Annotated in this window: 47 protein-coding genes (1 of these 47 running past the window's edge); 31 read left to right on the top strand and 16 right to left on the bottom strand. The window is 71.8% G+C overall.

Translation table 11 applies throughout. The features are described 5' to 3' along the window. Positions 1-1785 carry the 3' portion of a SpoIIE family protein phosphatase gene (locus tag ACWGI6_RS27705; RefSeq protein WP_453270036.1) on the top strand. 693 nt of this gene lie to the left of the window's left edge, so only the last 1785 of its 2478 coding nucleotides appear in the window; the start codon falls outside the window, past its left edge; it ends in the stop codon at positions 1783-1785. Positions 1786-1833: 48 nt separating this feature from the next. On the opposite strand, the gene ACWGI6_RS27700 is transcribed toward ACWGI6_RS27705, so the two are convergent. Beyond that, positions 1834-3261, bottom strand: a complete 1428-nt coding sequence (locus ACWGI6_RS27700) for an NAD-binding protein (protein ID WP_453270035.1) — start codon at positions 3259-3261, stop codon at positions 1834-1836. Between the two features lie 721 nt (positions 3262-3982). Between ACWGI6_RS27700 and ACWGI6_RS27695 the strand changes: the two genes are divergently transcribed. The 15 genes from ACWGI6_RS27695 to ppk2 all read left to right on the top strand — a co-directional run bounded on the left by ACWGI6_RS27695 (position 3983) and on the right by ppk2 (position 21528). Beyond that, complete coding sequence (locus ACWGI6_RS27695; protein WP_453270034.1) at positions 3983-5446, top strand: amino acid permease; 1464 nt, start codon at positions 3983-3985, stop codon at positions 5444-5446. Positions 5447-5604: 158 nt separating this feature from the next. Next, positions 5605-6594, top strand: coding sequence for a hypothetical protein (locus tag ACWGI6_RS27690; protein WP_453270033.1), 990 nt, complete (start codon positions 5605-5607; stop codon positions 6592-6594). Between the two features lie 171 nt (positions 6595-6765). Then, the gene (locus ACWGI6_RS27685) at positions 6766-7203 is read left to right on the top strand and encodes a hypothetical protein (RefSeq protein ID WP_453270032.1); all 438 of its coding nucleotides are present in this window, start codon (positions 6766-6768) and stop codon (positions 7201-7203) included. A gap of 104 nt (positions 7204-7307) precedes the next feature. Then, positions 7308-7634, top strand: a complete 327-nt coding sequence (locus ACWGI6_RS27680; protein ID WP_453270031.1) for a hypothetical protein — start codon at positions 7308-7310, stop codon at positions 7632-7634. 85 nt (positions 7635-7719) lie between these two features. Continuing rightward, the gene (locus ACWGI6_RS27675) at positions 7720-8748 is read left to right on the top strand and encodes a zinc-dependent alcohol dehydrogenase family protein (RefSeq protein WP_453270030.1); all 1029 of its coding nucleotides are present in this window, start codon (positions 7720-7722) and stop codon (positions 8746-8748) included. Between the two features lie 166 nt (positions 8749-8914). After that, entirely contained in the window at positions 8915-10579 is a 1665-nt protein-coding gene (locus ACWGI6_RS27670) for an FAD-dependent oxidoreductase (protein ID WP_453270029.1), read from the top strand. A gap of 340 nt (positions 10580-10919) precedes the next feature. Next, positions 10920-13325 (top strand): SpoIIE family protein phosphatase, encoded by a 2406-nt coding sequence (locus tag ACWGI6_RS27665; RefSeq protein ID WP_453270067.1) that lies wholly within the window; start codon positions 10920-10922, stop codon positions 13323-13325. Between the two features lies 1 nt (position 13326). Then, entirely contained in the window at positions 13327-14427 is a 1101-nt protein-coding gene (locus tag ACWGI6_RS27660) for a sugar ABC transporter substrate-binding protein (RefSeq protein ID WP_453270028.1), read from the top strand. A gap of 11 nt (positions 14428-14438) precedes the next feature. After that, a complete protein-coding gene (locus tag ACWGI6_RS27655) occupies positions 14439-15248 on the top strand; it encodes an ATP-binding cassette domain-containing protein (protein WP_453270027.1) in 810 nt (269 codons plus the stop codon). Then, entirely contained in the window at positions 15230-16531 is a 1302-nt protein-coding gene (locus tag ACWGI6_RS27650; protein ID WP_453270026.1) for a sugar ABC transporter permease, read from the top strand. The genes ACWGI6_RS27655 and ACWGI6_RS27650 overlap by 19 nt, the downstream gene beginning before the upstream one ends. A 58-nt stretch (positions 16532-16589) precedes the next feature. Beyond that, positions 16590-17774: a permease gene (locus tag ACWGI6_RS27645; RefSeq protein WP_453270025.1), complete on the top strand. Its 1185-nt coding sequence runs from the start codon at positions 16590-16592 to the stop codon at positions 17772-17774. A gap of 145 nt (positions 17775-17919) precedes the next feature. Beyond that, complete coding sequence (locus ACWGI6_RS27640) at positions 17920-18789, top strand: universal stress protein (protein ID WP_453270024.1); 870 nt, start codon at positions 17920-17922, stop codon at positions 18787-18789. 176 nt (positions 18790-18965) lie between these two features. Next, a complete protein-coding gene (locus tag ACWGI6_RS27635; RefSeq protein WP_393904432.1) occupies positions 18966-19265 on the top strand; it encodes a dsRBD fold-containing protein in 300 nt (99 codons plus the stop codon). Positions 19266-19326: 61 nt separating this feature from the next. After that, on the top strand, positions 19327-20673 hold the full coding sequence (locus ACWGI6_RS27630; protein WP_453270023.1) for a nicotinate phosphoribosyltransferase: 1347 nt from the start codon (positions 19327-19329) through the stop codon (positions 20671-20673). A 33-nt stretch (positions 20674-20706) separates the two neighbouring features. Beyond that, positions 20707-21528: a polyphosphate kinase 2 gene (gene ppk2, locus ACWGI6_RS27625; protein WP_453270022.1), complete on the top strand. Its 822-nt coding sequence runs from the start codon at positions 20707-20709 to the stop codon at positions 21526-21528. A 21-nt stretch (positions 21529-21549) separates the two neighbouring features. On the opposite strand, the gene ACWGI6_RS27620 is transcribed toward ppk2, so the two are convergent. After that, positions 21550-22425, bottom strand: coding sequence for a universal stress protein (locus tag ACWGI6_RS27620; RefSeq protein WP_453270021.1), 876 nt, complete (start codon positions 22423-22425; stop codon positions 21550-21552). Positions 22426-22638: 213 nt separating this feature from the next. Here ACWGI6_RS27620 and ACWGI6_RS27615 point away from each other — a divergent pair, with 213 nt between their 5' ends. The 3 genes from ACWGI6_RS27615 (at position 22639) to ACWGI6_RS27605 (ending at position 26585) form a co-directional block, all read left to right on the top strand. Next, positions 22639-23235, top strand: a complete 597-nt coding sequence (locus tag ACWGI6_RS27615) for an Rv1733c family protein (RefSeq protein WP_453270020.1) — start codon at positions 22639-22641, stop codon at positions 23233-23235. Between the two features lie 141 nt (positions 23236-23376). Then, positions 23377-24141 carry an HAD family hydrolase gene (locus tag ACWGI6_RS27610; RefSeq protein ID WP_453270019.1) on the top strand — a complete coding sequence of 255 codons (765 nt, stop codon included), beginning with the start codon at positions 23377-23379 and terminating at the stop codon, positions 24139-24141. A 41-nt stretch (positions 24142-24182) separates the two neighbouring features. Beyond that, complete coding sequence (locus ACWGI6_RS27605) at positions 24183-26585, top strand: glycoside hydrolase family 65 protein (protein ID WP_453270066.1); 2403 nt, start codon at positions 24183-24185, stop codon at positions 26583-26585. A gap of 76 nt (positions 26586-26661) precedes the next feature. Here the strand turns inward: ACWGI6_RS27605 and ACWGI6_RS27600 are convergent, their stop codons facing one another. Continuing rightward, positions 26662-28989 carry a collagenase gene (locus ACWGI6_RS27600; protein ID WP_453270018.1) on the bottom strand — a complete coding sequence of 776 codons (2328 nt, stop codon included), beginning with the start codon at positions 28987-28989 and terminating at the stop codon, positions 26662-26664. A gap of 154 nt (positions 28990-29143) precedes the next feature. Between ACWGI6_RS27600 and ACWGI6_RS27595 the strand changes: the two genes are divergently transcribed. After that, on the top strand, positions 29144-30529 hold the full coding sequence (locus tag ACWGI6_RS27595) for an aminopeptidase P family protein (protein ID WP_453270017.1): 1386 nt from the start codon (positions 29144-29146) through the stop codon (positions 30527-30529). 13 nt (positions 30530-30542) lie between these two features. On the opposite strand, the gene ACWGI6_RS27590 is transcribed toward ACWGI6_RS27595, so the two are convergent. The 6 genes from ACWGI6_RS27590 to ACWGI6_RS27565 all read right to left on the bottom strand — a co-directional run bounded on the left by ACWGI6_RS27590 (position 30543) and on the right by ACWGI6_RS27565 (position 36371). Beyond that, positions 30543-31259, bottom strand: coding sequence for a GntR family transcriptional regulator (locus tag ACWGI6_RS27590; RefSeq protein WP_453270016.1), 717 nt, complete (start codon positions 31257-31259; stop codon positions 30543-30545). A gap of 93 nt (positions 31260-31352) precedes the next feature. Continuing rightward, a complete protein-coding gene (locus ACWGI6_RS27585; protein ID WP_453270015.1) occupies positions 31353-32354 on the bottom strand; it encodes a proline racemase family protein in 1002 nt (333 codons plus the stop codon). A 12-nt stretch (positions 32355-32366) separates the two neighbouring features. Beyond that, positions 32367-33263 (bottom strand): dihydrodipicolinate synthase family protein, encoded by an 897-nt coding sequence (locus ACWGI6_RS27580; RefSeq protein WP_453270014.1) that lies wholly within the window; start codon positions 33261-33263, stop codon positions 32367-32369. Positions 33264-33338: 75 nt separating this feature from the next. Next, entirely contained in the window at positions 33339-34733 is a 1395-nt protein-coding gene (locus ACWGI6_RS27575) for an FAD/NAD(P)-dependent oxidoreductase (protein WP_453270013.1), read from the bottom strand. Beyond that, on the bottom strand, positions 34714-35031 hold the full coding sequence (locus tag ACWGI6_RS27570) for a (2Fe-2S)-binding protein (protein ID WP_453270012.1): 318 nt from the start codon (positions 35029-35031) through the stop codon (positions 34714-34716). The genes ACWGI6_RS27575 and ACWGI6_RS27570 overlap by 20 nt, the downstream gene beginning before the upstream one ends. A gap of 167 nt (positions 35032-35198) precedes the next feature. Further along, positions 35199-36371: an NAD(P)/FAD-dependent oxidoreductase gene (locus tag ACWGI6_RS27565; protein WP_453270011.1), complete on the bottom strand. Its 1173-nt coding sequence runs from the start codon at positions 36369-36371 to the stop codon at positions 35199-35201. 154 nt (positions 36372-36525) lie between these two features. Between ACWGI6_RS27565 and ACWGI6_RS27560 the strand changes: the two genes are divergently transcribed. After that, positions 36526-37317 carry a uracil-DNA glycosylase gene (locus tag ACWGI6_RS27560; RefSeq protein ID WP_453270010.1) on the top strand — a complete coding sequence of 264 codons (792 nt, stop codon included), beginning with the start codon at positions 36526-36528 and terminating at the stop codon, positions 37315-37317. 121 nt (positions 37318-37438) lie between these two features. Next, on the top strand, positions 37439-38881 hold the full coding sequence (locus ACWGI6_RS27555) for an MFS transporter (RefSeq protein ID WP_453270009.1): 1443 nt from the start codon (positions 37439-37441) through the stop codon (positions 38879-38881). A gap of 55 nt (positions 38882-38936) precedes the next feature. Here ACWGI6_RS27555 and ACWGI6_RS27550 read toward each other — a convergent pair whose 3' ends face one another. Next, entirely contained in the window at positions 38937-39854 is a 918-nt protein-coding gene (locus ACWGI6_RS27550; protein ID WP_453270008.1) for an SDR family oxidoreductase, read from the bottom strand. A gap of 24 nt (positions 39855-39878) precedes the next feature. Further along, positions 39879-40685 carry an SDR family oxidoreductase gene (locus ACWGI6_RS27545; RefSeq protein ID WP_453270007.1) on the bottom strand — a complete coding sequence of 269 codons (807 nt, stop codon included), beginning with the start codon at positions 40683-40685 and terminating at the stop codon, positions 39879-39881. 82 nt (positions 40686-40767) lie between these two features. Between ACWGI6_RS27545 and ACWGI6_RS27540 the strand changes: the two genes are divergently transcribed. The 4 genes from ACWGI6_RS27540 to ACWGI6_RS27525 are packed head-to-tail and all read left to right on the top strand — an operon-like array spanning position 40768 to position 44179. Beyond that, positions 40768-41541: an enoyl-CoA hydratase family protein gene (locus ACWGI6_RS27540; RefSeq protein ID WP_453270006.1), complete on the top strand. Its 774-nt coding sequence runs from the start codon at positions 40768-40770 to the stop codon at positions 41539-41541. 3 nt (positions 41542-41544) lie between these two features. Further along, positions 41545-42384: a CoA transferase subunit A gene (locus tag ACWGI6_RS27535; protein ID WP_453270005.1), complete on the top strand. Its 840-nt coding sequence runs from the start codon at positions 41545-41547 to the stop codon at positions 42382-42384. After that, on the top strand, positions 42381-43124 hold the full coding sequence (locus ACWGI6_RS27530; RefSeq protein ID WP_453270004.1) for a CoA-transferase subunit beta: 744 nt from the start codon (positions 42381-42383) through the stop codon (positions 43122-43124). Before ACWGI6_RS27535 ends, ACWGI6_RS27530 begins: the two co-directional genes overlap by 4 nt. Further along, on the top strand, positions 43121-44179 hold the full coding sequence (locus tag ACWGI6_RS27525; protein ID WP_453270003.1) for an NAD(P)H-dependent flavin oxidoreductase: 1059 nt from the start codon (positions 43121-43123) through the stop codon (positions 44177-44179). The genes ACWGI6_RS27530 and ACWGI6_RS27525 overlap by 4 nt, the downstream gene beginning before the upstream one ends. Positions 44180-44262: 83 nt before the next feature. Here the strand turns inward: ACWGI6_RS27525 and ACWGI6_RS27520 are convergent, their stop codons facing one another. Next, positions 44263-45420 carry an acetyl-CoA C-acetyltransferase gene (locus tag ACWGI6_RS27520; protein ID WP_453270002.1) on the bottom strand — a complete coding sequence of 386 codons (1158 nt, stop codon included), beginning with the start codon at positions 45418-45420 and terminating at the stop codon, positions 44263-44265. A gap of 117 nt (positions 45421-45537) precedes the next feature. Next, complete coding sequence (locus ACWGI6_RS27515; RefSeq protein WP_453270001.1) at positions 45538-46320, bottom strand: SDR family oxidoreductase; 783 nt, start codon at positions 46318-46320, stop codon at positions 45538-45540. A gap of 211 nt (positions 46321-46531) precedes the next feature. Here ACWGI6_RS27515 and ACWGI6_RS27510 point away from each other — a divergent pair, with 211 nt between their 5' ends. Beyond that, positions 46532-47701, top strand: coding sequence for an acyl-CoA dehydrogenase family protein (locus ACWGI6_RS27510; protein ID WP_453270000.1), 1170 nt, complete (start codon positions 46532-46534; stop codon positions 47699-47701). Then, positions 47701-48681 carry an acyl-CoA dehydrogenase family protein gene (locus ACWGI6_RS27505; protein ID WP_453269999.1) on the top strand — a complete coding sequence of 327 codons (981 nt, stop codon included), beginning with the start codon at positions 47701-47703 and terminating at the stop codon, positions 48679-48681. Before ACWGI6_RS27510 ends, ACWGI6_RS27505 begins: the two co-directional genes overlap by 1 nt. Positions 48682-48998: 317 nt before the next feature. Here the strand turns inward: ACWGI6_RS27505 and ACWGI6_RS27500 are convergent, their stop codons facing one another. Together ACWGI6_RS27500 and ACWGI6_RS27495 are read right to left on the bottom strand one after the other, a co-directional pair. Then, on the bottom strand, positions 48999-49139 hold the full coding sequence (locus tag ACWGI6_RS27500; RefSeq protein ID WP_453269998.1) for a hypothetical protein: 141 nt from the start codon (positions 49137-49139) through the stop codon (positions 48999-49001). Positions 49140-49867: 728 nt separating this feature from the next. Continuing rightward, entirely contained in the window at positions 49868-50473 is a 606-nt protein-coding gene (locus tag ACWGI6_RS27495; RefSeq protein WP_393904406.1) for a helix-turn-helix transcriptional regulator, read from the bottom strand. A gap of 251 nt (positions 50474-50724) precedes the next feature. Here ACWGI6_RS27495 and ACWGI6_RS27490 point away from each other — a divergent pair, with 251 nt between their 5' ends. Beyond that, entirely contained in the window at positions 50725-52956 is a 2232-nt protein-coding gene (locus ACWGI6_RS27490; protein WP_453269997.1) for an FUSC family protein, read from the top strand. A gap of 31 nt (positions 52957-52987) precedes the next feature. On the opposite strand, the gene ACWGI6_RS27485 is transcribed toward ACWGI6_RS27490, so the two are convergent. Then, the gene (locus ACWGI6_RS27485; RefSeq protein ID WP_453269996.1) at positions 52988-54184 is read right to left on the bottom strand and encodes a PP2C family protein-serine/threonine phosphatase; all 1197 of its coding nucleotides are present in this window, start codon (positions 54182-54184) and stop codon (positions 52988-52990) included. 312 nt (positions 54185-54496) lie between these two features. Between ACWGI6_RS27485 and ACWGI6_RS27480 the strand changes: the two genes are divergently transcribed. Then, entirely contained in the window at positions 54497-57055 is a 2559-nt protein-coding gene (locus ACWGI6_RS27480; RefSeq protein WP_453269995.1) for an ATP-dependent Clp protease ATP-binding subunit, read from the top strand. After that, entirely contained in the window at positions 57052-57549 is a 498-nt protein-coding gene (locus ACWGI6_RS27475; RefSeq protein ID WP_453269994.1) for a DUF6328 family protein, read from the top strand. The genes ACWGI6_RS27480 and ACWGI6_RS27475 overlap by 4 nt, the downstream gene beginning before the upstream one ends. Positions 57550-57671: the final 122 nt, after the last annotated feature.

Here is a 57671-nt window from a genome sequence, read left to right as displayed (position 1 = left end):
CGGCGCATCGGCCTCTGGTACATGGTCATCGACGTCACCGAACGCTGGCGGGCCCAGGAACGCCTGGCCCTGCTGAACGACGCCAGCGTGCGGATCGGCAGCACGCTGGATGTCACCCGGACCGCACAGGAGCTGGCCGATGTCGCCGTGCCGGCCCTCGCCGACTTCGTCGCCGTCGACCTGCTGGATTCGGTCCTGCGGGGCGCCGAGCCGGTTCCCGGGCCGGTCGACGGCACCCCCACCCTGCGCCGCTCCGGTCAGCAGTCGGTCCACGAGGGCTGCCCGGAAGCCGGTCTGGCCGTGGGGGAAGCCGTCCAGCGGTCCCCGTCGTCGCCCATCGCCCGCTGTCTGCTCAAGGGCGAGTCCCTCGTGGAGCCGGTCCTGGACTTCGCCACCAGCTCCTGGGTGACCGAGGACCCGGTCCGGTCGGCCGTGATCCGCGCCTTCGGCTTCCGCTCGGTGATGGTGGCACCGGTACAGGCCCGGGGCATCACCCTGGGCGCGGCGACGTTCTTCCGCTCCCGCCGTCTGGGGCCCTTCGTGGCGGACGACGTCCAGCTCGCCGAGGAGCTGGTGGCCCGGGCCGCGGTGTGCGTCGACAATGCGCGCCGTTTCACCCGCGAGCGCACCGCGGCCCGGGTGATGCAGCAGAACCTGCTGCCGCACGAGCTGACCGGCGGATCCGCCCTGGAGGTGGCGTCGTGGTACTTCCCCGCGGACGCACCGAGCGGGGTGGGCGGCGACTGGTTCGATGTGATTCCGCTGTCCGGGGCGCGGGTCGCCCTGGTCGTGGGGGACGTGGTCGGGCACGGCATCAACGCCGCGGCCACGATGGGGCGGCTGCGTACCGCCGTCCGCACGCTCGCCAACCTGGATCTGCCGCCCGATGAACTGCTGGCCCGGCTGGACGACCTGGTCATCGGCCTGGTGAAGACGCACAGCACCGACCCGGCCGCGGACGCCGGCAACCCGAGCGTGGCCTCGACGTTCATGGGGGCCACCTGTCTGTACGCCGTGTACGACCCGGTCAGCAGGCGGTGCAGCATGGCGCGCGCCAGTCATCTGCCGCCGCTGATCGTCGGCCCCGACGGCGCCGTGGACTGCCCGGACCTGCCTGCCGGACCGCCGCTCGGCCTCGGGACGCTGCCCTTCGAGTCCGTCGAACTGGAACTGGCCGAGGGTAGTCTGATCGCGCTCTACACCAACGGCCTGATCGAGACCCGCGACCGGGACATCGGCGTCGGGCTGTCCCGGCTGAGCAACACCCTCGCGGTCCCCGGGCAGACGCTGAAGGACATCGGCGGGAATGTGGTCAAGGCGCTGCTGAAGGGGCCGCCGTCCGACGACGCCGCGCTGCTCCTCGCCCGGACCCACGCCCTGGACGCGCACCAGGTCGCCTCCTGGGACCTGCCCACGGACCCGGCCGTGGTCGGCAGCGCCCGTGCCCTCGTCGGCCGGCAGCTGGCCGAGTGGGACATGGACGACCTGCTGTTCACCACGGAGCTGATCGTCAGCGAGCTGGTCACCAACGCCATCCGCCACGGCACCGGACCGATCACTCTGCGCCTGATCCGGCAGGACGCCCTGATCTGCGAGGTCTCCGACACCAGTAGCACCTCGCCGCGGCTGCGCCACGCCCGGACCACCGACGAGGGCGGGCGCGGGCTGTTCATCGTCGCGCAGCTCACCCGGCGATGGGGCACCCGCTACACACCGACCGGCAAGATCATCTGGGCCGAGCAGAGCATGCCGTCCGAGACCGGATCCCCCGTCGAGGCGGACTGACCCCGGATCGCCGGAGGGCCGGGCGGGGCGCCGTCGGGACGCCGCGCCTCACCCCACCCCGAGCACGCTGCGGGCGGGGTCCGGTTCGCCCCCGCCGGGCACATGGCCACAGTCGTCCCCGGCCGCGACGGGGCGGCCGACGAGACCGCGTCCCGGCAGGTCGACATAGTCGCAGTCGGCATCGGCCACGACGCGTCGAGGCGAGGCGCCGGACGGGCAGGCCGTGAGATGGGCGGTCACATAGGCCGCGCTGGTCCTGATGATGTCGCGGGTCAGCCCGAGGGGAAGCAGCGAGCGGGTCTCGGCGATCGCCTCGTCCTCACCGGCCCGCAGCACCACCCGGATGTCCGGTGCCACACCGTGGGCGGCGACCGCGACAGCGATGTTGTCCAGTTCATGGGAGCCGACGGCGGCGAGCGCCCGTGCCCGCCCCAGCCCGAGCCGCGCGAGCACCGCACGGTCCTCGCCGTGCGCCAGCACCACGGGTATCCCCATCGACCGTGCCAGGCGCAGATTCGGGGCGGTGGGCTCGCGCTCGACACCGATGACGGGCACCCCCAGCTGACGCAGGGTCTGGCACAGCCGCAGCCCCACCTGCCCCAGCCCCACCACGATGACGTGACCGGCACGGGGCAGTACCCGCGGCCCCAGGACCCCGACCAGCCGGGGGCCGAACAGCCGGTCGACGATGCCCGCGGTCAGCAGCGCGGTGAACCCCACCGTCACCAGCATCGCCACCGCGGAGACCACCTCGTACACGGGATGGCCGGGGTGCGGCGCGGCAGGCCCCACCCCGGCGACGACCCGGGCGGCTTCCAGGAAGGCGGTGCTGACCGGCTGGTGGAACACGGCGACCAGCCACATCCAGTCCAGGGCCAGTACGGCGACGATGCCCAGCAGCCCGATGAGCAGCAGGCGGGCGTCCGCGTCATGGGGCTGCAACTGCCCCCGCAGCCGCCCGAGCAGCGCGCGCCGCCGGGCCCCCGTACTCGGCCGCCAGGGGGCCTCCACCAGCCGCTCCTCGGGCCGCCGGACCGCCACCGCACCGTTCCCGTCGTCCCATACGGCCAGGGCGTCGGGGTCCACACACAGGCCGGCCAGCGTCGGCGCCAGGAGGTCGGCGGGCGAGACCGGCACACAGTGGCGCAGCAGCAGGCGGAGCTGCTGCGCCACGGTGCGGTCGAATACGGTGACGACGATCCGGACGGTGTCGCAGACGTGGCGTACCGCGAGCGCATAGCGCAGTGCGGACAGATCGTCGCCCACGAGAACGGCCACACCGGCCGGCCGTGCGGCGAGCGCCTGGCGGAGGTCCTGGTCGTCCGGTGCGGCAAGATGGTCGACCGGGTGTCCGCTCTCCCCGAGGGAGGCACAGACCCGGCGCGCCAGCGTGGTCGCCCCGATCACCACGATCCCGGCGTCCTGGCTCACCGGCCCCGTGGCCGGATCCTTACCGGGCTCTGCGGCCCCGTCCACCGGGCGCTCCGGTCCCGCCCCACGCTCCAGTGGGTCCCCCGCCGGAGCGTGGTCACGTGATTCACCTGGCGTTACGTTCCGCGACCGGCTGCCGTCGCCCACCACTGATGGTGTGGCGGGCGGGGCGTGGGTCGAGGCGGTACGGGTCTGTCGGGCGGAGGGAAGGGTGGCCATGGAGTCCCCTTGCTCGTCGGCCGTAGGAAGGGCCGAACTCACGCTAGGGCGCACACGGCCCGAGGCATCTGTCCCGCTCACCAAGGGTTCGCCGATGACGTTGTCCGCCCGCACCAGCGGCCGTCCCGATGCCTGCCGCAGCAGGTGGGGAGCGCGACCGACGCCCTCCGGTCACGTCACGTCCCCGGAGCGCGAGCCCGTTTTCCGCCAATCTGCATTGGCCTGACGTACAGCTCTCAGGGGGGACTTTGTCCTCTCTCACAAATACGCCGCCGCGCACCGCCACATACGCTTACGCAAATCCCAATCCGGACGTGATGCGGCTCACCTCCCACAAGGAGAGCGGGCCTACAGCGCGGAGGTGCGATCAGCGCTCCCCCACCCGCGCAGGGCATCCGAAGGCCACGACCCGCTCGTCGTGCCTTCGCACTTCGTCAGGGCCATGATCGCCGCCTGCCAGCACCCGGCCCTTCCGTGCGTCCAGCCACCGAGGCGATCCCAGCAGTCACCACGTGCATGACCCCTCCAACCCTCAATGGATGTCGAGATGACTTCAACTCCCCCCAGCCCCGTGGCCGCTCCGCCCGCCCCGCCCGGGAACGGTCAGTCTCCGGCGCAGTCAGGGCTGCAGTCGGGCCTCAAGAACCGCCATCTGTCCATGATCGCCGTGGGTGGGGTCATCGGCGCCGGGCTCTTCGTCGGCTCCGCCTCCGGCATCGCCGCGGCCGGCCCCGGCATCCTGCTGTCGTACGCCCTGGTGGGCGCGCTGGTCGTCTTCGTGATGCGGATGCTCGGTGAGATGGCGGCCGCCAACCCGACCTCCGGCTCGTTCTCCGCCTACGCGGACCGGGCGCTCGGCCGCTGGGCCGGTTTCTCGATCGGCTGGCTGTACTGGTTCTTCTGGGTCGTGGTGCTCGCCGTGGAGGCGACCGCCGGCGCGGCGATCCTCACCAGCTGGGTCCCGGCCGTCCCGCAGTGGGCCTGGGCGCTGATCGTGATGGTCGTCCTCACCGCCACCAACCTCGCCTCGGTCGCCTCGTTCGGTGAGTTCGAGTTCTGGTTCGCGGGCATCAAGGTCGTCGCCATCGCGGCCTTCATCGTCCTCGGCGGCCTGGCGATCTTCGGCGTGCTGCCCGGCTCCCACAACGCGGCCACCGGCTTCAGCAACCTCACCTCCCACGGCGGCTTCCTTCCGCACGGGCCCAGCGCGATCCTCACCGGCGTCCTGATGGTCGTCTTCTCCTTCATGGGCAGCGAGATCGTCACCCTGGCCGCCGGTGAGTCCGAGGACCCGCAGCGCGCGGTCACCAAGGCCACCAAGAGCGTCATCTGGCGAGTCGGCATCTTCTACCTCGGCTCGATCCTGGTCGTCGTCTCCCTCCTGCCGTGGAACGACCCCTCGATCGCCAAGAAGGGCTCCTACGTCGCGGCCCTCGGCTCGATCGGCATCCCGCACGCCGGCCAGATCATGAACGTCATCGTGCTGACCGCCGTGCTCTCCTGTCTCAACTCCGGCCTCTACACCGCCTCCCGGATGGCCTTCTCGCTCGGCCAGCGCGGCGACGCACCGAAGGCCTTCGCCCGGACGAACTCGCGGGGCGTCCCGCAGGCCGCGATCCTGGCCTCCGTCCTCTTCGGCTTCATCGCGGTCGGCTTCAACTACCTGTGGCCGGACACGGTCTTCCAGTTCCTGCTGAACTCCTCGGGCGCGGTCGCGCTCTTCGTCTGGCTGGTCATCTGCTTCTCGCAGCTGCGGATGCGCGGGATCATCCTGCGCGAGAACCCGGACAAGCTGGTCGTCCGGATGTGGCTGTTCCCGTACCTGACCTGGGCGACGATCGCGATGATCTCGTTCGTGCTGGTCTACATGCTCACCGACGACAGTGACGGCGGCGGCCGGATCCAGGTGCTGCTGTCGGTGCTCCTCGCCGTGCTGGTGGTCGGGGTTTCCCTGGTCCGCGACCGGCTCGGCCTCGGTACCGCCGAGAAGGCGGCCGTCACCTCCCGCTAGCCGAAGGGTGGCCGGACGGCCACCGAACGCTGTGCCGTACGGTCAGCGGTGTGCCCGGGCACCCGCTGGCCGTACGGCATACCGGCGCCACTAGCCTGCTACTCGACCCCTGCTTCACCTCCGCCTACGAGCCCACCACCGGAAGGCCGCCGAAACACATGCCCGCGTTCAGACGCCGCAAAGGCAGCCTCCCCCGTCTCGTCCCCGAGCTCGATGACGTCACCCTGGGGCGGGTCCGGCGGCGCGTCGAGACGTGCTGGTCCCGCGGTTCTCTGGACACCGCCGTCATGGCCGTCATGGCGGATGTGATCGACGACGCCGGGCAGGACTGGGACCGCAAGGCCCACCGCCTGGGGGTGCTCGCCGTGGCCGCGGGCCGGTCACTGCCCGGCATCTGGCGGCAGCACAGCCCGAACAACCACGGCGCACTGCTGCTCCACGCCTGGTCGGACCTGGTCCAGGCCCGGCAGCAGGACGCCGTCGACCTGCACGCCACCCGCGAGACCTGCCGGCTCGCCGCCGAGCTGCTGCCCGCCGACCCCACGCCGTGGGCCCTGCACCTGGCCACTCTCCGCGTCGAGCGTCGCCCTTCCACGGAGTTGGCAGCGATCTGGCGCGAGATCAAGGCCCGCGACCCCTGGAACCGCGAGGCGCATCTGCAAGCTCTGGGCTATCTCTCGCCGGACGAGTGCGGCTCCAGCGCCCTCGTGCTGGATCTGCTCGACGGGGTCCGCTCCCTGATGCCGCCCGACGCCCCCGCCGCCGGTCTGGAGCTCACCGCGCTCATCATCAGCCACCAGCGAGCGGTCGCCGGCGGCGGGATGACGGCCCTCGGCGCCGGAGAGATCTGGCGGCGCCCCGATGCCGCCCGCGCACTGGACCATGCCGCGCACTACTGGCCGAGCCCGGGGTTCCTCCGGCACGCGACGGCCCTGGCCGATCTCAATCTGCTCGCCTACGCACTGGTCAAAGCCGGCCGGACGGCCGAGGCCGGGACCGCACTGCGCGCCACCGGCGGGGTCGCCACGGTCTGGCCGTGGAACTTGGACGGCGACCCGTTGGAGCGCTTCTCGCACTTCCACGGCCGCTATGCGAGCGGTGACCCCGACAGCGGTTCCGCGGGGCGTGCCACGTCCTGGCGGCGTTGAGCCGGGGCCGCACCGACCGGGAGCGGCCGCGCCGCTGAAGGGCGTGTGTGCGAGGCCCGAGCGTGCGATGACATAGCCGGATCGAGTGGTTTTGTAGCCTCTTGCGGCGTATCGCGAGTGTCCCACCCGCTTCCCGGGGATTCCCTCCCCGAAGAAGGTTGGGAGATTCGCATGCGCGACAGCGTCGGCACAGGCCGCTCCGCGGCGACTGGCGGCCGGCGCGTGCTGATGTTCGTCGCGCTGCTGGCCTTACTGCACGCCGCACTCACCACCGGCTGCTCCCACGGGCCGGCCCCCGATGCCCGCGGCTGCCCTCCCCCCGCCCATGCTCCCGCCGTGTCGGGCCCGGCGGCCCGCCCCTGCGTCCTGGCGGGGCCGGTGCCGGCGTTCACCGGCGGCGGCAAGCACCCGGGCAGCGGCGTCCGTCGCCTGGGTGACGCGTCGGCCTGTCATCTGCGCCATCAGGGCCCCACCGGGTCCGGCGGCAAGGCCCTCGGGGACTCCCCCGACGAACAGACCCTCACCGCGTCGAAGAACGCCGCTTCCGGGGCCGCCATCACGGCCGCCGCCCCCGCATCACCACCCCGCGTGACCGTCCTGCGCTGCTGAGCCGACCCGGCCGCATTGCACTCACCCCAGCCCGCAACGGGGCCATGGGGCGATCGCGGTCTGCCGTCATCAGCTCTCGGGACTTCCACCGCAGGAGATTTGGCATGCCCCTCGATGTCTTTGCCGCTCTGGGCGCGCTCGTGCGCGCCGAGGCCGTACGCACCAAGCGGGTACCCGCACCCACCCCCGCCGACCAGTCCGCGACGCAGCAGCCAGGCAGGCCGGCGCCAACGCCGGCCGAGCAGCCGACCGCCGTCACCGCGACGCCGCCCTCGTCCCCGTCGCCGTCCCCGCCCTCGTCCCCATCCCCGTCGCCCGCCCGGAGGGGCCTGCTCGCCAGGATGGTTCACAGGCTGACGACGCTCTTCGGCCAGGGCGGACGCACTCCGGCGCACGGCCCGGGTGCGGGCGGTCAGCGCCCGCCGGAGTGACGCGCACGGCGAGCGCTCGGAGCGTCGACGGGCCCCGGGCCGCGCACCGTTTGTCCGTCTCCCCGGTGGGCGCCATCCTGGGGACATGGCCCCCGTTGCAGGCCCGGACACGGTGTCCGGCTGGGTCGTCCGGCGCCCTGGCCCGATTGCCTCAGGGCCGCTGGCCTTCGTCCACCGGCCGGCTCCCGAGCCGGGCCCCCAGGACCTGTCGCTCAGGGTGGAGGCCTGCGGTGTGTGCCGTACGGATCTGCATCTGGCGGAGGGCGACCTGCCCCCGCACCGCCCGTCGACCGTCCCGGGTCATGAGATCGTCGGCCGGGTGGTCGCCACCGGCGAGGCGGTGACGGCGTTCCGTACCGGCGACCGGGCCGGCGGGGCCTGGCTGCGCCATACCTGTGGTGTCTGCCGGTACTGCCGTGCGGGCCACGAGAACCTCTGTCCGGGATCCCAATACACCGGCTGGGACGCCGACGGCGGCTTCGCCGATGCCGCGCTCGTCCCCGCGGACTACGCCTACCCGCTCCCGGACGACGAGGACGCCACACGGCTGGCGCCGCTGCTCTGCGCCGGGATCATCGGGTACCGCGCATTGCGCCGCAGTGCCCTGCCCGCCGGCGGCAGGCTCGGGATCTACGGTTTCGGCGCCTCGGCACATCTGGCCGCGCAGGTCGCCCTGGCCGAAGGCGCGACGGTCCATGTGCTGACCCGTTCGCCGCGGGCCCGTGAACTCGCCCTCGATCTGGGCGCCTCCTCAGCCGGCGACGCCTACGACCGCCCTCCCGAACCCCTGGACTCGGCGATCCTCTTCGCGCCGGTGGGCGAACTGGTGCCGGTGGCGCTGGAGGCACTCGACCGTTCGGGCACGCTCGCCGTGGCCGGTATCCATCTCACCGACATCCCGCCGCTCACCTATCAGCGTCACCTCTTCCACGAGCGGAATCTGCGCAGCGTCACCGCCAACACCCGGCAGGACGGCCGCGAGTTCCTGGCGACCGCGGCGAGGATCGGCATACGGGTCACCGTCAGCCCCTACCCGTTGAGCCGTGCCCCGCAGGCCCTCGCCGACCTGGCCGCCGACCGGGTTCAGGGGGCCGCCGTGCTGACACCTGACTGACCGGCGCCACGGCTGCCGCGAAACCCGTCACACCGTGAACAGGGAGTGCGGAACGTCAACTCCGATGCACCGGATGACTCCTTTCAGGTACTCGCACCCCTTGCCGTCGTCACGGATAGTAGTCAATTGACTACACCGCGCCACCGTTTCGACAAGGGGAGACCAGATGGCCGTCCAGCAGGTGACGACCGGAGCCGCCTACGGGACCGAAGTGGGCCAAGGGGACGCCCGCTACGAGGCCCTTCGGAGAGGGTTCAACCAGCGCTTCATCGCGGCACCCGACTACGTGTCGGTGGTCAGCTCGACGGGCGAGGTCGTCGCGGCGCTCAACAAGTATCTGGCGAGCCACCGTTCCGACGAGGATCTCCACCGGCGGATCACGGTCCGGTCGGGCGGACACTGCTACGAGAACTTCGTCTGCGGCAACGACGTGGGGGTGATCCTCGACCTCGCGCAAATGGACCGGGCCTACCTGGACCAGGAGATGGGCGCGTACTGCGTCGAGTCCGGGGCGAACAACTGGCATGTCGCCACCCACCTCTACGCGCCCTTCGGTGTGGCGCTGCCCGGCGGCTCCTGCTACTCGGTCGCCGCCGGCGGCCATGTGTCCGGCGGCGGGTACGGGCTGTTGTCCCGTCAGCACGGGCTGACCGTGGACTATCTCTACGCGGTGGAGGTCGTGGTCGTCCGCGACGGACAGCACGCGGAGGTCGTGGTCGCGCGGCGTGATGCGCCCGAGCAGGAACTGCGGGATCTGTGGTGGGCCCATACCGGCGGAGGCGGCGGGAACTTCGGGGTGGTCACCCGGTACTGGTTCAAGGGACTGCCGCAGCCTCCGTCCCAGGTCCTGCTGCATGCCGTGGCCTGGCCGTGGAAGGACCTCGTGGACCAACCCGACCGCTTCAAGTCGCTGGTGCGGAACTACGGGCTGTTCTTCGAGTACGAGAACACCCCGGAGCTCCCGGTGGAACTCCGCCGCGACTACAGCGACATGTTCACCCTGCTGAAGCTGAACCACCGCGCCAACGGCAAGATCGGCCTGATCACTCAGCTCGACGCCACCAGGCCGGACAGCGTGGAACGCCTGGAGGCCTTCCTCGGGTGGCTCACCCAGGATCTGGGCATCGAATCCACCCCGCTGGACCGGCGCATGGGCGAGCATGCGCCCATGGGTGACCTGGAGGTGCCGACCCGGCTGCCGTGGCTCACCGCCACCCAGACGCTCAACGGCTCCGGCGACAACCAGTGCGGCAAGTACAAGTCGGCGTATATGACGCGTGGTTTCACCGAACCGCAGCTCCAGGCCATCTTCACCCATCTGTCACGCAAGGGCTACGACAACCCCCAGGCGCTGCTCCAGGTCGACTCCTACGGCGGCGCGATGAACCTCCCCGAAAGCGGCGACACCGCGGTCTACCAACGCAGTTCCGTGTTGAAGCTGCAATATCAGACGTACTGGGCCTGGAAGAAGGACTCCAACGACGACGGGGTCACCGACCCTCTCGACGACGAGGCCGACCCCTCGATCGCGGCACCGCACCTGCGCTGGATCCGCGAGTTCTACCGCGATGTCTACCAGGACACCGGCGGGGTGCCGGTGCTCTCGCCGACCGGCACCCCGGCCGGCGAGCAGTCGGCGCCGGTGACCGACGGGTGCTACATCAACTACCCCGACACCGACCTCGACGACCCCGACTGGAACCACTCCGGTCAGCCGTCGCACCGCCTGTACTACGGCGACAATTACGCACGTCTGCAGGCGGTCAAGAGCCACTGGGACCCGCGCAACGTGTTCCGGCACGCCCAGTCCATCCAGCCGTACACGAGCTGATCCGCCCCGCGGCGACCCTCGGGGAGACCGGTCCGTGCCGCTGCCGTGAAGGAGCGCCCCGGACACACTCCGTTACCCCCTCGCCGACTCGCTGCTCCCTCCCCCCGTGCCGCACCATGGAGAGGAGGCCGTGAATGACGACATATCCGGTGAGGCGGTGGCGGGGTGGACGCTCCGGCCCCGGAGGGCGGATGCGGCGACCGTGGCTTACAACGACGACGGCTTCCGGCGTACGGAGGCGGTGCAGGCAGTGACCGCACGGGTCCTTGGGTCTACCGGGGCTGAGCTGACCGCCGTCTATGTGCCCGCCGAGGGGGGCGGCGATCTTCAGCTGGCCGAGATGGTCGGTGGCTCCGGTACTCCCTACGGGCTGCCGACGAGGTTCCGGCTGTCCGGCAACTCTCCGGTCGCCGCGTGCTTCCGCACCGGTCTCGCCCTGTGGCTGAGCCCGGCGGAGCTGGCGCAGTACGGCGTCAGCGGTCCCCCGGGCAGTCCTGCTGCGGAGCCGTGGGAAGGCGCCGGGACGCTGCCGTCCGATGTCTCGCTGGGCGTGCTGCCGCTGGGCGGGGAGGCCAAGCGGCTGGGGTGCCTGGTGGTCATGGACAAGGCCCCGGACGCCTTCGACGCCGACCGCCGCCATCTGCTGGAGCTGCACGCCGACCAGGTATCCGCGGGACTGGAAGCCGTCGCGGCCCGGGTCATGGCCAGGACGGAGCGGCGTTCGCTGCTGGGACCGGGGCTGGACACTCTCCGGGGCGGCGCGTTCACCCTGATGCTCAGCACCGGACGGATCGACGCGGACGCCCAGGTACTGGAGCTGTTCGGGATCGCTCCGGAGGAATTCGACCGGCGGGTGGAGACGCTGCTGGCGCGCACGGCGCCGGACGACGTTCCCGCGCTGATGTCGATCGTGGAGCCGAGCCGGCTGCCCTCCCCCGGCCAGCAGCTGTCGATCCGTATCCGCCGGCCCAACGGCGAGCTTCGCTGGCTGAGCCTGCGCTGCCGGGTGCTGGTCGACACCGACGGCGCACCGGAGCGCATGCTGGGCGTGGTCGCCGACGCCTCCTATCTGCGCCCGAGCGCGGACGAGGTCTCCATCGTGCAACAGCTGTCCGCCGCGCTGGCCGGCGCCACGACCATCCGCGAAGTCAGCCAGGTGGTGGTCGGCGCCCTGCGGATGCCGCTGGGGGCCGGTCGGGTGGCGGTGGCCGAGCTGGAGGCCGACCGGTTCGTGGTGTCCGTCCTCGACCCGCCGGAACCCGATGCCTGGCCCGCCGCCTGGCGGTCCGAGTGGCGGACCGAGTGGCCCGATGCGTCATGTCATTCGATGCCCACGCTGGAGAGCGTGCTGCGGGGCGGCCATGTGGCCCTGTGGCCGCCGGGATCCGCTCTCGAATCCGACCTGGCGGGCATCGGGCCCGGCGGTCTCGCCGTCCTGCCGCTGCCGGCCGACGGCCGGATCGTCGGGGTGTGCCTGGTCGGATGGGAGGAGGAGCACGCGTTCGGGCCGGAGGAGCGGTCCCTGCTGACCGCGACCGCGGGTCTGGTGGGCCAGGCCCTCGTCCGCGCCCATGCACTGGACGCCGGGCATGAGCTCGCCACGATGCTCCAGCGCAGCCTGCTGCCCCGCAAGCTGCCGTCGCTGCCCGGCGGAGTGGCCGTCGCCCGCTATCTGCCCGCCACGATGGGCCTCGAAGTGGGCGGCGACTGGTACGACGTCATCCCGCTGTCCGACGGCCATATCGCGCTCGTCATCGGCGATGTGGAGGGCCACAGCGCCGGCGCCGCCACGATCATGGGCCAGATGCGCACCGCCATCCGGGCCTACGCGATCGAGGGCCACCCGCCCGACGTGGTGTTCTCCCATGCCAACCGGCTGCTCCTCGGCATGGAGACCGATCTGTTCGCGACCTGCTGCTATGTGGACCTGGACATGGAGGAGGGCATCGCCTGGTTCGTCCGGGCCGGACATCTGCCGCCGTTGCTGCGGTTCCCCGACGGCACGACAGAGGAACTGTCGGTCGAGGGCGGGCCTCCGCTGGGGGTGGCCGTGGAAGGTGAGTTCCCGCTGACCGAGGTGGGCCTGACCCCCGGCACCGTGCTCGTGCTGCTCACGGACGGCCTGGCCGAATCGGCCACGCTCCACCTGGACGACGGCATCCGCCGGGTGCGCGAGCTGCTGGCCGCGGCCGACCCGGCCGATGCCGGGCAGCTGGCCGACGAACTGCTCGGGGAGTCGAAGCGGCGCGACGACGATGTGGCGGTGCTGGTACTGCGCTACGACGGGATGCGCGTCCGCCCGACCCGGGTGCGCTGGGCGGTGTGGCGGCTCCCCGACGCCGTGATGCACGCCCGCCGCTTCACCGCGCGCACGCTGCGTTCCTGGAACGTGACCGAGGAGCTGGACGTGGCACTGCTGGTGGTGTCCGAGCTGGTCACCAACGCCATTGCGCATACGCAGGGCGAGGTGCGGCTGGATCTGACCCTGGCCGCGGACCGGCTGCGGATCGCGGTGAACGATGCTTCGCCCCGCGCACCCGTCAAGCCGACGAGCGTGGACTGGGAGTCGACCGGCGGCCGTGGGCTGCTGCTCGTCGAAGCGATGTCGACGTCCTGGGGCTCGGTGCCGCTCAGCGGCGGCAAACAGGTGTGGAGCGAGATCGCGCTGGATCCGGGCGAACAGCTCGGCATCGCGGAGGCAGCGGCCGCCGCGGACGGCCGACGGAACGGTGAGGAGGTCCCGTGAGGTGAACACTCGTCTGCGTGGAGCCGCCGTGATCCTGGCCGGGCTGTGCATGGTGGCCGGGCCGGCCGCCTGCGGGAAGGCCGGCGGGGTGCACGAGCCGAGCGGGCCTGCCTCCGGCGGTGCCCTGAAGATCGGTGTGCTGCTCCCGGACAACACCTCGCGCCTCTACCACTTCGACAAGCCGCTGATCGAGAAGAAGATCCATCAGCTGTGCGCCGAATGCACGGTGGAGGTCGTCAGTGCGGAGCACGATGTGGCCACCCAGCAGCAGCAGATGGACGCGATGATCACCAAACGGGTCCGGGTGCTGATCCTGGATGCCGTCGATTCCAAATCGCTCCGCTCGGGGGTCGAGAGCGCGCGGACGGCAGGAATCCCGGTCGTCGCCTACGACCGCCTCGTGGAGGGACCCGTCTCGGCGTATGTCTCCTTCAACGGCAGGAGAGTCGGCGAGCTGCAGGGCGAGGCGCTTCTCGAGGCGCTCGGCGACAAGACGCGCGGCGCCCAGATCGTGATGATGAACGGCGATTCAACGGACCCCAACTCCGCCTGGTTCCGGCAGGGCGCGCTCGAGGTGCTCCAGGGCAAGGTGAAGATCGGGAAGGCCTACGAGACCGGCGGGTGGCGACCGGAGAACGCCAACTCCAACATGTCCGCCGCCATCTCGGCCCTCGGCGCCGGGCACATCGACGGCGTCTACTCCGCCAATGACGGGCTGGCGGCCGGCGTCATCTCCGCCCTGCGGGCCGCGAAGGTCTCTCCGCTGCCACCCATCACCGGCCAGGACGCCGAACTCGCCGCCATTCAACGCATCGTCACGGGCGATCAGTACATGACCGTCTACAAGCCCTTCGCGCCCGAGGCCGGCACCGCCGCCGCCATGGCCGTCGCGCTGGGACGCGGCAAGAAGCTCGACGGCATCACGACGCACACGGTCAACAGCCCCACCAACCGTGGCATCCCGGCCGTGCTGCTCACCCCGATCTCCGTGACCGTGCACCGCATCAAGGGCACCGTGATCAAGGACGGTATGTACACGATCGATCAGGTCTGCACCCCCAAGTTCGCGTCCGCCTGCCAGAAGGCGGGGCTCACCAGGTAAGGCAGGTATCCATGGATTCCAGCCCAGCTCTCCGGCGACCGGTGCCGGCGCCGCCCCTGCTGGCGCTGCGCGGAATCTCCAAGCGGTACGGCGCCGTCCAGGCCCTGGCGGATGTCGAACTGGAGGTACACGCCGGTCAGGTCGTCGCTCTCGTGGGCGACAACGGCGCCGGCAAGTCCACGCTGATCAAGGTGGTCGCCGGGGTCGACTCCGCCGATGAAGGCGTGGTCGAGTGGGAGGGTCGGCCCGTCCAGATCACCCGGCCCCACGAAGCCCAGGACCTGGGAATCGCCACCGTCTACCAGGACCTCGCGCTGTGCGACAACCTCGACGTGGTCGGCAATCTCTTCCTCGGCCGCGAGATCCACCGGACCGGCGTCCTGGACGAGGTGGAGATGGAGCGCCTCACCCTGGACCTGCTCGACATGCTCGCCATCCGGATGCCCGACGTACGGCTCCCGGTCGCCTCGCTCTCCGGCGGTCAGCGCCAGACCGTCGCGATCTCCCGCTCGCTCCTGGGCGAACCCCGGCTCGTGCTCCTCGACGAGCCCACCGCCGCCCTGGGCATCGAACAGACCGCCCAGGTCCTCGACCTCGTCGACCAGCTCCGCGAACGCGGGCTCGGCGTCCTCCTCATCAGCCACAACATGGGCGACATCAAGGCTGTCGCGGACTGGGTCGCCGTACTGCGGCTCGGCCGGAACAACGGGTTCTTCGATGTGACGACCACGTCTCACGAACAGATCATCTCCTCGATCACCGGGGCCACGGACAACGCCGTGACACGCCGTAAGGCGCCGGGATGGGAGGCGCAGTCGTGAGCCGGGCCTGGGCGCTCAGGAAGCACAAACCGTCCGGTGGGGAGGGCGGCGCCGGTGGGGCGGTGACCGCTGCCGACCGGCGCCGTCTCGCGCCCGATTTCGGGGCGCAGAACCCCCTCGACATGCTCCGGCGGAGGTTCCACAGCGGCGAGCTCGGCTCGGTTCCGGTCGCCCTCGGCCTGGTCGTGGTGTGGGTCATCTTCGAGAGCCTCAACGAGAACTTCCTCTCGCCGCGCAACCTGTCCAATCTGGCCGTGGACATCGTCGGCACCGGCATGATCGCGATTGGCGTCGTCTTCGTTCTGCTGCTCGGCGAGATCGACCTCTCGGTCGGCTCGGTGAGCGGCCTGGCGGCGGCCGCCTTCGCGGTGCTGAGCGTGAGCCACGGCGTGCCGGAGGGGCTCGCGCTGCTGGTCGCGGTGCTCGGCGGCACGGTGATCGGAGCCGTTCAGGGGTTCTTCTTCGCCAAGGTCGGGGTACCGGCGTTCGTGGTCACCCTTGCGGGCCTGCTGGGCTGGAACGGCCTGATGCTCTACATCCTGGGCGCCAACGGCACCATCAACATCGACGACAAGGGCCTGCTCGCGATGCTGACCAGCTACTACTTCAACAATGTGGCCGCCGCGTACGGCCTGGCGGCGCTCGGCACCGCCGGCTACTTCCTCGCCTCGTACCATGACGCGCGGCGGCGCAGGGCCGCCGGCGTGCCCACCCGGCCGCTGAGCGAGATCCTCCTGCGCACGGGCGTGCTGGCAGTGATCGCCATGGCCGCGGCCACCGTGCTCAACCTCTTCCTGGGACTCCCGCTGGCCCTGTTGATCTTCCTCGTCATGCTCGTCGGCCTCGACTACGTGCTGCGTCGCACACGCTACGGACGCATGATCTTCGCGATCGGCGGCAGCGTCGAGGCCTCCCGCCGCACCGGCCTCAATGTCGACCTGGTCCGCATCTCGGTCTTCATGGTCTCCGGGACGATGGCCGCGATCGGCGGTCTGTTCCTGGCCTCGCGCGTCACCTCGGCCAGTCAGACGTCGGGGGCGGGCCTGCTGCTGATGGATGCCATCGCCGCCGCGGTCATCGGTGGCACCAGCCTGTTCGGCGGGCGGGGCCGGACCTGGTCGGCCCTGCTCGGTGTCCTGGTCATCCAGTCGATCGCGTCGGGGGTGGCCCTCATGGGCATCCGGACCGCCGTGCAGTTCATGATCACGGGCGGTGTGCTGCTCATCGCCGTGGTCATCGACTCGCTGTCGAGACGGGCGCAGAAGGCGCACGGGCGGCTCTGAACGCGCTGCCGGGCAAGCGGGCGTTTGGGCCGCGGTACGCCAAGGAACACCTCAGCCGATGCACCCGATCCTGCACGCACTGTCCATCGCCGGATCCATGACCTGGGAGATCACCTGGGCGCTGATCCTGGGCTTTGCGCTGTCCGCGGTCGTCCAGGCCGTGGTGCGCAAATCCACCGTGGTCAGCCTGCTCGGCGACGACCGTCCCCGCACCCTGTCGCTGGCCGCCGCGCTGGGCGCCGCGTCCTCCTCCTGCTCGTACGCCGCGGTCGCGCTGGCCCGGTCGCTGTTCCGCAAGGGTGCGGACTTCACGGCCGCCATGGCGTTCGAGATCGCCTCCACGAATCTGGTGGTCGAACTCGGCGTCATTCTGGCCCTGTTGATGGGGTGGCAGTTCACGGCCGCCGAGTTCGTCGGCGGACCGGTCATGATCGTCGTCCTGGCCGTACTGTTCCGCCTCTGCCTGCGTGACAAGCTGCTGCGGGAGGCCCGTGAGCAGGCCGATCGGGGTCTGGCCGGCTCCATGGAGGGGCATGCCGCGATGGACATGTCCGTACGCCGCGAGGGGTCCTTCGCGCGGCGGCTGTTCTCCACCGAGGGCTACACCGCGGCCTCGCACGTCTTCGTCATGGAATGGGCCGCGATCATCAAGGATCTGGTGCTCGGCCTGCTGATCGCCGGAGCCATCGCCGCCTGGGTCCCCGACAGCTTCTGGCGCGCCTTCTTCTTCGACGGGCACCCGCTGGCGGCGAAGCTGTGGGGGCCGCTGATCGGACCGCTGGTGGCGATCGCCTCGTTCGTCTGCTCCATCGGCAATGTGCCGCTGGCGGTGGTCCTGTGGAAGGGCGGGATCAGCTTCGGCGGGGTGGTCGCCTTCATCTTCGCCGATCTGCTGATCCTGCCGATCCTGAACATCTACCGGAAGTACTACGGAGCCAGGATGGCCCTGTTCCTGCTGGTCACGTTCTACGCGGCCGTCGTCGTCGCGGGCTATGCGGTCGAATTCGTCTTCGGCGGACTGGGGCTGATCCCCCGTCAGGCCGACGCACGGATCCCCATGTCCGGGGTCTCCTGGAACTACACCACCTGGCTCAACATCGCCTTCCTCCTCCTCGCCGCCGCGCTGGTCCACCGTTTCCTGCGCACCGGGGGCCGGGCCATGCTCCGCACGATGGGCGGCACTCCGCCCGACAGCCCGGGGACGCGCACCGTGCCCGGCGGCACCGGGCACGGCACCCACTGACCGGGCCGTGCCCGGCGTCGCGGGACCACGCTGAACCCAAAGACACGGCCCAGGGGCCGAGTGGCTCATGCCGGAGCGGGCGAGGTCGAGCACCCTGGAGGTATGGGCGCGAATGCGCCGAGCGCGCCAGGAACGGAGCGAGGCCATGAAGGACGTCATCACCGCCGGTGTGGACGGTACGCCCGAGTCCCTGTCCGCGATCCAGTGGGCGGCACAGGAAGCACGGCTGCGCCATGCACGCCTGCGGCTGTTGCATGCCTGGGTGCTGCTCACGCCGGAGCCGGTGCCCCACCCCCTTGAGGAAGGGGATCAGAACTACTGGCCCCATCGGATGATGGACGAGGCCGTCACCGCAGTGCGCACCCGCTTCCCCGACCTCCCGGTGGACCCGGTCCTGGTGTCCAAAGACCCGCTGGAGGCCCTGCAGGAAGCCGCGGGACAGTCGGACCTGCTGGTCCTGGGCTCACGGGACCTGGGTCCGGTGTCCCGCTTCGCCCTCGGCGAGCTCGGTCTGAAGCTGGTGGCGCACACCGAGTGCCCCACGGCTCTGGTCCGCGCCCGGCGGGACGCCGCGGCGGTCGAGCAGGACGGGGAGGTGATGGTGGGGGTGGGCCTGCACGGACCGTGTGAGGCGCTGCTCGCCTTCGCCTTCGACACCGCCGCGCGGCGGGCCGTCACCCTGCGTGCCGTACACGGCAGGCACCTGCCCTCGTATGCGTACAACCGGGGCGGTGGCGTGGAGCCGATCGCCGCCGAGGAGGCCGCGCAGGACGCACGGCAGGAGCTGGCCGCGGTCCTGCACCCGTGGCGGGAGAAGTATCCGGACCTGCACGTGGACGAGCGTGTGGTGATGGAGAGTCCGGCGCCGGCCCTGTTGCACAGCGCCGCGGACGCGGGGCTGCTCATCGTCGGCCGACGGCACCGGCACCGGCTGCCGACGCCTCGTATCGGCCATGTCGTCCAGGCGGTCGTTCACCACGCCCCGTGTCCGGTGGCAGTGGTGCCGCACGCATGACCGCGAGACGGCGGGCGTCCACGGTCTGAGACGGCCGGTGGCCGGCGCCATGACGCCCCGCGGCAGAAGGCGGATGATGACGGTGAGGGCTCATACCGGCGGGGACCGGCTGCCGAGGGCGTGACGGCCCCGTTCGCGGCCTGAGGCGACGACCCCGGTAGAAGGCAGAGGTAACCATGGCAACGACAGTCGAGTGGCCCGTCCGTCTGTACCTCTTCGAGGAGGACGGAACGACCAAGGCACGCGTGGTGCTCCGGACCGGAACCACCACCCTCACCGGGCGCGGCACGGCCCGCTGCAGCCCCGAGGACCCGGATGTACCGGAGATCGGGGACGAGATCGCGGCCGGGCGTGCGATGAGGGACCTCGCCGGTCAGTTGCAGCGGGTGGCGGATCTTGATCTCGAAGGCGTCGGTGCCGGGCCGCCCCGGCATGAGCATCGCGCCTCCTACGGCTGGGCGAGCGCGATGGCGTGAGTCCGATGCGGGCGCCGTCCCGGCCGACCGGTGGCACGGCGCTCCGTGGAAGGAGTCGGCCATGTCGGATGCGACGCTCACCGACCTGTACGAAGCGACCATGGCCCTCTCCTATCTGCACGAGGGCATGACGCAACCGGCGACATTCAGCTGCTTCGTGCGGGCCCTGCCGCCGGACCGGGGGTTCCTGATCGCCGCCGGGGCCGAGACGGTCCTCGACTTCCTCTCCGACTTCGCCGTCGGACGCGATGATGTCGAGGTGTTCGCGGAGGCGCTGCAACGGCCGGCGAGGGATCTGGCTCCGCTGCTGGGGATGCGCTTCACCGGGGAGGTCCGGGCCGTACCGGAGGGGCGGGTCGTGCTGGCCGATGAACCGTTGCTGGAGCTCACCGCTCCGCTGCCGCAGGCGCAGTTCGTGGAGTCGTATGTGCTCAATCACCTCACCCATCAGACGACCATCGCGTCCAAGTGCGTCCGATGCGTGCTCGCCGCACGGGGACGCTCCGTCGTGGACTTCTCGCTGCGGCGCACCCATGGAACCGCTGCCGCCCACCAGGTGGCCCGGCTGGGTGCCATGACCGGTTTCGCGGGCACCAGCAATGTGGCGGCGGCCCACGCCGAGGATCTGGCGACGGTCGGCACGATGGCGCACTCGTACATCGAGGCGTTCGGGGACGAGGAGGCGGCGTTCACCGCGTTCGCGCTCTGCCATCCCGGACCGGTGACCTTTCTGGTGGACACCTACGCCACCGAATCCGGCGTCGCGGCGGCGGCCCGGGTGCTGAATGCGCTGGGGCGCGGTGACGGGTCGGCCATCCGGCTGGACAGCGGTGACCTCGCGGAACTGGCCTTCCGGGCCCGCACGATCCTGGACAACGCGGGACTGCCGCAGGTCCGCATCGTCGCCAGCGGCGGGCTGGACGAATTCGCCGTGCACGATCTGGCGCGGACGGGAGCGCCGATCGACGGATACGCCGTGGGCACCAGCATCGGGGTGAGCGCCGACGCGCCCTCGCTGGATTCGGCGTACAAGCTCGTCGCGTACGACGGCCGCCCCGTGATGAAGCTGTCGGTGGCGAAGGCGACCGCACCGGGCCGCAAGCAGGTCTTCCGCCGGCCCGGGTGCCACGATGTGATCGGCCTGGCCGACGAGCCGGTTCCCCCGGGCAGTACGCCGCTGCTGGAAACGCTGATGCGCGGGGGCGAGCGCAGCACACCGCGCGGCCGTGTGGAGGACGCCCGGGAGCGGGTCGCGGCCGATGTCGCGGAGCTGCCCGCGACAGCCCGGTACACCCGGTCGCCGCAGGCCGTGCGGGCGAAGGTCTCGAGGCGGCTCTCCGCCCTGACCGAGCATGTCCGGCGGCAGGTCGAGCGCGAGGTCCTGGCCCCGTTCGGCTCGCACGCCTGAGCCGCCGGGGGCTTTTCTCCGTACCGTCGTCGTATGGCGGACAAGCAGGGCGGCAAGGGCCCCGGGAAGCTGTCGCGGTCGCGCTACGAGCGGGAGCTGTACCGGCTGCAGACGGAGCTGGTGAAGCTCCAGGAGTGGGTGCGTACCGAGGGTGCCCGGCTGGTCGTCGTCTTCGAGGGGCGTGACGCGGCCGGCAAGGGAGGCACGATCAAACGCGCCACCCAGTACCTCAACCCCCGGGTGGCGCGGATCGTGGCGCTGCCCCGGCCCACCGAGCGGGAGCGCACCCAGTGGTACTTCCAGCGCTACACGGAGCACCTTCCCGCGGCGGGCGAGATGGTGCTGTTCGACCGCAGTTGGTACAACCGGGCCGGTGTCGAGCGGGTCATGGGTTTCTGCACACCGGCCGAGCACCAGCGGTTTCTTCGGCAGTGCCCGGTCTTCGAGCGGATGCTCGTGGAGGACGGGATCCTGCTGCGCAAGTACTGGTTCTCGGTGAGCGACGAGATGCAGGAGCGGCGGTTCCGGCGCCGGCTGGAGGACCCGACGCGGCGCTGGAAGCTCTCCCCCATGGATCTGGAATCCCTGACCCGCTGGGAGGAGTACTCGCGGGCCAAGGACGAGATGTTCGTCCATACCGACATCGCGGAGGCACCGTGGTACGTCGTCGAGAGCGACGACAAACGCCGGGCCCGGCTGAACATGATCGCCCATCTGCTGTCGACGGTGCCCTACCGTGCCGTCGCCCCGCCGGAGCTCACCCTGCCGCCGCGGCCTCCGGCCACCGGCTATCAGCGGCCGCCCCGCGATCTGCAGACCTACGTTCCCGATCATGCGGCCGGGCTGGAGAAGTAGGCGCAGGGCCGCGGCGCCGGCTCAGGCGTGCTGCGGCACGACCGCCACGGGGCAGGCGGCGTGGCAGAGCGCGGTGTGCGCCACCCGGCCGGGCTGCAGACCGAAGTGTCCCTGTCGGCGCTGCGCTCCGACCACCAGCAGATCCGCGGCGGCGGCGCGTTGCACCAGGACCTTGTGGGCCGGTCCCTCAACCATGGCGCGGTGCACCCGCACCGCCGGATGCGCGTCGGCCGCCTGTGCCAGAGCGTCGTCCAGCAGCGCAGATGCCTGCTGTTCGTGGTAGCGGTGGGCCTCCGCGGGGGGCGGCGGGGCGTCGGGCGTCTCGTGTGCGGGGTGGCGCCAGGCGCAGACCGCCTCCAGCGTGCAACGGCGGACCTCGGCCTCGCGGAAGGCGAAGCGGACGGCCGCCATTTCGCCGGCCGGGTCGGCGACGCCGAGGAGGATGCGCGCATGCGTGCCCGCGAGTCCGGCAGCGTCACCACGGACCACGATCACCGGGCACCGGGCGCGGGCGGCAACCGTCAGACTGACCGACCCCAGCAGCAGGCCGGTGATCTCCCCGCGTCCCCGCGACCCCAGGACCAGCGCCGAGGCATGGAGGGCCTCGTTGAGCAGGACGGTGACCGCGTCGTCGGCCAGCACCTCCGCCGAGACCTTGACGTCCGCGTGACGGCGTCGGGCGTGTGCGGCGGCCGACTCCACGATGTTCTCCGCCAGCACCTGCTCGCTGGGACGATCCGGGCCCTGCGCCTGTGACGTCCCCTCGTAGCGCTCCCACCGGGAGGCATGGACGATCCGCAGCGGGAGTCCGTGGCGTGCCGCCTCGTCCACCGCCCAGTCCAGCGAGCGGAACGCGGCATCCGATCCGTCGGTTCCGACAGTCAGCGGATGCTCCATCGCCCCCACTTCCTTTCGCTCCTCGGCGAAGAGGCCGTACTGCCACCGTCGCACCACGGTCCGGTGCGCGCAGGGGACGGATGGCCACCGGCGATGGGCCGACCGGATCCTCTCGGCGCTTTGGGGGCGCTCCGCCGGGAGCGCCCCGGACTCGCACCGCGACTACCGTGGAGGTGTGGCCCGCCACGGTGCGGGGCACACCACGGAGGCATCGTGGGCAACGACGGAAGCCAGGTCGCAAGGGCTCGCAGCAAGATCCTCTGGCCGTGGCGGCGCAATCCGCTCCGGCGACGGTCGGATGTGGCCCAGGCCTGGATGGTGCTGGTCACCGGCGTGCTGATCGTGGTGGCCGGGCCGGCCGCGGGGTTGGCGGCCGCCGGCACGGTGGATGCCGGTGCCGCACAGGCCGGCGGCCACTCCGTCGCGGCCGTTCTGACCGAGGACCCTCCGACCCGTATCGGCGTGGACGTCTCGGGCGGCGCCGTGACACGGGTGCACGCAACGGTGCGCTGGACGGCTGCCGATGGCGCGGTCCGGACGGGCGAGACCGCAGTGGCGCCGGGCCTGCGGGCCGGTGACCGTACCTCTGCCCGGCTCGACGGCCGCGGGGCGCTGATACGCGATCCCGTCACACCCACCCAGGCGAGGGGCGAGAGCATCGCGATCGGCACCGTGGCCGCGAGCTCGACCGCTCTGCTGCTGCTCGGCGCCGAACGCACCGGCCGCGCCCTCCTGGACCGCCGGCGCTACGCCCAGTGGGAGCGGGAGTGGGCGGCGGAAGACCCCCGGTGGGGGCAACAGGCGGCGTGAAGCGACGCGGGGGGGCGCCAGGTCGCGCCGAGCCCGTCCGGCCCGGCGGCACCCACCCGAGCGGGAGACGGCGTGCGGCGCGCCCATGGCCCACAGCCGTGGTGCCATGGAAGGGACACACCGACGAACGGAACCGTCACCATGAGCGGCGCGCCGTCCCTGGCCGCTTGCCTGCACTCACTGCGGGCCGTGGTCTTCGACACCGACGGGGTCATCACCGACTCCGCCCGGATGCATGCCGGGGCCTGGAAGGGCGCCTTCGACGCATGTCTGGCGGCCGTCGGCGGACAACGCCCCTTCGACCCGGTGGACGACTATCTGCGCCATGTCGACGGCCTCTCCCGGCAGGACGGGGCGGCCGCGTTCCTGCGCGCACGGGGCCTCGAACTGCCGCTCGGCACCCCGGACGACGCGCCGGGCACGGACACCGTCGGCGCCATCGCGGCCCGCAAGGACGCGCTGTTCACCGCGAGTCTGCGGACCGATGCCGTCACCACCTGGCCCGGCACCGTGCGCCTGCTGCGGGTGCTGCGGGACCAGGGGGTGCCGTGTGCCGCCGTCTCCGCGTCCCGTCATGCCACCGAGCTGCTGTCCGCGGCCGATGTGCTCGGGCTCTTCCAGGCCGTGGTGGACGGCAACGAGGCGCGCCGGATGGACCTGCCGGGCAAGCCGGACCCGGCGCTCTTCGTGGAAGCCGCCCGGCGACTCGGTGTCCCGGCCCGGGACACCGCCGTGGTGGAGGACGCCCTCGCGGGTGTCGAGGCCGGCCGCCGCGGCGGATTCGGCCTCGTGGTGGGCGTGGACCGGACGGCCGGCCCGTACCGTGCCACCGCACTGCGCCGCCGTGGCGCCGATGTGGTCGTGACCGACCCCGGCGAGCTGCTGACGTCCGGGGAGGGGGGATGACGGGCGCCTGGACCTGGTCGTACGACGTCCGGGGCGGGCGGATGACGCGCCCCTGGAGCTGGTCGTACGAGGGGTACGACCCGGACACGGAACGGCTGCGCGAAACGCTCTGCGCGCTCGGCAACGGCTACTTCGTCACCCGCGGCGCGGCGTCCGAGGTGCCGGCCGGGCCCGCGCACTACCCGGGCACCTACGCCGCCGGCTGCTACAACCGGCTCACCTCCATCGTGGCGGGCCGCCCGGTCGAGAACGAGGACATGGTCAACCTGCCCAACTGGCTCCCGCTGCGCTACCGGATGTGCCCCGCCGACACGGCGCCCGGCCCCTGGCTCTCCCCCGACCACCCGCAGCTGGCGGAGCACCGGCAGACCCTGGACCTGCGGCACGGCACGCTGACCCGCTGGTCGGTCTACGAGGACCAGGCCGGCCGGCGGCTGAGCGTGGAGCAGTGCCGCCTGGTGCACATGGGAGAGCCCCATCTGGCCGCGCTGCGCACCTGCTTCACGTCCCATGGGTGGGCCGGCACGGTGGAGGTGGAGTCCGGGATCGACGGTGCGGTGCGCAATGCCGGCGTCGCGCGCTACCGCGAGCTGGCGGACCAGCATCTGACGGGGTGGGAGACCGGTGCCGAGCGACGGGACACGGTGTGGCTGAGCTGCCGCACCCTCGACTCGGACATCCGTATCGCGCTGGCCGCCCGGACCCGCGCCTCCTCCGGCCGGGGCGGGGCGCCCATGCCGCAGCTCACCGCACTGGCAGCGTTCCACGCCCTGGTCCTGCCCGTCGTCCCCGACTCCCCCGCGGTCGTCGAGAAGACCGTGGCGCTGTTCACCTCCCGCGACCCGGCGATCGAGAGCCCGCGGCATGCGGCCGTGGACTGTGTGGTCCTGGCCCCGCACTTCCGGCAGTTGCGGGCGTCGCACCGCCGCGCCTGGGAGAATCTGTGGCGGCAGGCCAAGCTGGAGGTCCCCGGCGAGGCGGGCGGAATCCTGCGTCTGCACCTCTTCCATCTCCTGCAGACCCTCTCGCCGCACACCGCCGAGCTGGATGTCGGGGTGCCGGCGAGGGGCCTGCACGGCGAGGCGTACCGCGGGCATGTCTTCTGGGACGAGCTGTTCGTGCTGCCGTTTTTGAACCTGCACCTTCCGCAGGTCTCCCGGTCGCTGCTGGACTACCGCTACCGGCGGCTGCCCGCCGCCTGCCATGCGGCGCGGGAAGCGGGCCGTACCGGCGCGATGTACCCCTGGCAGAGCGCCGGCGACGGCCGTGAGGAGACCCAGCAACTCCATCTCAACCCGCACTCGGGGCGCTGGCTGCCCGATCATTCCCGGCTCCAGCACCACGTCGGATCGGCGATCGCCTACAACGTGTGGCAGTACGGACAGGCCAGCGGCGACACGGAGTTCCTGCACACCAGGGGCGCGGAGATGCTGCTGCAGATCGCCCGCTTCTGGGCATCGGCCGCGGACTGGGACGCCGCGCTGGGCCGGTACCGCATCCGTGGGGTGGTCGGTCCCGACGAGTACCACGACGGCTATCCGGGAGCCGCCGAACCGGGCGTGGACGACAACGCGTACACCAACGTCACGGCGGCCTGGGTGCTGATGCGTGCCCTCGAGCTGTGCCGCACACTCCCCGAGGCCCATCAACGGCAGCTGTGCGAACGCCTCCAGCTCTGCCCGGAGGAGCCCGAGCGCTGGGAGGACATCGCGCACCGGCTCCATGTGCCCTACCACCGCGGGGTGATCAGCCAGTTCGCCGGATACGGGGACCTCGCCGAGCTCGACTGGCACGGATACCGGCAGCGCTACGGCGACATCCGCCGGCTGGACCGGATCCTGGAGGCGGAGGGCGATACGGTCAACCGCTACCAGGCCTCCAAACAGGCCGATGTGCTGATGCTGGGCTATCTCTTCTCGCCGGCGGAGCTCGCCTCGGTGTTCCGCCGGCTCGGCCACCGCCTCGACGACGACCTCTGGCACGCCACCGTCGACTACTACCTCCACCGCACCAGCCACGGCTCCACCCTCAGCGCCCTGGTCCACGCCTGGGTCCTGGCCCGCGTACACCGTCCCGACGCCTGGACGTACTGCGAGGAGGCGCTGACCGGGGATGTGGCGGACGTCCAGGGCGGCACCACCGCGGAGGGCATCCACCTCGGCGCGATGGCCGGCACCCTGGACTTCGTCCAGCGCGGTATGACCGGTCTGGAGACCCGCGACCAGGCGCTGTGGCTCGACCCGGCGCCGCTGCCCGAGCTCTCGAAGTTCGGGGTCCGCATCCGCTTCCGGCGGCACTGGGACATCGATCTGCGCATCCGCGCCGAGCAGGTACGGATCGCGGTACCGGCCTCGGAGAACGCCGCGGTGCGGGTAAAGCTGCGCGACCGCTCGTTCTCCCTCGCCCCCGGTACGTCGCGCCGGCTCGACCTGCCCGAGGACTGACGGCAGCAGGCGGCCCCTGCCGGACACGGCCCGTCCCGCCGGACGGGCCGTGTCCCGCTGAGGACGGGCGGCTGCCTCAGCGCCGCAGTGGGCCCTCGCAGCGGAAGTCCGCGCTGCCCGCCCGGCCCGAGGGCCAGACGTCGGTGGGACCGAAGGAGCAGTTCATGTCGGTGAAGTTGTTCGCGGTGGGCCCGGTGCGGTCGAGGAGGAAGTAGTCGACGGTTTCGGACATGTCCTTGAAGACCTGGTCGGGGTTGCCGGAGTTGGCGAGGTTGGCGGTGATCCGGCCGTTGCAGGTGAACCGGCCGTTGCCGCGGTCGCCCTCGTCCTTGCAGACGGGCGTGTTGGCGGTGGCGGCGGCGAAGGCGGTCTGCACCTCGGCGGGGGTGGCGAACTTCAGGGAAGCGTTGGGCGTGAACGTCGTGTTCGGTACGAAGAGGTCGTCGACGAGGGCGATCTGTGCGTCGAGGAAGGCGTCGTACTGCTGCTGCAGCCCTGCGTCGGAGCCCATGCGGTTGCGCCAGGAGTCGAACGCGGCCGGGTCATCGGCGCGCAGATACCGGTACATCTCCTGGAGTTTCGCCGGGTGTTCGCGCCACAGGAACTCGAAGAACGTCCCGGCGTAGGAGTAGAAGCGGAAGCCGTCGTGGTCGTACGTCGCGTGCAGGAACTCGTTGATGCTCATGCGGGGTTTGCCGCCCGTGGTGTCCGTCATGATGTCGCGGACGAGTGACCGGCGGACGGCGATGCCGTTGTCACGGGTCGAGCCGTCGAAGAACTCGGCGCTGCCCTCGTCCATGGCGGTGGTGCGGTCGCCCTCGTACCAGGGGCCTTCGCCGAAGAAGCCGGGGACGGCGAAGCGGCCGTTGAGGTAGTGGACGTACTCGTGCCGGAAGAGCTCTTCGAGGGTGAGGCTGGAGTCCTGGGGGACGCGCCGCTGATAGGTGTAGAAGGTCGCGCCCTGCTCGATGTAGACGCCGCCGTTGTTGGTGCCCATTCCGGTGAGCAGCGGGTGGTAGACCTCGTAGTCGGCGCGTGCGGCGTACAGGACGATGGTGAGTGTGGTGTTGGGGTCACCGGCCAGCGGTTCGGTGGTCCCGAGCACCCGGTGGAACTGGGCCCTGACCTGCTTGGACGCATAGTAGAGCTGGTCGACGACGGCACGGTCGAGGGCGGTGCGGACCTTGATGGCGCCGTTGTCGTAGGAGTAGGTGCGCGGGAAGATCCGCTTTTCGATGTCCTCCTTGCACACCCCGTACGGCTTGCAGGCGTCGAAGGAGATGAGCCAGGACGCGACCTTGGCCCAGGGTTCGCTGCCGTCGCCGAAGTTGCGCACGGTGAGGGGGAGGAGGGCGCCGAGGTCGGTGACGATGGCCTTCTTCAAGGAGTCGATCTGGCCGAAGCGGCCGTACTCCCCGAGCGCATCGCGGACGACCCAGGCGTTGGGTGTGCCCTTGAGATGGGTGTATCCGGCAAACGCCTTGAAGACGGCGCGGTACCCGGGGTCCGTGGCGACCGCGTACTGGAAGGCGGTGTCCTTGTTGCCGGGGTAGACGCCCAGGTAGTTGACCGAGAGGCCGGCGAGGGCGGCGTTGGCCCATGCCGGGTCCTTGTGAGTGGCGGAGTGGGCCGGGTCCATGGTGGCCAGGACCTTCTGAATCAGGTCGAGTTGATGCTGGCGCAGGCCCGGGGCACTGGCGGCGTAGAGGGCTTCGCGCAGGGTGTCGGCGTTGACCCGGGTGACGTCGAAGGTCCGGGCCGCGGTGCCGAAGGCCTCGACGGCGCCGCGTACGGCATCGACGGTGGGGGCGTCGGTGGTGTCGATCTCGTCGCGGGAGAAGTCCTGGTAGGCCACCGCGTGCAAGTACGTGAACATCTCGTACAGATGGCTGGTGTTCTTGCCGTCATGGGCGGCGGCAAGCCCGGTGATGCGACGGGCCACCGCCTGGACGTGGGCGTCGGACATGACGGGGATGAGCCGGGGGTCCCACGTCCAGACGAGGTTGCGCAGACAGTCGTCGGCCGTGACGGCCGGGTCGGCGAGGAAGTCCGCGAGCTGTTCGGGACTCAGGCCGGTGATGCCGTCGAGGGTGCAGGGGGCGACGACGGGTCTGGGACGGTGCGGCACGCCGACGGGCTTGGTCTGCGGGCCCGGTATACGGCCGCTCTCGACGAGGGAGCGCGGCGCCGGTGCCGGGGCGGGGTCGAACCTCGGTGTCTTGGCGAGGCGTTGGACCTGGTCGAAGGGGTTGGCGCTGGGGGCGGCGGGCCGGTGTCCGGGGTGCTGCGCCCGGGGCCGCTGCGAGGAGGTGGCCGACGTGTGGGGTGCCGCCTGGGCGGCCTGGACGGCCGGCAGGGCGAGGGTGGTGGCGAGGGTCGCGGCCAGCAGGATTCTGCGCGGCATACGCGGGTGTGACACCTGAACCTCCGGGAGGGGGTGGGGGGTTGTGTGGGGTTTGCGGCAATGGCCTTCACTCCACGAGGTGTGACCCGTAACATAGTAATGTGAAATTGCACTGACAAGGCTTCAGGTAACGTTCTTTACCGGAGGTGTCGATATGACCTCGCGCGCCGCCCCACTCCACACCGGGAGCCATGACTTGCCGGTGTCGGACGCCCTCGCCGGCTTCATGACCGGTCAGTGGGCCGCCGCCCCGCTCCCCGACGGGCCCCGCGTCCCGGGCTTCGCACGGTTCGCCGGCCGCCGGGCCCGGCTCGCCGCGCGCTTCCCCGGCGAGCGACTGATCGTCCCCGCCGGGGAGTTGAAGGTCCGCTCCCACGACTGCGACCACCGCTTCCGCCCGCACAGCGCCTACGCCTGGTTGACCGGACTGACGGGTGAGGACCAGCCGGGGCACGTCCTGGTGCTGGAACCGGACGGCGAGCCGGTGCTGTACCTCCGGCCGCGGCCGCCGCGGGACCGCGACGGCGCGTTCTACCGGGACCGCCGCTACGGCGAGTTCTGGGTGGGCCGCCGCCCCGATCTGGCCGAGGCCGGGCGGCTCACCGGCCTCCGCTGTGCGCACCTGGACGACCTCGCCCGCCACCGGGCCGACCGGGACGCCTCACAGGACACCGAACTCGCCTCGGTCCTCAGCGAGTTGCGGCTCGTGAAGGACGACTGGGAGGTGGCCCAGCTGCAGCAGGCCGTCGCGCACACCACCACCGGCTTCGAGGATGTCGTACGGTCCCTCCCCGCCGCCCTGCGCCACCCGCGCGGCGAACGCTGGATCGAAGGAGTCTTCCAGCTGCGCGCCCGCGCCGAGGGCAACGGCACGGGGTACGAGACCATCGCCGCCGTCGGCGCCCACGCCTGTGTGCTCCACTGGATCCGCAACGACGGGCCGCTCGATCCCGCCCAGTTGCTGCTGCTGGACGCGGGGGTGGAGACCGACTCGCTGTACACCGCCGACCTCACCCGCACCCTGCCGCTGTCCGGACGCTTCTCCCCCGTCCAGCGCCGGGTGTACGAGCTGGTGCTCGCCGCGCAGGACGCGGGCATCGCCGCCCTCAAGCCGGGGGCGAGCTTCCGCGACTTCCACCGGGCCTGTTCGGGCGTCCTGGCCGAGGGGCTGGCCGACTGGGGCGTGCTGCGCATCCCTGCCGAGGAGGCGCTCGCCACCGACAGCGGCCTGTACCGGCGTTACACGCTGTGCAGTTCGGGCCATATGCTCGGACTCGATGTGCATGACTGCGCCCGGGCCCGCGCGGAGCAGTACCTGGACGGCGTTCTGACGGAGGGGCAGGTCCTGACGGTCGAACCAGGGCTCTATCTGCAGCCCGACGACACGACCCTGCCTCGGGAACTGCGCGGCGTCGGTGTCCGTATCGAGGACGATCTGGTGATCACCGCGGACGGTGCCCGGCTGATGTCGTCGGCACTGCCGCGCACCGCCGACGCCGTGGAGGAGTGGATGGCCGGACTCCTCTCCGGGCCGGCCTGACCCGACGGCCCGGTCAGCCCTGGCGGACGCCCGGCGTGCGCTGCGGCCGTGGCACCAGTGGTTCGTCGCGGCCCTGGGCCCACAGCGAACGGACATGGCCGAGGTGGCGGGCCATACAGGACTCGGCCGCCTCGGCATCGCCCGTCAGCATCACATCGAGCAGCTCCCCGTGCTCTTCGGCGGAGGGCAGCAGCTGGTTGCGCTCATCGAGACGGGTGAGGCCGTAGAGACGGGAGCGCTTGCGCAGATCGCCGGCCGTCTCGACCAGGCGGTCATTGCCGCTGAGGCCGAGCAGTTCGAGGTGGAAGCGGCGGTCGGCCTCCAGGTAGCCGATGAGGTCGTGCGCACGGGCGGCGGCGACGATCTCCAGGGCGGCCGGGCGGAGGGCCTCCAGCTGTGCGCGGCCGGCGGTGCGGGTGACCTGGCCGACGACCGGGACCTCGATCAGGGCACGGATCTCGGTGTACTGGTCGAGGTCGCGCTCGCTCACCTCGGTGATCCGGAAACCCTTGTTGCGGACCGGCTCGACCAGCCCCTCGCGGGCCAGGTCGAGCATCGCCTCGCGCACCGGGGTGGCGGAGACACCGAAGTCCGCGGCGAGGCCCGGGGCCGAGTAGACCGACCCCGGGCGCAGTTCCCCCGCGATCAGGGCCGCGCGCAGCTGATGGGCGACCTGATCGCGGAGCCGCTCCTGAGCGGTGATCAGGCTGCGGTGCTTGAGTTCACCCATCGTGGTCCTCCGAGTTGGCGCGGAGTGCCAGCGTACAATGTCACGTTGCGCAAACTCCCCGGTGCGGACGACGGCCGGTATCGCGGCCGTTGCTCACAGCAGAAAACCTGCGGGAAACGGGTCGGACGGGTCGAGGAAGTACTGCGCGGTGCCGGTCACCCACGCCCGGCCGGTGACGGTGGGGACGACGGCCGGGAGCGAGCCGACCGTGGTCTCCGAGACCAGCCGGCCGGTGAACTCCGTTCCGATGAACGACTCGTTGACGAAGTCCTGGTGAAGGGGCAGTTCGCCGCGCGCATGCAGCTGTGCCATCCGTGCGGAGGTACCCGTGCCGCACGGCGAGCGGTCGAACCATCCGGGGTGGATGGCCATCGCATGCCGGGAGCGGGTGGCGTGGGACCCCGGCGCGGCGAAGTAGACGTGCTTGAGGCCGCCGATCCTCTCGTCCTCGGGGTGGACCGGCCGCTCGGCGGCGTTCACGGCGTCCATGAGGGCGAGTCCGGCGGCGAGGATGTCCTTGGCCCGGGCCCGGTCGAAGGGCAGGCCGACGCTGTCCAGCGGCAGGATCGCGTAGAAGTTGCCGCCGTAGGCGAGGTCATAGCGGAGCGTGCCGTAGCCCGGGACGGTGACCTTGCGGTCGAGTCCGGCGCAGAAGGCGGGCACATTGGTGAGGGTGACGGCCGTGGCCGCCCCGTCCCTCACCTGCACCTCGGCGGTGACCAGTCCGGCGGGGGTGTCGAGCCGCACCCTGGTCACGGGCTCTTGGACCTCCACCATGCCGGTCTCGACGAGGACGGTGGCCACCCCGATCGTCCCGTGGCCGCACATCGGCAGATAGCCGGAGACCTCGATGAACAGGACGCCGTAGTCGGCGTCGGGGCGTGTCGGCGGCTGAAGTATCGCGCCGCTCATGGCGGCATGGCCGCGCGGCTCGTACATCAGGAGCGTACGGACGGCGTCGCGGTGCTCGGCGAAGTGCAGTCGGCGCTCGGCCATGGTGGCGCCGGGAATGGCGCCGACGCCGCCGGTGATGACGCGGGTGGGCATGCCCTCGGTGTGGGAGTCGACGGCGTGGAACACATGGCGGGTGCGCATGCGGAGTCCCTCTCAGTGGTGGCCGTCGGCGAGGAGCTTCCCGGTGGCGGCGCGGACCGCGGCCGCCTGCTCGGCGGTGAGCGGGGAGCGGGGCGGGCGGGTCGGGCCGCCGCGGTGTCCGGCATGGTCCATGGCGAGCTTGATCGCCTGCACGAACTCGGGCTTGGAGTCCCAGCGCAGCAGCGGATGCAAGGTGCGGTAGAGGGGCAGCGCGGTGTCGAGGTCACCGGCGACGGCGGACCGGTAGAGGGTGCTGCACGCTTCGGGCAGCGCGTTCGGACAGCCCGCGATCCAGCCAACGGCGCCGGCGAGGGCGAGTTCGAGCAGAACATCGTCGGCGCCGATCAACAGGTCCAGTTCCGGCGCGACTTCGGCGATCTCGTACGCCCTGCGGACGTCGCCGCTGAACTCCTTGACGGCGACGATGCTGCCGTCGTTGTACAGCTCGGCGAGGAGGCCGGGAGTGAGGTCGACCTTGGTGTCGAAGGGGTTGTTGTAGGCGACGACGGGCAGGCCGGCCGCGGCCACCTCGGCGAAGTGGGCACGGACCGCGGCCGGTTCGGCACGGTAGCCGTTGGGCGGCAGCAGCAGTACGGAACCGGCACCCGCCTCGGCGGCCTGCTCGGCCCAGCGGCGCGAGGCGGCGCTGCCGTAGGCGGAGACACCGGGCATCACCCGGTCGCCGTCACCGGCGGCTTCCACCGCGGTACGGAGGACACGGGCGCGCTCTTCGTCGGTGAGCGTCTGGTACTCGCCGAGGGAGCCGTTGGGGACGACGCCGTCGCAGCCGGCGGCGAGGAGCCGGGCGACCTGCGCGGCGTAGGCGTCGTGGTCGACGGAGAGGTCGTCGCGGAAGGGGAGGGCGGTGGCAACCATGATGCCGTGCCAGGGGCGGGTGCGCGTGACCATACGAAGTCTCCTTCTATGAGGTGTGACATTTTACTGAGTGTCCCAGGGACTTGCCAAGGTCGCCCGGAGGTTGGACTAGCCCTGTTCTCCGGCGAGTTCCCCCAGGACGACGGGACAGGCGAGTGGTCTGCGGTCGGCCGCGGGCCCGGCCTCCCCCGCGAGGCGGGCCACCGCTGAGCCGCACATCCGCCCCTGGCACCAGCCCATTCCGGCCCGGGTGAGCAATTTGACGGTGCGGGTGTCGCGGGCGCCGAGGCCGGCGACGGCTTCCCGGATCCGCCCGGCGGTGACCTCCTCACAGCGGCAGACGTCGGTGTCCTCGCGCAGCCAGTCGGTCCAGCCGGGGCGCGGCGCATGGGCGGCGGCCATGGTCCGGGCGAACCGGCGCAGCCGGTCGCGGCGCCGCCGCAGCGCGCTGCGGGCAACCCGGTGCGCGATGCTGTGGGCCGCCAACTCGCCCTCGGCAAAGGCAAGTTCCGCACCCCCGACGCCGCCGGCCTCACCGGCGGCCCAGACCCCGTCGACCGTGGTCCGCTGCTGGTCGTCGAGGAGCAGCGCCCAGGTGCCGTCCGGGGTGCGGCGGGTGGCGCAGCCCAGCGTGGTGGCCAGCTCCAGTTGCGGTACCAGCCCGTACCCGACGGCGAGCGCATCGCACGGGATGCGCCGTCCGGTCCCCGGCAGCGGCCGCCAGTCCCGGTCGAGCCGGGTCAGGGTGACGGCCTCGACCCGGTCGGCGCCGTGCACGGCGGTGATCGCGCTGCGGGAACGGATGCGTACGCCGTGCCGGAGCAGGGTGGCCCCGTGCGCGGCCCCTTCGGCGAGCTTGCCGGGGTTGGCGGCCAACGTACGCGGGGCGCGGGCGTATCCGGCGTAACCGCTCGCCTCGGCGACGACCGGCACCGTGGCGCCGGCCGCGGCGAGCGATCCGGCAACGGCGAGCAGCAGCGGCCCGCTGCCCGCGACCACGATCCGCCGCCCCGGCAGCACCAGCCCCGCCTTGAGCATGGCCTGCGCGCCGCCCGCGCCGACGACACCGGGCAAGGTCCAGCCGGGGAAGGGCAGTTGACGCTCGTGCGCGCCGGTGGCGAGAAGCACCTTCCGCGCGGTCACCTCTGCCCGGCCCTGCGCTCCGTCGGGCCCGGTGACCGCGTGCACGGTCCAGTGCGCGGTGTCCCGGGTGACGGCCCAGACGTGGTGCGCGGCGAAGTGGCTCACCCGGCCCGCGGCGAGCTGCTCGTCCAGCCGCGCGGTGCGCCGCGCGAAGGCGCGCCAGGAGTGATGCAGGGCCTCGGGGCGGGTGGCGCCCAGTCCGGGGGCCGGCTGCCGGTAGAACTGCCCGCCGGGCCGGGCGGCCGCGTCGACGAGCGCCACCCGCAACCCGAAGCCGGCGGCCGTGACGGCGGCGGCGAGCCCGGCCGGCCCCGCGCCGATGACGACGAGGTCATGGGTGTCAGACGGTGAGTTCGGCACGCCCGTGACCCTCCTGGGTGGTGATCGCGTCCCCCGGCCTGGCGGGCACCAGACAGGCCCGTTGGTTGGGTTGACCGTTGACGGTGGCCAGACAGTCGAAGCAGGAGCCGATTCCGCAGAAGGCCCCGCGCGGCCGCCCGTCGCCCCGGGTGGTCCGCCAGGAGAGCACCCCGGCCGCCCAGAGTGCGGCGGCGACGGTCTGACCGGGCAGCGCGGGCAGCGGCCGCCCGTCGAAACTGATCTCGAACGCCGGTCCTGGCTCGGCCCGTACGAGGTCGGCGGGGTGGCGTCGGGGCATGTCCGGACTCCTCTCTGTGGTGGTGAGCGGGCGACGTGGGCGCCAACGGGGCCGGAACCAGGGGTGGTCGGGTGTGGCGATCCCGGCACCGGCCGGCCCGGCCCTTTCCGGACCGGCTCCGTCCGCCTCGGCCCCGTCCACCCCTGCCCCCGCGGGCTCGGCCCCGCTCATCCCTGCCCCGCCCCTTCGGCGAAACGATCCGGGCGGAATGGCCGCGCGTCCAGCGGGCCGGGGGCTTCCGTCAGCGCGGCCGCGATCAGCCGGCCGGTGGCCGGGGCGAGGCCGATGCCCGCGCCCTCGTGGCCGCAGGCGTGCAGCAGGCCCGGGAGGCGTGGGTCGGGGCCGATCGCCGGGAGGTGGTCCGGGAGGTAGGGCCGGAACCCCTGGTACGTGCGCATCACCCGGACACCCGCCAATACGGGGAACAGAGCCGCCGCCTGGGCGGCGAGCCGGCGCAGCACCTCGACCGAGAGCGTGCGGTCGAAGCCGATGCGTTCGCGGCTGGCACCGATCAGGACCGGCCCCGCCCGGGTGCCCTCGACGACGGCGGAGGTCTGCAGCGCGGCCGACCCGCTGGCCACATCGGCGACATAGTCCGCGGCGTAGACCTTGCGGCGCACGACGCGTGGCAGCGGCTCGGTGACCAGGACATATCCCCGACGGGGCAGGACGGGGACGGTCACCCCGGCGAGCGAGGCCAGCCGGCCGGCCCAGGTACCGGTGGCGTTCACGACCGCGGGAGCGAGGAGGTCGCCCTGCGGGGTCCGGACGCCCCGTACGGCCTTGCCGGGCCCCCGCAGAACGGCCGTGACCTCCGCGCCCAGATACAGCCGCGCCCCGGAGGCGCGCAGCAGATGGGCGGCGGCGAGGGCGGGTTGGACCTGGGCGTCCTGCGGGTAGAGGACGCCTCCGGCGAGGCCGGGTGCCAGATGCGGTTCGGCGTCCTGCAGCCGGTCGGCGGACAGGCAGGCGCTCTGCACGCCCGCCCTGCCCTGCGCCGCGCGGAACGAGCGCAGCGAGGCCATACCGGCCTCGTCGGAGGCGACGACCAGCCCGCCCTTCGTCTCGTACTCGATCTCCGGCGGGAGCTCGGCGGCGAGTTCGCGCCACAGCCGGGTGGAGAGCAGCGCGAGGTCGAGTTCGGGCCCCGGTTCCTTGTCGGAGACGAGCAGATTCCCCTCACCGGCGCCGGTGGTGCCGCCCGCGACGGGGCCGCGGTCGACGACGGCGACGGAGAGGCCGGACCGGCCGGCGTAGTAGGCGCAGGCGGCGCCGACCACTCCGGCCCCGACGATGACCACATCCGGAGCATCCAGGGGCTGACTGCGTCTCGTGGGCACGTCAGTAATATGTCACACAACACATGTCCCGGAAAGGGGACTTGGCGGGTCCCGTCGAGGGGCACCCGGCCCCACGGGAATCGCCGCTCCCGGAGTCCGGCGGCTTCGCTGACGGCAGCGCGCCTCGTCACCGCCCGCGGTCTAGCGTGGAGGGATGAACGAGACCGGGGCGGCGGGGTCGCCGCCAGGACCTGGCGACAGTGCCTTTCCCGCCTCTCAGGCGGGGCGGTGCGGCGGGCTCGCGGAGCTCGATGCACAGCTGGTCCGCTGCCGGGCCTGTCCCCGGCTGGTGGAGTGGCGGGAGGAGACCGCCGCGCATCCGCGTGCGGCGTTCCGGGACCAGGAGTACTGGGCGCGCCCCGTGCCGGGGTTCGGCCCGCCGGACGCGTCGCTGGCCATCGTCGGGCTCGCACCCGCCGCACACGGCGGCAATCGCACCGGCCGGATGTTCACCGGGGACGCCTCCGGCGACTTCCTGTTCGCCGCTCTCCATGCGGTCGGTCTCGCCTCCCGGCCCACCGCGACGCACCGGGGCGACGGGCTGGAGCTGTACGGCGTGCGGGTCACCGCGCCGGTCCACTGTGCTCCGCCGGAGAACAAGCCGACGCCCACCGAGCGGCACACCTGCCGGCCGTGGCTGTCGGCGGAGCTCGAACTCCTCAGCCCCGGCCTGCGTACGGTCGTGGTGCTGGGTGCCTTCGGCTGGCAGGCGCTGCTGCCCGTACTGGGCGAGGCGGGGTGGCCACTCCCCCGGCCCCGCCCCGCGTTCGGTCACGGCGTGCAGCTGACCCTGCCCGCCACCGGGCGGCGGCGGGAACTCCAGGTACTCGGCAGCTACCACCCCAGCCAGCGCAATACGTTCACCGGCCGGCTCACCTTCGACATGCTCGTCGATCTGCTCGGACGCGCGGCGGGGCTCGCGGGGCTCGAGCGTTCAGTGGACTGACACCCGGACAGCCGGGAATCACGCATACGCCGCCATGCGGCCCTGGACGGCGACTTCTATCCTGAGAAACAGGACGGCTGCGCAGACCGGTGGGTTACGGCTTTACGGGCGAGGAGTGCTTGTGCGCCATCACCTGGCGGGCCAGGCCGAGGAGGCCGCTTCGGGCGGCGGCTCCTTCTCGCACCGGGACCGGGCAGTGATCGTCGCTGCCGCGCTGTCCATCCTCATCGTGCAGATGGACTGGTTCGCGCTCGATCTGATGCTCCCGGTCATCGCCAGGGATTTCGGCACCTCGTCGACCGACCTCCAGTGGCTGATCAGCGGTTACATGGTCGCCATCGGCGCCTTGATGATCGTCGGTGGCCGGGCCGCCGACCTGCACGGGCGGCGACGGGTCATCGTGATCGGGCTGACCGTGTTCGCCACCCTGTCCGTGGTGTGCAGCGCCGCCCAGAACGCGCCCTGGCTGATTGCCGCGCGGGTCGTGCAGGGGGTCGGTGCGGCCTTGATCTTTCCCGTTTCCGTGGCGGTGGTGACCAGTTACTTCCGGGACGACCGGCAGGGGCGGGCGGTCAGTACGGTGCTGGCGTTCAGTTCCGTCGGCACCGCGCTGGGCCCGTTCGTGGGGGGTGTCTTTGCCGAACACGTCAGCTGGCGTGCGGTGTTCCTGCTGAATGTGCCGGTGTGTCTGGTCGCCGCGCTGCTGGTGCTGCGCTTTGTCCCCGAGACCCGCGACGAGCGGGCGACCCGCCGCCTCGACCTGCCCGGCGCGGCGGCCGTCGCCCTCGGTCTGACGTGCCTGATGGTCGCGGTCGACCAGGGGCAGGGCTGGGGGTGGGCCTCCGCCCCCACCCTGGCCACCGTCGCCGTCGGTATCGCCTTCCTCGCGCTGTTCGTGGCGGTGGAGCGGCGGACGCCGGAGCCGTTGATCGATCTGTCGCTGTTCCGCAATGTGAAGTTCGATGTGATCACCCTCGCGGGTTCGCTCTCGAATGTGGTCTATTGCCTGGTCGCGGTGCTCTCGGCGCTCTATCTGCAGCAGGCGCGGGGGCTGTCGCCGTCGCACGCCGGGATGGTCTTTCTGGCGCTCTCCTGCGGGGTCGGAGCGGCCAGTTACCGGGCCGGGCGGCTGGCCCTGCGCTGGCGTGCCGAGCGGTTGATGGCCTGCGGCATGCTCACCAGCGGCATCGGGGTGCTGGTGCTGACCTGGGTGCGGCCCCTGGGCTGGTACGCGGTGGTCTTCGCCGTCTGCGGGGTGGGCATCGGGCTGGGGTGGGCACTGACGAACGTGGCCACCCAGGCGCATGTCCCCGCGGAGCGGACGGGCGCGGCATCGGGTCTGGTGCTGACGTCCCTGGTGCTGTTCGGTGCGGCGAGCGTGGCGGTCGCGACGACGGTGCTGGAGGTCATCAGCGGCTCCCCGTCGACCGCGGCCGCCGACGGTCCCGCCATCGAGGCCGTCCTGCGCGGCACTTCCGTGCTGGCCTTCCTCGGCGCCTTCGGTCTGCTCGCGGTCACCGCCCCACGGCTGCGTGCGCGCAGGGGTTCACCGCTCTCCGACTGAGGGCATGGCGGAGGGGCCGACGGTGGAGCTTGCCCTCCGGCCGTGGCCCCACCTGTCACCGCGCCCCGTACACCGGCTGTGGTGTGCCCGCGGCGGCCAGCAGCTCACGGGCCGTCTCGCCCGCCTCGGCCGGTGTCCAGCGGCTCTTCCTGTCCGCGGTGGGGCCGGGGCGCCAGCCCTCCATCACGGTGATCCGGCCCGCCTCGGCCTCGAAGACCCGGCCGGTGACCCCGGCGCTGCCGGCCGAGGACAGCCAGACCACCAGCGGGGAGACGTTCTCCGGGGCCATTGCGTCGAACTCCCCCTCGGCCGGCGCCGCCATCGTCCCGGCGAAGGTCTGCTCGGTCATACGGGTACGGGCGGCCGGCGCGATGGCGTTGATCTGCACGCCGTAGCGGGCCAGTTCGGCGGCGGCGACGAGGGTGAGGCCGAGGATGCCGGCCTTGGCGGCGGAGTAGTTGCCCTGGCCGACGCTGCCGAGCAGCCCGGCGCCCGAACTGGTGTTGATGATCCGGGCGTCGGGCGTACGGCCTGCCTTGGCCTCGGCCCGCCAGTGGGCCGAGGCGTGCCGCAGCGGCAGGAAGTGGCCCTTGAGATGGACCCGGATGACGGCGTCCCAGTCGTCCTCGTCGAGGTTGACGAGCATCCGGTCGCGCAGGAAGCCGGCGTTGTTGACGAGGATGTCGAGACGGCCGAAGGCGTCCAGGGCGGTGGCGACGAGCGAGGCGGCGCCGTCGGTGGTGGTGATGTCGCCGGTGTGCGCGACGGCCCGGCCGCCGCGGGCACGGATCTCTTCGGCGACCTGCTGGGCCGGTCCGGCCGAGGCACCGGCTCCGTCGGCAGCCACACCGAGGTCGTTCACCACCACCTGGGCGCCTTCGGCGGCGAGGGCCAGCGCATGGGCGCGGCCGAGGCCCCGGCCGGCTCCGGTGACGGCGGCAACGCGTCCCGTGCAGATTCCGGTGCCGGTCATGTCCGTTCTCCTGTTCCGGTCATGTCAGTGGTCCTTCGTGGCGTCGGGCTCGGCGGGATGGTTGACGGTGGCGGCGTCGAGGAAGGCGGGGCGCTCCCCGCCGCCATGGACGAGCAGGCTCGCGCCGGTCAGATAGGCGGCGCGGTCGGAGGCGAGAAAGACGCAGGCGTCGCCGATCTCGGCGGGTTCGGCGAGCCGGCCGAGCGGGACGGTGGCCCCGACGGCCGCGATGCCCTCCTCGTCGCCGTAGTGCAGGCCGGCGAGTTCGGTGCGCACCATGCCGAGGACGAGGGTGTTGACCCGGACGTGGGGAGCCCATTCGACGGCCATGGAGCGGGCGAGGTGGTCCAGGCCCGCCTTGGCCGCGCCGTAGGCGGCGGTGCCGGGCGAGGGGCGGGTGCCGCTGACGCTGCCGATCATGATGACCGAACCGCCGGCCGGCCCCTCCCGCATCACCTCGTACGCGGCGAGCGAGGCGGTCAGCGGTGCGAGGAGGTTGAGTTCCACGACCCGGGCGTGCCGCTCGGTGTCCGCCTCCCCGAGCAACCGGTACGGCGTGCCTCCGGCGTTGTTGACCAGACAGTCCAACCGGCCGTGATCGGCCATGACTTGGGCGAAGAAGGGGCGTACGGCGGCCGGGTCGCGCAGGTCGAGGGGGCGGAAGTGCGCAGGGCGGCCGGCGGCCGTGACGGGGGTGTCCGGCGGCCGTCGTGCGCAGACCACGACCTCCGCACCGGCCTGCAGGAAGGCGCGGGCGATGCCTGCGCCGACGCCCCGGGTGCCGCCGGTGACGACGGCCAGTTGCCCGGACAGATCGAGAGCCAGGCTCAACGGGCACCCCTCCCGCAGCGCGCCATCCGCTGCTAACTTCGCTACCTAACAAACGCTTGGTGGAAAGGTAGCTGATCTGCTCATGGGTGTCTCCACCTCCGAGCCGGACCAGGGCATCGCCGTCGTCACCGCCGACTTCCCTCCGGTCAACGCCCTTCCGGTACAGGGCTGGTACGACCTCGCCGACGCCGTGCGCGCGGCCGGCCGTGACCCCGGCATCCGCTGCGTCGTCCTCACCGCGCAGGGCCGCGGCTTCAACGCCGGGGTCGACATCAAGGAGATGCAGCGCGACACCGCGTCCGGCGGGCACGGGGCCCTGATCGGCGCCAACCGCGGCTGTGCCGAGGCGTTTTCGGCGGTCTACGAGTGCGAGGTACCCGTCGTCGCGGCGGTGCACGGCTTCTGTCTGGGGGGCGGCATCGGCCTCGTCGGAAATGCGGATGCGATCGTGGCCAGCGACGACGCCACCTTCGGACTTCCGGAGCTGGACCGCGGCGCGCTCGGCGCGGCCACCCATCTGGCCCGGCTGGTCCCGCAACACCTGATGCGCGCGCTCTACTACACCTCCCGCACCGCCACCGCCGCCGAGCTGTGGGCGCACGGCTCCGTCTGGAAGGTCGTCCCGCGCGCGGAACTGCGCGAGGCCGCACGGGACTTGGCCCGGGAGATCGCCCGGAAGGACGGCTCTCTTCTCCGTCTGGCCAAGGCCGCCCTCAACGGCATCGACCCCGTCGACGTACGGCGCAGCTACCGCTTCGAGCAGGGCTTCACCTTCGAGGCGAACCTCAGCGGAGTCGCCGACCGCGTCCGCGACACCTTCGGCACGCCGGGCGGCACACCGACGAAGGAAGGCTGATCCGTGACCGACAAGACCATGACGCCCGAGGACGTCGTCTCCCGGCTGCGCAGCGGCATGACCCTCGGCATCGGCGGCTGGGGCTCGCGCCGTAAGCCGATGGCGCTGGTGCGGGCGCTGCTCCGCTCCGACATCACCGACCTGACCGTGGTCTCGTACGGCGGTCCCGATGTCGGCCTGCTCGCCGCCGCCGGCCGGATCCGCACACTCGTCGCGGCGTTCGCGACCCTCGACTCGATCCCCCTCGAACCGCATTTCCGCGCGGCCCGTCAGCGCGGCGCGTTCGAGCTGACGGAGATCGACGAGGCGATGTTCATGTGGGGCCTGCACGCCGCCGCCAACCGGCTGCCGTTCCTGCCGGTACGGTCCGGCCTCGGTTCGGATGTGATGCGGGTCAACCCCGGCCTGAAGACCATCACTTCGCCCTACGAGGACGGCGAGACCTTCGTCGCGATGCCGGCCCTGCGCATGGACGCGGCACTGGTCCATCTGCACCGCGCCGACCGGCTCGGCAACGGCCAGTACCTGGGCCCCGACCCGTACTTCGACGATCTGTTCTGCGAGGCCGCGGACAGTGCGTATGTCTCCTGCGAACGGCTCGTGGAGGACTTCGCCACGGCCGCCCCGCAGACCCTGCTGGTCAAGCGGCACTCGGTCACCGGGGTCGTCGAGGCCCCGAACGGTGCGCACTTCACCTCCTGCGTCCCCGACTACGGACGTGACGAGGCCTTCCAGAAGCTGTATGCGACCACGCCCTGGCCGCAGTTCGCCGAGCGGTTCCTGTCCGGGGACGAGAAGACGTACCGGTCCGCGGTCCAGACCTGGCACGAGGAGCAGCAGTGAGCGCCACCACGACGACCCGCGCCGAGTACTGCGTCATCGCCTGCGCCGACGCCTGGCGCGACAACGGCGAGGTGCTCGCGAGTCCGATGGGCCTGATCCCGTCGATCGGCGCCCGGCTCGCCAAGCGCACCTTCTCCCCCGATCTGCTCCTCACCGACGGCGAGGCCATGATCGTCGGCCTCGACGGATCGGCCGAGGGCTGGCTGCCCTACCGTCAGCACCTCACCATGGTCACCGGCGGCCGGCGCCATGTGATGATGGGCGCGAGCCAGCTCGACCGCTTCGGCAACCAGAACATCTCCTGCATCGGCGACTGGCAGCGGCCCGCGCGCCAGCTTCTCGGCGTCCGCGGCGCCCCGGTCAACACCCTGAACAACCCGGTCAGTTACTGGGTGCCGAAGCACTCGAAACGGGTCTTCGTCGAGAAGGTCGACATGATCAGCGGGGTCGGTTACGACAGCGCGGCCGCCGCCGGGCCGTCCGCGACCCGCTACCACCGCATTCCGCGCGTCGTCTCCGACCTCGGTGTCTTCGACTTCGAGACCGCGGACCGCGCCATGCGGCTGGCCTCCGTGCATCCCGGCGTGACGGTCGAGGAGATCCAGGAAGCCACCGGGTTCCCGCTCGCGCTGCCCGGCGAAGTGCCCTGCACCCGGGAGCCCACCGCCACCGAGCTGCGGCTGATCCGTAGGGTCATCGACCCGGAGGGGCGGCGCAACGGCGAGGTGCCGACGGCATGACGGACGTCAGGATCGAGACGCCGCTGACCGAGCTCGTCGGGGTGCGCCATCCTCTCGTGCAGACCGGCATGGGGTGGGTGGCGGGGCCCCGGCTGGTGTCGGCCGCGGCCGAGGCGGGCGCCCTCGGGATTCTCGCCTCGGCCACCATGACCGTCGAGCAGCTGCGCTCGGCGGTCCGCGAGGTCGCCTCCCGTACGGACGCACCCTTCGGGGTCAACCTCCGCGCGGACGCGGGAGACGCGGGCGACCGGGTGCGCCTCATCGTGGAGGAGGGTGTGCGGGTCGCCTCGTTCGCCCTGGCCCCCTCCCGTGAGCTGATCGCCCGGCTGAAGGACGCGGGGGTCGTCGTCATCCCGTCCGTCGGCGCCCGCCGCCACGCCGAGAAGGTCGCGGCCTGGGGCGCGGACGCGGTCATCGTCCAGGGCGGGGAGGGCGGCGGCCACACGGGGACCGTCGCCACGACCGTGCTGCTCCCGCAGATCGTGGACGCGGTCGATATCCCGGTCATCGCCGCGGGCGGCTTCTTCGACGGCCGGGGCCTGGTCGCGGCGCTCGCCTACGGCGCGGCCGGTATCGCCATGGGCACCCGTTTCCTGCTGACGTCGGACAGCACCGTGCCCCGGGCCGTACAGGACCGCTATCTGGCCGCGGGCGTCAAGGACATCACCGTCACCACGAAGGTGGACGGTCTGCCCCACCGGATGCTGCGCAGCGAGCTGGTCGCGGCGCTGGAGCGGTCCGGGCGCGCCACCACGCTGTTCACCGCGCTCCGCCGGGCCGCATCGTTCAGGAAGCTGTCCGGCCTGAGCTGGGCGCAGATGGTCCGTGACGGCCTGGCGATGAAGCACGGCAGGGACCTCAGCTGGAGCCAGGTCCTGCTCGCCGCCAACACCCCGATGCTGCTGAGGGCGTCCATGGTCGAGGGCCGTACCGATCTCGGTGTGATGGCCTCCGGACAGGTCGCCGGTGTGCTCGGGGATCTGCCGTCCTGCGCGGAGCTCGTCGACCGGATCATGGCCGAGGCGGGCGCGACGCTGGGCGCGCTGCCGCGCTGAACGGCCACCGCGGCCCGCCGGGGTGCCGGTCCGGGACGCCGGGCCGGCGGTCCGTCCTACGTGGGCGGCGGCCTGACGGCCGGTCAGAGGCGCTCGATGACGGTGACGTTGGCCTGCCCGCCGCCCTCGCACATGGTCTGCAGCCCGAACCGGCCGCCGGTGCGCTCCAGTTCGTGCAGCAACGTGGTCATCAGCCGGACGCCGGTCGCGCCGAGCGGATGGCCGAGAGCGATGGCGCCGCCGTTGACATTGACCCGCTCCGGGTCGGCGCCGGTCTCCTTCAGCCAGGCCAGCACCACGGGCGCGAACGCCTCGTTGATCTCCACCAGGTCGATGTCGCCGATCGACATCCCCGCCTTCTTCAGCGCGTACGCCGTCGCCGGGATCGGTGCGGACAGCATCCGGATCGGGTCCTCACCGCGCACCGACAGATGGTGGATGCGGGCCCGCGGGGTGAGGCCGTGCTCGGCCACCGCCCGCTCGGAGGCGAGAAGCATGGCGGCCGCGCCGTCGGAGACCTGTGAGGAGACCGCCGCGGTCAGCCGGCCGCCCGCAACGACCGGCGCCAGCCCGGCCATCTTCTCCAACGAGGTGTCACGGCGGGGGCCTTCGTCGGCGGTGACGTCCCCGTAGGCGACGATCTCGCGGTCGAAGCGGCCCTCATCGATGGCGCGGACGGCCCGCCGGTGCGAACGGAGTGCGAACTCCTCCATCTCCTCCCGGGAGATGTGCCACTTGTCGGCGATGAGTTCGGCGCCGTGGAACTGGTTGACGGGCGCCTCGCCGTAGCGGGCCCGCCAGCCCTCGGAGCCGGCGAACGGGCCGTCGGTCAGGCCGAGCGGGGCGGCGGCCTGCCGGCTGGCGAAGGCGATCGGGATCTGCGACATGTTCTGCACACCGCCCGCGACCACCAGATCCTGGGTGCCGGAGAGCACGCCCTGGGCCGCGAAGTGCACGGCCTGCTGCGACGAGCCGCACTGGCGGTCGACGGTGACTCCGGGCACCTCCTCGGGCAGTCCGGCGGCCAGCCAGCAGGTCCGGGCGATGTCCCCGGCCTGGGGGCCCACGGTGTCCAGACAGCCGAAGACGACGTCCTCGACGGCGGCCGGATCGGCGCCGCTGCGCGCCATCAGCGCCGTCAGCACATGCGCGCCCAGGTCGGCGGGGTGGACGGCCGACAGACCGCCGCCCTTCCTGCCCACCGGGGTGCGGACCGCGTCGACGATATAGGCCTCGGACATGGGGTCTCCTTGGTCAGATTCTGCGGACGTGGCGGCCGGTTCCGCAAGGTGGTGCCGGCCGGCGGGCGCCGGCGGGCGGTCTCCCCGGAGCCGTACGGCACCCCGGCCCGCCGCGCCTCACGCGTGCTGGGAGCTGACGGACACCGTTTCCCCGGTCATGTACGAGGCGTAGTCGCCGGCCAGGAAGACGATGACATTGGCGACCTCCCAGGGTTCGGCGTAGCGGCCGAACGCCTCCCGCTCGGTGAGCTCCGCCAGCAGTTCGGGCGTGGTCACCTTCGCCAGGTGCGGGTGCATCGCGAGGCTGGGCGAGACCGCGTTGACACGTACGCCGTACGCGGCGGCCTCCATGGCGGCGCACCGGGTCAGCGCCATCACCCCGGCCTTGGCCGCGGCGTAGTGGGCCTGGCCGCGCTGGGCACGCCAGCCGACGACCGAGGCGTTGTTGACGATCACGCCGCCGCGGCCGGCGGCCTGCATCCGGCGCAGGGCGGCCCGGGTACAGCGGAAGGTGCCGTTCAGGGTCACATCGAGGACCGTGCCCCACTGGGTGTCGGTCATCTCGACGAGGTCTGCGGTGCCGCCGAGCCCGGCGTTGTTGACCACGATGTCGAGGCGCCCATGGCGCTCTTCGGCAGTGTCCAGCAGGGCGTTGACCTGGTCCTCGTCGGTGACATCGCAAGGCAGCGACGCCACCTGTCCGGCGCCGAACTCCTCGGCGAGCGCCTCGGCGGTAGCCGTCAGCCGGCGCGCATGGGCGTCACCGAGGACCACCCGGGCGCCCTCCTCCAGGAATCTGCGGGCGGTGGCACCGCCGATGCCGGCTCCGGCGGCCGCGGTGATGACGGCGGTGCGGCCGTCGAGCAGATGGTGGCCGGGCACGTAGGGCGGCGGTGTCATGCGTGAGCCTCCTCTTCCCGCAGCCGGCTGCGGATCCCGGGGCGAAGGCTCTCGACGGTGGCGGGGGCCTCGACGCCGCTCATGCCGGTACGTTAACCTACCAAACACTTGTTAGGGAAGGAGGGCGGATGCCCGCTGCCCGCAACGACGCGCCCCCGCGCGACGAACGCCAGGGCCCGGTCGCGCCCGTCACCCGGGAGGCGGGGGCCTGATGGACCTCGACATCTCCGCCGCCGAGGAGGCGTTCCGGGCCGAGGCCCGCGCCTGGCTCGCCGAGCAGGTTCCCGCCCGTCCGCTGCCGTCACTGGAGACCGCGGAGGGGTTCGCCGCGCACCGGGAGTGGGAGCATCGGCTCGCCGCGGACCACTGGTCGGTGGTCTCCTGGCCCGAGGAGTACGGCGGCAGGGGCGCTTCGCTCCTGCAGTGGCTGCTGTTCGAGGAGGAGTACTACGCCGCGGGCGCCCCCGGGCGGGTCGGCCAGAACGGCATTCATCTCCTCGCCCCCACCCTCTTCGCGCACGGCACCGACGAGCAACGCGCCCGCGTCCTGGGCCCCATGGCGCGCGGGGAGGTCATCTGGGCGCAGGCCTGGTCGGAGCCGGAGTCGGGGTCGGATCTGGCGTCGCTGCGCTCGACCGCCGTACGGACCGAGGGCGGCTGGCTGCTGAACGGGCAGAAGACCTGGTCGTCCCGGGCCGCGTTCGCCGACCGGGCCTTCGGGCTGTTCCGCAGCGACCCGGACGCCGCCCGGCCGCACCAGGGGCTCAGCTATCTGATGTTCCCGCTGGACGCACCGGGCGTGACGGTACGTCCGCTCGGCCGCCTGGACGGCAAGCCGGCCTTCGCCGAACTCTTCCTCGATGAGGTCTTCGTGCCGGATACGGACCTCATCGGCGAGCCGGGGCAGGGATGGCAGGTCGCCATGAGCACCGCCGGCAACGAACGGGGCCTGACGCTGCGCAGTCCGGGCCGCTTCACCGCGGCCGCCGGGCGGCTGGCCGCACTGTGGCGCGAGGCCCCCGGGACGGCCGGCCCGGCCCTCGGCGAGCGGGTGGCCGACGCGCTGATCGGCGCCAGGGCGTATCAGCTGTTCACCTACGCCAACGCCTCCCGGCTCGCCGACGGGGGGTCGATCGGCGCCGAGTCGAGCCTGAACAAGGTCTTCTGGTCCGAGCTCGACATCGCCCTGCACGAGACCGCGCTGGACCTGCTCGGCCCGTACGGCATGCTCGCCGATGACGCCGACGAGGCCCCCGCGCACGGGAGTTGGGCCGAGGCGTACACCTTCTCGCTCGCCGGGCCGATCTATGCCGGCACCAACGAGATCCAGCGGGACATCATCGCCGAGCGGCTGCTCGGTCTGCCGAAGGGACGCCGGTGATGCGCTTCCTCCTGACCGCTGAGCAGCGGGAGTTCACCCGCACGCTGGACGGCATGCTGGGGGCTTCCGGCACCCCGGCCGTGGTGCGGGCCTGGGCGGCCGGGGAGCAGAAGCCGGGCCGTGAGCTGTGGGCGCGGATCGCGGCCGCGGGTGTGTTCGCGCTCGCCGTTCCGGAGCGGCACGGAGGAATGGGGCCGCTGCCGGTCGAACTCGCCCTCTCCTTCGTGGAGTTGGGTCGGCATGCCGTGCCGGGTCCGCTGGCGGAGACAGTGGCGGCGGCCGCGTTCCTGGCGCGTCTCGGCGAGGATGCCGCGGATGAGGCCGGGCTGCCGCGGATCGCCACGGGCGATGCGGTCGTCAGCCTGTGCGCCGGGGCCCCGTACGCCGTGGACGCGGATGCCGCCGACGGCGTTCTCGTCGTCCAGGGCGACACCGTGCGCCGCGCGGACAGCCACGGCCCCGTGCAGCCCTCCCTCGACCCGGCCCGGCGGCTGTCCCGCCCGCTCGGCGGCACCGTCCTGGCCGAGGGCCCCGCGGTGACCGAGGCCGCCGCACACGCCGTCGATGTCGCACGGCTCGCCACCGCCGCGCAGTCCCTCGGCCTCGGCCGGGCCCTGCTGGCGGCGACGGTGTCCCACGTCCGGCAGCGCACCCAGTTCCAGGTGGCCATCGGCTCGTTCCAGGTGGTCAAGCACCGGCTGGCGGACACCCTGATCGGGCTGGAGTTCGCACAGCCGCTGGTGTATGCGGCGGCGCTCGCGGTGGCGTCGGGTGCCCCGTCGGCCGGCCGGGAGGTGGCGGCGGCGAAGGTCGCGGCGGGCGAGGCCGGTTATGCCGCGGCGCGTACGGCACTGCAGTTGCACGGCGCCCTCGGTTACACCGAGGAACTCGACCTCTCGCTGTGGATCCGCAAGGCCCGCCCGCTGCGGGACGCCTGGGGAACCCCGGCCGAGTGCCGCGCCCGCGTCCTGGCCGGCTGACGTCGCGGGCGCCTGACATCACGGGCGCCGCGGACGAGGGCGCGATCCACGGGGTCCAGGTGGCGTCAGCCGCGTGAGTGGATTCACCATTCACACTTTGCGACGGGAGAAGTTGCAGGTCAGAAGCGTGAAATGTGATCCAGGGGCGCGTCAACACTCTGTTGATGCCCGGTGCCGGGTTTCGTTACGGTGATACCGTCGTGAGACACCACGAGGGGCTCCGCTCTCCCGAGCTGCAACTCGGAAGGTTCACAGCGGAACCCCTCGCACCGTTGTCGAAAGGCCCTGGCTGATTCATCAGCTGGGGCCTTTCGTCTTCAGAGCAGCCGGTGCACCCTGTCGATCACTGCCAGCGCGAGCATGGCCACGGCAACGAATGCCGACACGCGCGGCGCGGTGATCCTGGGCGACCAACGCTCTTTCCAACGGTCCCGAATTCTCCCCAAGAGGATCTTCAAGACCGTCTCCTTCCCACCCCCCCCGTCAGGGCGGCAGTCATACGGGATTCAGTCCCGCACCGTGAAGGCGTTCGCACCCCCAGCTGGCTGAGCACGAACGACCCGAAGGTTCGTAGAGCTTATCCCGACCGCTACACCGTGTGCGGACGGCGTTACCGTGCGGCAAACCGCCCAAAAACGGAAGTTGATCACATGAAGGCGCTGCTCAGGGCCTTGAGGGTCACTGCGTGCCTCGTTATCAAGTGTGGCGCTTGCCTCACTCAAGCCAAAGCGTCCTAAATGGCCATCTAACTGGCATGTATTCCATGGGTAACCTTGTTTTCCATGGTCTAATCCCGCTCAGAATGACCATCTCCAGCCCGTAAAACACTCGCTCCACGCCTATTTGGCACTGAGTGCCAGGAAGCTTGCCGCTGGAGCGTCAGGAAAGTGGTGTGAGTGCCATGCATAGTTAGCACTTAACGCGCGAATGCGACTTAATGGACCTCAGATTCCAAGCCCGCATTGCGTCTTTTTACCCCTATAAACCATTCGCTGGGTTCTCCCCACGCGTATGCGCACGCCGGTTTCCGGGGTGCGGCAGGGGACGGCCGCATCGCCGGCACCTGCCTCGCCGCCGGCCGCCAACCGCCAACCGCCAACCGCCGGACAGAGCCCGCCGCCTCGCCCGGCGCCCGGCCAACAGCCCGGCACCCCGGACCGGGCAGCGGCATACGAGCACAACGCCCCTACGGGCGCTTGCGGTCCAGCGCCTCCAGGTCGGCCAGCATCGCATCGGCCAGATCCCGCTCGGAGGCGTAGTGCCGCTCCGACCACTTCAGGACGAGTGAGGGGTAGGCCGAGGAGTCCTCCGCGGGGGCACCCTCGGCGTCGGTCTCGGCACGCTGCCGCATCGTTTCCGCGTACTCCCGGTGCCGGCCCAGCACTTCACGCATCTGCTCGGCCTCCAGCAGATGGCCGAGCCACAGCCGCAGCATCACACCGTGCTTGAGGACGGGGGGTTCCACCGGCGCCTCGTGCGCCCAGTGGCGGACCGCCGCCAACCCTTCGTCGGTGATCACATAGACCCGCTTGTCGCGGTTGCCGGTCTCCTGGGCGACCATCCGCGAGCTGACGTAACCCACCTTCTCCAAGCGCTTCAGCTCGCCGTAGATCTGGCTGAAGGAGGGGCTCCAGTAGAAGAAGCGCAGCGACCCGTCCGACCATTTCTTCAGGTCGTAACCGGACAGCTCCTCACCGAAGGAGAGCAGGCCCAGTACCGCCCAACTGGTGGCCGGCAGCGCAGGTCGCTCCGCATCGCCGACGCTCACGGCGCCCGCCTTCTTCTCCGTCACGTTCCGCAGTGTACGGTCCGCGTCCGCGCCCGCCTGACCGGCCGTCGCCAACTGCCCCTCCCCGTACTCGTGTTCCCGCTGCACGCATTTCCCCCGGGAAGGTGCCCGTGGTTGGTTGCGCGCCGTGAGCCGGACCGGGGGCGACGGGGGGACTCCACCGGGGCACGCCCCCGGCCGCTGACCGGGCGCTCGATGCCGCCGCCGGCCGGCTGCGCGGTGCGGACCGGGACCCGCTGGCCAATAGTGGAAAGGTGAGCCCGCTACAGGGAGCTTCCCCGCGGTCCGGGCCGCGACGGTCGGCCGGCGGGCCCGTCGGGGCGCTGCTGCGCAGACTGCGCTATCTGCTGGAGCACGGCAGACGCAGCTTGCGCGGACACCGCTCCGTCGTCGGCAACGCGGTCCGGGTGACAGCCGCCTCCTGCGTGGCCTTCTACTTCTGCCGCTACGCGCTGAACCTGACCGTCATGTCCGTCTACGCCACGTTCACCGTCGTGGCACTCGGCGTGCTCGCCCGGATCCCGGGGTCCGGGCGCCAGCGCGCCGCGACCGTCCTCACGGCGATCCCCGCCGGACTGGTGCTGGTCACGCTGGGCACACTGCTCGCCGTACAGACATGGGCAGCCGTGCTGGGCATGCTCGTCATCGGATTCATGGTGGCGTACGCGGGCACCACCGGGCCGCGGATCGCCGGGGCGGCACCCGGGATGCAACTGCTCTACATCCTGCCGTGCTTCCCGCCCTACGCCCCGGACGCCCTGAGCCAGCGGCTGTCCGGCTTCCTGCTGGGCGCGGTCCTGCTCGCGCTGGCCCAGCGCTTTCTGCTGCCCGAACCGGACACCCCGCCCTTCTGCCGGCTGCTGGCCGATGCCGCCGACGCCGCCGCGCGCCTGGCCGACCATCACGGCGGCCCTCTTCCCGTGCAGGCGCTCGCCCAGGCGCACCGGGCCGGGGACGCCCTGCGTCCGTCCCGTGTGCCGCCGGCCGATCGGCCCGCCTCCCCCACCCTCACCCACAAGGCCATGGCGCATGCCACCGAGGCGGTCCGCACCCTGCTGGCCCGGCTGGCCGCCCTGCACACCGCGGCCGGGCCGCACGACGTCTACCACCCGGAGACGGTGGTGCTGCTCCAGGGCATCAGCGCGGCGGCCCGTGAGGCGGCGACGGCGCTGCGGCGGGGCGAGCGGCTGCGGCCCGGCGAGGGGCCGTCCGCCGCGGTCCTGCGGAGCGAGCTGGCCCCTGTACGGGCCCACCGGGCCGTGGACACGCTGGAGCGGCTCAGCACCGATGACCGGCTGATCTATCTGCGCCGCCGGTCCCAGGTGGTGCAGGCCGCCGACTGCGCCGTCGTCCTCGCCCTGGCCACCCGGCTGCTGCTCGGCGACCGGTCCGTCGAACAGTGCCCCGACGGGCACACCTTCACCTATGCGCAGGCGCGCGCCCATGAGCTGTGGTGGCAACGGCTGACCACACATCTCACACCGCGCTCGGTGATCTTCCAGAACGCCTGCCGGTTCGCGCTCGGCCTGGCCACCGCGCGGGCCGTCGCCGGACTCCTCGACCTCCAGCACGGCTTCTGGGTTCTGCTGGCGACGCTCACCCTCACCCGTACCACCAGCCTGGAGACTTGGTCCGCGGTCCGGCAGGCGCTGATCGGCACGCTGGCCGGCGCGGTGCTGGCCGGCGGGCTGCTGGCGCTGGTCCACGACCGGGAGACGGTGTACGCGGTCGTACTGCCGCTGGTGATGCTGGCGGCGTTCATCCTGGGGCCGCTGCGCGGGCTGGCCTGGGCCCAGGGCGGGTTCACGCTGGTGGTGGCCACGCTGTTCGCACAGGTCTCCCCCGTCACCTGGCAGCTGGCCCCGGTCCGGCTGGTGGATGTGCTGGTCGGCAGCCTCATCGGACTGGCCTGCGGGCTGGTGGCCTGGCCACGGGGCGCGGGCCGCGAGGTGCGCCGAAGCATGGCGGGCCTGTGCTCGGCCGTCGCCGACGCCATCGGGCACACCACCGCGCGGGTCGTCGAACACTCCGGCAGTACCGACTTCTTCGCGATCAACCGGGCGCTCACCCTCGCGCAGGAGAGCCTGGCCCAGTACCAGTGCGAGCCGCGGGACGAGGCCGCCGGGCAGCCGGACTGGCCCTCGGTGCTGGTCGCCGGGGCGGACGCGCGGCGCGGTGAACGGCTGCTGCCCGGCCGGCCCGGACGGATCGCCCCGCACGAGGTCGGTGCCTGGCTGCGCCATGCGGCCGACCGGACGGCAGCCGACTACCGGTCCCTGGCCCGGCGTCTTCGCACGGACAGCGACGTGCCCCGGGAAGACGCCCGGCCGCTGGACATCCGCGCGCTGTTGGCGGTGGCTCCGGCCGTACCGCACAACAGCCCGGACCGGGACACCCGCGCGCTCTCCGCCGCGCTGCTCATCGACTCGGTGATCTGGCTCGATGCGCTCACCGCCGATCTGGACCGGATCCACAAGGAGGTGTGACGCCGCGCCGCCGGAGGGCGTGCGCCCCGGGTCAACGCGTGCCCGGCGGCCGCCACTCCAGGAGCAGGATCGTGGCGTCGTCACTCAGCCCCTCGTGCCGGCTCTCCAGAATGGCGTGCATCAGCTGGCGGAGCGCCTCGGAGGCGAGCTCTCCGGCCGCGGTGGCCCGGATGATGGAGTCGGTGAAGCCCCCCAGGCCGAAGCGGCCGCCGCCGGCCGTGCGGGCCTCGGTCACGCCGTCGGTGTAGAGCAGCACCCGGTCCCCCGGCTCCAGCGCCTCCCGGTGGACCGTGCGCGAGGCGTCGGCGAGGGTGGCGGGCGTGCCCATCGGAGGTTCGCCGGGGCGTTCCAGCGCCTTGTCGAGGACCTGGTGGTCGCGGATCAGCAGGGGCGGCGGATGGCCGCAGTTGCACCAGGTCAGCACCCCGCTGAGGAGATCCAGCCGGGCGGCGATGCCGGTGCAGTACTGCTCGGGCAGCCAGTCGGCGAGCACCTGGTCCACGGTCTTGACGAGTTCGGGCAGGTCAGCGCCCATCCGCCGCGCGCTGCGGCAGCCGGCCATGGCGATCGATGTGGTCAGTCCCGAGGCGAGGTTGTGCCCCATCGCGTCGAGGATCACCGCATGCAGCGTCGACTCGGTCAGCGCATGGTCGAAGGCGTCTCCGCCCAGTTCGTAGGCCGGTTCCAGGACGGCGGTGGACACGGCCCGCGCGGCGCCGACGGTCCGAGGGGGCAGCAGGGAGCGCACCAGCTCGGCGGGCAGCGTCATCGTGTCCGTACGGGTCCGCTGCACCAAGTGATCGCTGACGCGCCACCGGGAGGTGATCGCCATGGACAGGACCGCCACCAGCGTCCGGCAGCGGCGCAGCAGGGCGCCGTCCAGTGCGTCGACCTGCATCCCCACCACCCCCAGCCGGTCCGCACCGTCGATCAGCGGCAGCCAGACGACCAGCGGGCCGGCGGAGCTCTCCTCGACGCGGAGCCCCAGCGTGCGATAGGCCCAGCCGGCCGGCGACTCGTCCACCAGGAGCCGTTCCCCGCCGGCGAGGGGCGTCAACTGCCGCTGCTGGAGGTCCACGAGGTAGACGGTCACCCGGCGCAGGCCGATCTGCGCGGCGTAGCGGTCGACGAGGGCCTGGAAGTGTGACGGGGGTGCGGTGTGGACGGCAGCCAGGAATTCCTGCAGCAGATGTTCGCCGTCACCAGCAGGAACACTCTCGACGGCCATCCCCGCGTCCCTCCGAGCGCCGTGCATCCCTTGAGCACTGTGAGCCAAGTGCCTTTCGGGCGCCCGCGCCATCCGGGAGTGCCATCCGGCGGACCGGGCGCTCCGGGGCCGGATGCGGGGCACCGGGCCGTGGCCTGCCCGGGTGCGGATGGAGTTGCGGGCCCTGATCCTGAAGCAGTGGAGTCGTGTGTGACGTGTGGCGTCGCCTCTCCCGGGCATCCGCCGGACTAGAGCACGAAGCAGAAGCAACAGCACAAGGAACCCGACCAGGCAGCATGTCGCGGTACCGCCGTGGCAGCGGAACGGACACACATGGGCAATGGATTCATGGGTCCGGAGGGTTACGGCCCGGACTCCTTCGGTGACTTCCTCGCGCGCTTCTTCGGTGCCGCGCAGTCCGCGAGCGGCGAGCCGGGGAAGCCCGCGCCCCGGCAGGCGGACATCGCACGCATGATGAGCGGTCCCGCCCGGGATCTGGTGACCTCCGCAGCCGCTTACGCCGCTGAGCACGGCAGCCCCGAACTCGGCACCGAGCACCTCCTGCGGGCCGCCCTCGCCGCCGAACCGACCCGCAGCTTGCTGCAGCAGGCGGGGGCGGACCCCGACGCGCTGGCGGCCGAGATCGACCGCGGCGCAGGTTCGGGGCCGAAGCAGTCCAGCGTCGCCGTGACCCCTGCGGTCAAGCGGGCGCTGTTGGGCGCGCACGATCTGGCGCGGGACCACGGATCCTCGTACATCGGCCCGGAGCACGTACTGGACGCGCTGGCGGCCAACATGGACTCGGCAGCGGGGCGCATTCTGAACCTCGCCCACTTCGATCCGCAGGCCGCACCGCAGAGCAGCCCCGGCACCCCGCCCGCGGGACCCGATCACGGCACTCCGCCGAAGCACGACACACCGACCCTGGACAAGTACAGCCGCGATCTGACCGACCTGGCCCGGGCGGGCCGGATCGACCCGGTCATCGGCCGCGAGGAGCAGATCGAGCAGGCCATCGAGGTGCTCTCCCGCCGGGGGAAGAACAACCCGGTGCTGGTCGGCGATGCGGGGGTGGGCAAGACAGCGATCGTCGAGGGCCTGGCCCAGCGGCTGGCCGACGGAGACGTCCCCGAGAACCTGTCGGGCCGGCGCGTCGTCGCCCTGGATCTGACGGCCGTCGTCGCCGGCACCCGCTACCGCGGTGACTTCGAGGAGCGGATGAACGCCATCATCGACGAGGTCCGCACACACCCCGGCTCCCTGATCGTCTTCATCGATGAGCTGCACACGGTCGTCGGCGCCGGCGGGGGCAGCGGGGACGGCGGTTCCCTGGAAGCGAGCAATATGCTCAAGCCCGCCCTGGCACGTGGCGAAATGCATGTCATCGGCGCCACCACCCTGGAGGAGTACCGGCGGAACATCGAGAAGGACGCCGCGCTCGCCCGCCGTTTCCAGCCCATCCTCGTGCCCGAGCCAAATGTCGCCGACACGGTGCAGATTCTGCGCGGGCTGCAGGACCGCTACGAAGCACATCACCAGGTGCGCTACACGAACGAGGCGCTGCTCGCGGCGGTCGAGCTCTCGGACCGCTATATCGCCCACCGCTTCCTGCCCGACAAGGCGATCGACCTGCTCGACCAGGCCGGTGCACGGGTCCGGCTCCGCTCGGGTGCCAAGGGCACCGACGTACGCGATCTGGAACGCGAGCGGGAGCAGCTGGTCAGGGACAAGGACCAGGCGGTCGCCGCGGAGCAGTACGAGCGGGCGACCGAGCTGCGTGACCGGGTCGCCGAACTCACCGTGCGGATCGAGGCCGGTCAGGGCAAGCCGCCGAGCGACTGCCGGATCGTGAAGGTCACCGCCGAGGACATCGCCGAGATCGTGTCGCGGCAGACCGGCGTGCCCGTGAGCAGCCTGACCCAGGAGGAGAAGGAGCGGCTGCTCGGGCTGGAGGAACGGCTGCACACCCGGGTGATCGGCCAGGACGACGCGGTCACGGCCGTCTCCGAGGCGATCCTGCGTTCGCGGGCCGGCCTTGCCGACCCCGACCGCCCGATCGGCAGCTTCCTGTTCCTCGGTCCGACGGGCGTGGGCAAGACCGAGCTGGCCCGCGCGCTCGCCGAGGCGCTGTTCGGCAGCGAGGACCGGATGGTGCGCCTGGACATGAGCGAGTATCAGGAGCGGCACACGGTCAGCCGGCTGGTCGGTGCTCCCCCGGGATACGTCGGGCATGAGGATGCGGGCCAGCTGACCGAGGCGGTGCGCCACCACCCGTATTCGCTGCTGCTGCTCGACGAGGTCGAAAAGGCGCACCCCGATGTCTTCAACATCCTGCTGCAGGTCCTCGACGACGGGCATCTGACCGACTCCCAGGGCCGCCGGGTCGACTTCAAGAACACCGTCATCGTGATGACGAGCAACCTCGGCTCCGAGGCGCTCAGCGGTGGTCGCGGGGTGCTGGGCTTCGGCCCGGAGAGCACGGGGGCGGAGGCCGGCGACGGCGCGCGGGAACGGGCGCTGGGCACCTTGCGCGAACACTTCCGCCCGGAATTCCTCAACCGCCTCGACGAGATCATCGTCTTCCGCCGGCTCACCGACGACCAGCTGCGTCAGATCACCGGTCTGCTGCTCGACGGGACCACCCGCAGGCTGCGCGCCCAGGACATCTCCGTCGAGTTCACGCCCGGCGCCGTGGACTGGCTCACCCACCGCGGCCACCGGCCCGAATACGGGGCCCGGCCGCTGCGGCGCACCATTCAGCGGGAGGTCGACAATGCGCTCTCGCGGCTGTTGCTGGACGGTGCGCTGTCGGCCGGTGGCACGGTGCGCGTGGAGGTGAAGGACAACGAGCTGGCGTTCCGCACCGACGAGAAACAGCCGGGTGCCGGGTGACCCCGCTGGGCCCGCGCGACACGTCCCAGGGGCGTCACGAGTCGCCGGAGGAGCGGGCCGACCGGCGGTGGAACGAACTGTTGCAAGAGGTGCGGGTGATCCAGACCGGGGTGCAGATCCTCTTCGCGTTTCTGCTCACCGTCGTCTTCACCCCGCGCTTCGTCACGCTCGGACAGACCGACAAGGCCATCTACGTGGTGACGGTCCTGCTGGGGGCGGCCACGACCGGCGCGCTGATCGGCACGGTCACCTTTCACCGGCTGGTCACCGGGCACCGGTTGAAGCCGGAGACGGTGCTGTGGGCCTCCCGCCTGGCCGTGCTGGGGATCGTCCTTCTGCTGGGGACGGTCGCCTCCGCGCTGCTGCTGATCCTGCGCATCGCCCTGCACAACTCCGTGGTCGTCTGGATCGTCGCGGGGCTGGTCGCCTGGTTCGTGATCTGCTGGTTCGCGCTGCCCGCCTGGATTCTGCACCGGTATTCGTCCAAGGACTGAGCGGGCACGTTCCGCGCAGTCCGGCTCCTCCGGCGCCTGATCCTCTTCCGGCTCCCGATGCCCCGGGCGGTCACGCGCGTCAACGGCCGCCAAGGGCGCGGGCCGAGACCCTGACCTGGGTC

The organism is Streptomyces sp. NPDC054786 (assembly GCF_053611685.1).
This window is presented reverse-complemented; position numbering and strand designations above follow the sequence as displayed.

What these genes read in the sequence shown, in the direction of transcription:
- ACWGI6_RS27590 (WP_453270016.1), bottom strand. Translation starts at nt 31,259, where the DNA reads ATGGGTGAACTCAAGCACCGCAGCCTGATCACCGCTCAGGAGCGGCTC.
- ACWGI6_RS27520 (WP_453270002.1), bottom strand. Translation starts at nt 45,420, where the DNA reads ATGTCCGAGGCCTATATCGTCGACGCGGTCCGCACCCCGGTGGGCAGG.
- ACWGI6_RS27550 (WP_453270008.1), bottom strand. Translation starts at nt 39,854, where the DNA reads ATGACCGGCACCGGAATCTGCACGGGACGCGTTGCCGCCGTCACCGGA.
- ACWGI6_RS27690 (WP_453270033.1), top strand. Translation starts at nt 5,605, where the DNA reads ATGCCCGCGTTCAGACGCCGCAAAGGCAGCCTCCCCCGTCTCGTCCCC.
- ACWGI6_RS27510 (WP_453270000.1), top strand. Translation starts at nt 46,532, where the DNA reads ATGGACCTCGACATCTCCGCCGCCGAGGAGGCGTTCCGGGCCGAGGCC.
- ACWGI6_RS27505 (WP_453269999.1), top strand. Translation starts at nt 47,701, where the DNA reads ATGCGCTTCCTCCTGACCGCTGAGCAGCGGGAGTTCACCCGCACGCTG.
- ACWGI6_RS27670 (WP_453270029.1), top strand. Translation starts at nt 8,915, where the DNA reads ATGGCCGTCCAGCAGGTGACGACCGGAGCCGCCTACGGGACCGAAGTG.
- ppk2 (WP_453270022.1), top strand. Translation starts at nt 20,707, where the DNA reads ATGGCGGACAAGCAGGGCGGCAAGGGCCCCGGGAAGCTGTCGCGGTCG.
- ACWGI6_RS27635 (WP_393904432.1), top strand. Translation starts at nt 18,966, where the DNA reads ATGGCAACGACAGTCGAGTGGCCCGTCCGTCTGTACCTCTTCGAGGAG.
- ACWGI6_RS27630 (WP_453270023.1), top strand. Translation starts at nt 19,327, where the DNA reads ATGTCGGATGCGACGCTCACCGACCTGTACGAAGCGACCATGGCCCTC.
- ACWGI6_RS27580 (WP_453270014.1), bottom strand. Translation starts at nt 33,263, where the DNA reads ATGGTCACGCGCACCCGCCCCTGGCACGGCATCATGGTTGCCACCGCC.
- ACWGI6_RS27620 (WP_453270021.1), bottom strand. Translation starts at nt 22,425, where the DNA reads ATGGAGCATCCGCTGACTGTCGGAACCGACGGATCGGATGCCGCGTTC.
- ACWGI6_RS27675 (WP_453270030.1), top strand. Translation starts at nt 7,720, where the DNA reads ATGGCCCCCGTTGCAGGCCCGGACACGGTGTCCGGCTGGGTCGTCCGG.
- ACWGI6_RS27525 (WP_453270003.1), top strand. Translation starts at nt 43,121, where the DNA reads ATGACGGACGTCAGGATCGAGACGCCGCTGACCGAGCTCGTCGGGGTG.
- ACWGI6_RS27480 (WP_453269995.1), top strand. Translation starts at nt 54,497, where the DNA reads ATGGGCAATGGATTCATGGGTCCGGAGGGTTACGGCCCGGACTCCTTC.
- ACWGI6_RS27650 (WP_453270026.1), top strand. Translation starts at nt 15,230, where the DNA reads ATGGGAGGCGCAGTCGTGAGCCGGGCCTGGGCGCTCAGGAAGCACAAA.
- ACWGI6_RS27595 (WP_453270017.1), top strand. Translation starts at nt 29,144, where the DNA reads ATGACCTCGCGCGCCGCCCCACTCCACACCGGGAGCCATGACTTGCCG.
- ACWGI6_RS27585 (WP_453270015.1), bottom strand. Translation starts at nt 32,354, where the DNA reads ATGCGCACCCGCCATGTGTTCCACGCCGTCGACTCCCACACCGAGGGC.
- ACWGI6_RS27560 (WP_453270010.1), top strand. Translation starts at nt 36,526, where the DNA reads ATGAACGAGACCGGGGCGGCGGGGTCGCCGCCAGGACCTGGCGACAGT.
- ACWGI6_RS27645 (WP_453270025.1), top strand. Translation starts at nt 16,590, where the DNA reads ATGCACCCGATCCTGCACGCACTGTCCATCGCCGGATCCATGACCTGG.
- ACWGI6_RS27540 (WP_453270006.1), top strand. Translation starts at nt 40,768, where the DNA reads ATGGGTGTCTCCACCTCCGAGCCGGACCAGGGCATCGCCGTCGTCACC.
- ACWGI6_RS27680 (WP_453270031.1), top strand. Translation starts at nt 7,308, where the DNA reads ATGCCCCTCGATGTCTTTGCCGCTCTGGGCGCGCTCGTGCGCGCCGAG.
- ACWGI6_RS27665 (WP_453270067.1), top strand. Translation starts at nt 10,920, where the DNA reads ATGGTCGGTGGCTCCGGTACTCCCTACGGGCTGCCGACGAGGTTCCGG.
- ACWGI6_RS27570 (WP_453270012.1), bottom strand. Translation starts at nt 35,031, where the DNA reads ATGCCCCGACGCCACCCCGCCGACCTCGTACGGGCCGAGCCAGGACCG.
- ACWGI6_RS27655 (WP_453270027.1), top strand. Translation starts at nt 14,439, where the DNA reads ATGGATTCCAGCCCAGCTCTCCGGCGACCGGTGCCGGCGCCGCCCCTG.
- ACWGI6_RS27685 (WP_453270032.1), top strand. Translation starts at nt 6,766, where the DNA reads ATGCGCGACAGCGTCGGCACAGGCCGCTCCGCGGCGACTGGCGGCCGG.
- ACWGI6_RS27605 (WP_453270066.1), top strand. Translation starts at nt 24,183, where the DNA reads ATGACGCGCCCCTGGAGCTGGTCGTACGAGGGGTACGACCCGGACACG.
- ACWGI6_RS27695 (WP_453270034.1), top strand. Translation starts at nt 3,983, where the DNA reads ATGACTTCAACTCCCCCCAGCCCCGTGGCCGCTCCGCCCGCCCCGCCC.
- ACWGI6_RS27610 (WP_453270019.1), top strand. Translation starts at nt 23,377, where the DNA reads ATGAGCGGCGCGCCGTCCCTGGCCGCTTGCCTGCACTCACTGCGGGCC.
- ACWGI6_RS27515 (WP_453270001.1), bottom strand. Translation starts at nt 46,320, where the DNA reads ATGACACCGCCGCCCTACGTGCCCGGCCACCATCTGCTCGACGGCCGC.
- ACWGI6_RS27485 (WP_453269996.1), bottom strand. Translation starts at nt 54,184, where the DNA reads ATGGCCGTCGAGAGTGTTCCTGCTGGTGACGGCGAACATCTGCTGCAG.
- ACWGI6_RS27600 (WP_453270018.1), bottom strand. Translation starts at nt 28,989, where the DNA reads ATGCCGCGCAGAATCCTGCTGGCCGCGACCCTCGCCACCACCCTCGCC.
- ACWGI6_RS27640 (WP_453270024.1), top strand. Translation starts at nt 17,920, where the DNA reads ATGAAGGACGTCATCACCGCCGGTGTGGACGGTACGCCCGAGTCCCTG.